The following is a 57,671-nucleotide window of genomic DNA, read 5'->3' as shown; positions in this document are numbered from 1 at the left end:
CACCCGTCGGTGCGGAGCGCGCGCGCCGACGCGCCGCCGTCGTCCAGGCGCCACGCCGAGCCGTCGACGCTGAGCCACGAGGCGACGCGGCGGCTCGCCGACGCCGCGATCTCGTCGGTGCCGCGCGCGAACGCCTGGCTGCCGCCCGCGGCGTGCGTCGCGCGCACGTCGAGCGTCCCGCGCTCGCCGCGCAGCACGACGTTCGTGCTAGCGCCCAGCCCCGCCCCGCCGTCGAAGCGGCGATAGCCGAGCTCCGAGACGAGCATGCGGTCGAGGAAGGATCCGAGCTGCACGCCCGCGCTCACCGCGTCGAGGCGCCGTGGATCGCCCAGCGGGCCGAGCGACTCGCGGAGCGAGCTGACCGACGTGCTGACGCGCAGGCGGCCGACCTGCCGCGACGCCTGCCCGAAGAGCGCGTCCGTGCCGAACGCCGTGGCCCCGGTGCCCGGCCGCGTCGCGAGCAGCGACATGCCCCAGCCCGGGCGCGTGACGAGCAGCGACGCGCCGCGGCCGCCGACCGCGGTGCCGGTGAGGTCGGTGAGCGTCCCGCCGACCGGGCCGGCGGCGAGGCGCCACGCCGGCGTCCAGAGCGCGACCGACGGCGTCACGTCGACGAGCCCAGTGCGCGCGAGCGCCATGCCCGCCGCGCTGGCCGGATCCGGCGCCGTGACCGCGCGCGCCGAGAGCTGGATCGCGTCCGTGAGGTGCCCGTCCATCGCGTAGGAGAGGCCGACGGGCGTGCCCGTCCACGGCCCGCGCACGCTCGTCGCGCCGACGCGGATCGTGCTCCCCGCCGCGCCCGACGAGCTGCCGTCGGCGCCGAGCAGCTCGACCGCCGCGTCGGTGCTGGCCACCGCGACGCCGCGCGCGAGCGCGGTCAGGCGTAGCGTGACGTTGCCGCGGCCGACGTCGCGCGGCACCGCGACGTGCAGCGTGCGCGTGACCGCGGCGCCCGGCGCGATCGCGGTGACGCCGTCGCCGCCCTCCGCGCGCCACCCCTGCGGGAGCTGCACGCGCACGGCGAGCGTGTCCGCGGCGTTGCCGAGGTTCACGAGCTGGTAGCGCATGCTGAAGCGGTCACCCGCGCGCACGGCGCGCAGCGCCTCGGTCACCGCCAGCTCCACGCGCCGCCGCGGCGCGACGTCGAGCGCGATCGGCACCTCGACGTCGGGCAGGCCGGGCGTGGAGAAGACGACGCTGCCCGCCGGCACGAGGCCCGCGCGCACGTCGGTCGGCACGCCGACCGTGAGGCTCACCGTGCGCGCGCCGGCGCCCGGCGCGAGCGCGCCCGCGTGTCGCCCGAGGATCGGCGCGACGCCCGTCGGCAGCACGACGTACTCCGCGCGGCGGTCGGCGCCGAACTGCGCGGGGAGCGGGATCGTGACGACGTGGAAGCCGCGCGGCGCGGCGCGGACGACGAGCGTCGCGGCGCGAATGGCGGTCGGCGCGTCGGCGGGACGCGCGGGACCGGTCGCGGGACGCCGGTCGTCGCGCGCGGCGGGTGCGGTGGGCGTGGTGCCGCGCGCGTCGGCGAGCGTCGGCTGCGCGAACGCGTTGGGCGCGCCGATCGCGAGCGCGGCGCCGAGCAGCGCGAGATGCAGCGCGGAGTGGCGAGGAAGGCGACGCATGACGCTCAGCGGACCTCGATGGTGAAGTCCAGGCCGCGCGAGTAGTAGGTGCTCGCGGAGGCGCTCGACCGATAGGCCGTGTACGACATGTCGACGACGGTGAACCGGAGCGACGAGGCGGTGCACTGGCCGCTCGATCCGTTGCCGCGCGTGACGAGGAAGAGGTCGACGCGCGTCGTCGACGTCAGCGTGCGCGTGTAGCTCGCGCCGGCGGGCGTCGGGGTGCGGCATCCGCTGCCGCTCAGCGTGTAGTCGACGCGCACCGCACCGAGCGGCGAGCCGCCCGCGCCACCGAGCGCGAGGCCGACCGCGCAGAAGTTGCTGGCGTTGCCGACCGAGTTCGGGCAGCTCGCCACCAGCTCCCAGGTGGGTGTCGTGGCCGAGGTACCGCTCTCGTAGTGCGTGCGCAGCGGCGACGGCGTCGTCGTGCCGCCGATGGTCGCCGCGGCGGTCCCACTCGGCGTCAGCGTGAACTGGTGGCCGGTCTGCGCGCCGACGGGACGCGTCGCGCCCACCACGAGCGCGGCGAGCACGCCGAGGCACCAGGAGAGTCGCGGGGCGATGGACACGGGTCGGGGCGCGAGGGGAGGCGTTACTTGCCCGCGGCCTTCGTCGGCGCCGACGGCGTCGGCACCGTGTGCTCCAGCTGCATCGCCGCGATCTCGTCGCCGCCGTAGTCCACCATCGACAGCACGAGGTAGTCGCCGGCGGGCAGCTTGGGCATCGCCACGAGCGCGCGCTGCCGCGCCCCGGGCAGCACGTAGTAGTCGGGCAGCTCCACCGTCGCGGCGACGCTGTTGTCGGCGCGCCGGAACTCGACCGTGCCCCTGGCGACGTAGTGCCGCTCGCCCGAGTTGCGGAACCAGACCTCGAGGCTGTCCGCGTCGGCGGCGCCCGCGCGGACGTGCATCGCGGTCACCTCGCCCGCGGCGCGCAGCCCCGCCGGCTCGACGTACACCTTCACGGCGGTGCGGATGACGTAGCTGACGCCGTTCTTTCCGGGGGGCTGCACCGTCTCCAGCACCACCGCGCTCCAGCACTCGCGCGGCAGCGTCGCGAGCGAGTCGTGCGCGACCAGGCGGATGCTCTGCGACGCGCCGGCGTCCAGGTTGACCGAGAGCGGGAACACCGTGAGCGCGCTCCCGCAGCTGCCCTTCACCGATCCGACCGGCAGCCACCGGTTCGCGCCATCGTCGGCGCGGTCCCAGTCCTCGGTCTTCACGACCGCCTGCACGGGCCGGTCGGAGACGTTGCGCACGGTGATCACGCCGACGCGCTCCGCGGCAATCGCGGGACGCATCAGGATCTCCGAGCGATCCACGCCGAGCTGCGCGGCGGCGGGGCGCGAGGCGCCGAGGGCGAGGCCCGCGAGCGCGAGGAGGCGCCGGGCGCTCGGGAACGGGAGCGGGGTCATGTCGCGGAGGGAGGTCGTGCGGGGACGGGCCAGTGGCGGGGACCTGCGTGGTGCGGACCTGCGTCGTGCGGATGGAACGGGTCCGAGCCCGCGGGGGGCGACGGCCGTGGCGCTCGCGGGCGCCGCGTCCGCCTCCCCCCGGCGGATGTCGGCTTACTTCGCGGCGAGCGTGAGCTGCAGCGTCAGCGAGTACTCGCCTGGCAGGTCGCGCTCGAACGCCCAGCGCGAGCGGAAGCTCAGGTCCGTGTTGGTGTTCACGGTGCCCGTGGTGCCCGCGATGATCTCGGCGCCCGAGGTGCCGAGGGCGGCGAAGGTGCCGCTCGTCTTCGTCCACTCGACGTCGGACGCCGGCTTGTTGACGGTGCCCGGGCCGAACGTCGCCGTCGTCGCGGCGATGCTGACCTGGTACGCGCGGTTGGCGACGACCTTCACGTTCGGGCCCGCCGACGCCGCCAGCGGCGTCGCCGACAGGTACGCGTTGCCCGCGAGCGCGCCGTAGTTGGCGATCGTCGGGTTGCCGAGGCCGGTCGTGCCCGTGCTGACCGTCAGCTGGAGGATGTCGTTGACCGTCGTCGAGACGACGTGGTTCTGGCTGCACGCCGTGGCGTTGACGGCGAGGTTGCCCGTGCCGTCCGGGCCGCAGGTGCTCTGCGCCTGCACGGAGACGGCGGAGACGGCGGTGAGCGCGACGGCGGCCGGGAGCAGCTTGCGGAGCTTCATGAGGAGGTTCTCCGGGGGGAGGAAGGGGGAGGCGAGATGCTGCCGTCCGGCGGACCGACGTGGCTGCCACCACGCCCCGCCGGACGCCTGAACGCCTGGCAACGTGCACGCCGCATCGGCCGAGCCCGCTCAGGGCGCCGGGCCCCACGCCACACCGAACCTCAACCGCTTGCAGCGGCGCGACTTGCGTGGCGCGCGCCGGCGTTGCTCCGGCGCAACATGCGTGTGGCGGCGCCACACCCCAGCCGCCGCGCGCCGATGCGCCCGCGCCACAAGATTGCAGCCGTGTCATGACAACGACGGTCCGGGCCGTCACCGCAAGTGCGCTCGCTCGTCTGCCCGGCATGACCCGATCGTCTCGCGCCGTCCGGCTGTCCCTCCTCGCCACCCTCGCGGGCGTTCCGGTCCTCGCGACCGCGTGCGGCCGCGCCGCGACCGATCCCGGCCGACCCGGCGTGCCGGTCGTCGGCAGCTGGCGCTACGTCGCCCAGCAGACGAGCCCCGCGCCCGCGGATCTCCAGGGGACGCTCGCCGTCGGTGAGCAGTCGGGCGCGCGCATCGCGGGCGCGCTGGACGTCGTGGAGACCGACGCGCGCGGGCTGCAGCGCCGGCTCGGCGGCGCGATGGCGGGGCGCACCGCGGACTCCACGACGCTCGACTTCGACGTCGCGATCGGCGCGGGCGTGCGCCGCCACGTGGGCCGCGTGCGCGGCGACTCGCTCACCGGCTCGTGGATCGAGCAGCCGGTGGCCGGCGGCGCACCGGTCGCATCGGGGAGCTTCCGCGCCGCGCGCCAGCGCTGACGGTCGGCGCGGAGGGTCAGCGCAGGGTCAGCGGCCCAGCCAGCGGCTGACCTTCACCAGCAGCACGTCGCGCCCCTGGTCGCGGAACGCGCGCGCCACGTCGCTCCCCAGGCCGGCGCGCGAACCCGCGAGCGGGTCGTCGAGCGCACCGTCGCCCTGCCGCTGCCAGACGACGAACAGTGCGGAGCCCGGGCGGAACTCCCAGCGTGCGACCGCATTGCCGCGCAGCGCGCGCACCGCGTACTCGGGCTCCGCGAAGGAGAACGCGGGCGCGGGGCCGGCGGCGTCGGGGTCCACGCGCACGGTGCCGCCGGTGCGCGCCAGCGTGCCGCGGTCGGCGCCGTAGGTCGCGAAGCCGAACGTCGCGGGGCGCTCCAGCTCCTTGAACGCACGGTAGCGGCCACGCGCCGCGAACGGGCGCGCGAACAGCTGCAGCGACAGCGCGGGCGAGAAGGTCCAGTCGGCGCGCAGCTCCATCGCCAGCTCCTCGCGCGCGATGTCGGCGAAGACGTAGCGGCGCCCGAGCGTGGTGGTCGCGAGCGGATCGCCCACCGCCGTCACGTACTGGTCGGTGTCGGTGCGCCGTGCGTAGTCGGGCGTGACGCGCAGGCGCACCGCCGCCGACGGCCGCATGTCGAGCGAGAGGCCGACGCCGCGTCCGCGACGCCCCGTCGAGTCGCCGTCGGCGGCGAGCGAGAGGCCGAGCACCGCCGGACGGCGCGAGTCGCTGGTGACGTCGAGCGTGGTGCTCCAGCGCGCGGGCACGTGCACGAGCGGGCCGCCGCGCGTCAGCCGGTCGTCGGCCACCGCGAGCGACTGCGAGAAGAACGCGTCGACGCGCCAGAAGCTGCGCAGCGTCCCTCCCGCGCCGAGCGCCGCGCGACTGGTGACGCGATCGCCGGCGAAGTTGTAGGCGTGCGTGTAGTACGCGCTGACCGAATGGTCGCGGAAGAGGCGCGCGAGCCCCTGCGTGCCGATGCGGTTCTCGCGGTACGTGACGACGTTGGAGAGCGTGCGGCGGTCGGCGCGCTGCCCGAACCCCAGATCGTTCGTCTCGAAGCCCGGCGTCGTCTCCTCGAACGTCGTGGAGCCGAGCCAGTGGCGGCCGCCGGTGCGCGCGAGCGTGAGCGCCGTGAAGCGGCCCGCGAGCGACGTGCGCGTCGTGTCGAGCGCGAGGTGATCGGCGTCCGCGCGCTGGAACAGGCGATACGGCGCTCGCTGCAGGCGCGTCATCGCCGCGGTGCTTCCCTCCACGCGCGTGCCCGCCGTCACGCCACTCAGCGTCCACGTGCGGTCGTCCCACGCGTGCTGGAAGTCGAGGCCCGCGACCGCCGCGCGCTCCGGCAGCAGCGGCGCGAGCGCGGGCGCGTCGAGGTCGCGCGCGACGAGCGTCCCCACCGCGCCGATGGCGGTGTTGCCGCCGCGCAGGTCGCGGCGCAGCCGCGCGATGCCGTAGCCGCTCGTGGGCTCGACGGGTGCGCGGCGCACGTCGCCCGCCGCGTTCACGTAGCGCGCCTCCTGCTCGCGCGTCGCGGCGCCGAGCACGCCCACCGACCAGCCGCCGGGCGTCTTGCCGCTCACCTTCGCCGCCGCGAGGATCGGCGTCTGCGTCGGCGCCTCGGCCCACCGCACGTCGCTGCCCGCGAGCCGCAGCGCGGGCGCGCGTCCGAGCCGCCGTGTGTAGAAGAAGGTCGGGCGGTCGTCGTCGTTGAACGTCACCGTGCCGCCGAAGCGGAACACGTCCGTCCCCTCGAGGAAGAACGGGCGCCGCTCGGGGAAGAAGACCTCGAACGCGCTCAGGTTCACGACCGCGGGATCGGCCTCGACCTGCCCGAAGTCCGGGTTGAACGTCGCGCTCAGCGTCAGGTTGCGCGGCAGCCGGTAGCGCAGGTCGAGCCCCACCGCGGCCTCGCCGTCGCTGGGATCGTGCAGCGGGTTCGCGGGCTGCGCGGGGCTCTGCGTGGACTGCACGCGCACGTACGGCACGAGCTCCAGCTTCCCCGGCTCGGCCAGCGAGTCGAGGCCGGTCAGCGTCCCCATCACCGAGACGATCGCGGGCCGGTCGGGCGGCGTGGGCGACCAGTAGGAGCGCTCGCCCTTGCGCGCGATCTCGCGCGCGAAGTTGATCCCCCACACCTGCGCGCGGCCGTCGGCGCGCACGCTGTAGCGCAGCTGCGAGAGCGGGATCCGGAACTCCGCGACCCAGCCCAGCGAGTCGATCGACGACGCGCCCTCCCACACGGCGTCCCAGTTCGCGTCGCGCTGCGTGTCGTCGAAGATGAAGCCGTCCGCCTGCACGCCGCGTGGGCTGAGCGAGAAGCGGAACGCGGTGCGGCGGTCGTGGTAGCTGTCGATCGCGACGTGCGCCCAGTCGGTGTAGATGCCGCCCGCGTCGCGGCGCGCGAGCGTGCGCGCGATGGAGTCGGGTCGGCTGTCGTACAGCCGGTAGCCGACGTAGAGCGCGGTGCGGTCGTAGAGGACGCGCACCTCGGAGCGCTCGGTGGCCGGCGCGCCGGCGGTCGGCACGGCCTGCACGAAGCCATCGGCGATCTGCGCGCGCGACCACGCGCTCTCGTCGAGGCGACCGTCGATCCGCGGGGCCGCGGCGGTGGGCGCGGCGACGAGCACGCGCTCGGGCGCCTGCGCGGACGCTCGGGCAGGCGTCTGGGCGTGGACGGCGGGCGCGGGGAGCGCGAGGGCGAGCGCCAGGGGGAGGTGGCGCGTCATCGCGCGGCGGGCGGGCATTGGCGGGAGCGAGCGGGCGGGCGGACGTGCGGCGGCGGACGGCGCGGAAGCTGACGGATGGCCGCCCGAATGACGAGGGGTCACCCGTCAGAGCGTCGTTCCGTTCGGCGCGGCCGATGCCCGGCCACGCCGACGTCGCAGGCCGACGAGCAGCGCGCGGGCCGTAGCATGGCAACGGCATTTGCAAGGATGAAGATCGGATAGGATCTGACAACGACGGATGCTCCGCGTTGGGCGACGGTGGTCGCCGCCACGCGGAGCATCGGCGGTCATCCGATCTTCTCGGACTTTCATCCTTGCTGCAGTTCCCGTTCGGGCCCGGCGCGCCGGACACCCGTGCCCTCTGGGGGATGCGGATGCTTCGGATCGGGCGGATGCGCCGGATCGCTCCTCGCTGTGCGACGTCCCATGCGCCGCGAGGAGCGATCCGAATGATCCGAATCATCCGGAGCATCCGTATCCTCTCCAAGAGGCCAACGGGTCACGCATCACGGCGCCATCCCGGTCGCTCAGCGCGCGCCCGTCCAGAGCACCAGCGTCCCGCAGCGCGCCGTCGGCCCGCCGTACTCCGGCGGGACATTGGCGGCCGTGTACGCCTCGATCGCGATGATGTCGCGTGTGGTGAACGAGTCGAGCTCCGGCGCCGGCATCGCCGGCGTGTTGGGCGCGTGCGAGTACACCCGCACGCCGTCCACGTAGATCTGCGCCCAGCAGGCGCGCGGGCTGCGCGGATCGAACGGGTCCGCGGGCGGGAGGTCGCCGGTGGCGGGGCCGCGCGACGCCGCCGCGTACGCGCGGCCGGTGCGCGGGCTGAGGATCAGCCGGAAGCCCGGGATGCGCTTCCGCAGCAGCGCGCTGAACGGGAGATGCTGCTCGCGCTCCATCTCCTCGGGGCCGAGGAAGTGGCCCTGCCCCATCGCGCGCCGCTCCTCGAAGCGCTCCAGGCGGCGCAGCGTCACGCGGTCCACGACGGCGACGCCGGGCAGCCGCTGCGGCAGCCCGCGGAGCGCCACGTCGCGCCGCGCGGAGTCGCCCGCGGCCAGCGCGACGTCGAGCCCCGACGGCAGGAAGCCGAGGCGCCGGACCACCAGCCGGTGCGTGCCCGCGGGGAGCCCGACGAGCCGGAAGCCGCCCGCGCTGTCGGTGCGCACGCTGCGCGCGAGCGCGGGCACCAGCACCTCCGCCCCCACGACGGCGGTGGAGTCGAGGGCGGCCGTCACGCGGCCGGAGACGACGCCGCCCTCCTGCGCCGCGACCGGCGCGGCGAGGAGGGCGGTGACGAGAGCGGCGATGGTCGGGCGCATGCTCCGATGTGCGCTCCGCCGGACGGCCGCGCAAGGCGCCGCCGGCGGAGCGAACCGGTCGTTCACAGCTGCGCCGGAGGCTACACCTCCGCCATCGCCTCCTCGCGCTCCTTCGCGTGCTCGGCGATCACCTTCGTCGCCACCTCGCCGGGCACCTGCTCGTAGCCGTGGAAGCGCCGCGCGTACGTCGCGTGGCCGTGCGTCAGCGACGAGAGGTTCGTCGCGTACAGGTGCAGCTCGGCCTGCGGCACCACGGCGCGCACCGTCGTCCCGTGGCCGTCCTCGGCCGAGTCGGTGCCGAGGATCTGCCCGCGGCGCCCGGAGAGGTCGCCCATCACGTCGCCCAGGTAGGCGTCGGGCGTCGTGACCTCGATCAGGTCGAGCGGCTCCAGCAGCACCGGGCGGCACTTCGACGCCACCGCGCGGAAGCCGAGGATGCCGGCCATCTTGAACGCCTGCTCGCTCGAGTCGACCGAGTGGTACGAGCCGTCGTACAGCTCGACGCGGAAGTCGACGAGCGGGCAGCCCGCGAGCACGCCGCGCACCGCCGCTTCCTGGATCCCCTTGTCGACCGCGGGGATGAACTTGGACGGGATCGCGCCGCCCACGATCTCGTCGGCGAACAGGTAGCCCTCGCCGCGCGGGAGCGGCGACATCTTGATCCAGCAGTCGCCGAACTGGCCCTTGCCGCCCGTCTGCTTCTTGTGGCGGCCCTGCCCCTTCTCGCTGGCGGTGATCGTCTCGCGGTAGGCGATCTTGGGCTTCGTGAGGTCGCCGCCGACGCCGTACTTCCGGCGCAGCCGCGCGAGCGCGATCTCGAGGTGCCGCTCGCCCATCCCGGCGACCACCGTCTCGTGCGTCTCCGGCACGTACTGCACGGTGAACGTCGGGTCCTCGTCGTGCAGCCGGTGCAGCCCGCTCTGCATCTTCTCCTCGGCGTCGCGGCTCTGCGCGTGCACCGCGAAGTGCACCAGCGGCTCGGGGAAGCGGATCTGCGGCAGGCGGACCGGATGCTCGCGCGTGGAGAGCGTGTCGTTCGTGTGCGTGTTGCGCAGCTTGGCCACGCAGCCGATGTCGCCCGCGTGCAGGCGGTTCACCTCGACGCGCTCGCGGCCGCACGGGATGGAGAGGTGGTTCAGCTTCTCGACGACGTCGCGCGTCGCGTTGAACACCTCCTGCCCGTTCACGACGCTCCCCTGCAGGATGCGGAAGTACGACACGTCGCCGACGTGGGGCTCCGCGTGCGTCTTGAACACCAGCGCCGCGAACGGCTTGTCGTCGTCGGCGTGGATCTCGACGGTCTGATTGCCCTCGGCGCCCGTGAACGCGTGCAGCTCCTCCATCTCCCACGCGGAGGGCATGAGCTGCGCGATCTCGGTCAGCAGCGCGCGCACGCCGATCATGCTGTCGCTGGAGACGCAGAAGAGCGGGAAGATGTCCTCGCGCTTCATCGCCTCCTTCATCCCGGCGATCGCCTCGTCGCGCCCGATCTCGGCGCCCTCGAGGTAGCGCTCCAGCAGCGCGTCGTCGGTGGCGCTGATGGCCTCGATCAGCTCCTCGCGGTACTGGTCGAAGCGCGGCTGCGCCTCGGCGGGGATGTCGGTCTCCTCGTACTCGCCGCTCTTCGTGCCCGCCTTGTAGACGTAGGCCTTCTTGGTGAAGAGGTTCATCACGCCCTTGAAGGCCGCGCCCTCGCCGAGCGGCACCTCGACGGGGACGACCTTGCTCGTGAGGCGCGACTTGATCTGGCGGTAGATCGCGTCGAAGTCGGCGTGCTCCTTGTCCATCATGGTGACGACGAAGAGCACCGGGTCGGCGCGGCGCAGGGCTTCGCGGAACATCTTCTCGGTGCCGACCTCCACGCCGGTCGTCGCCCCGACGACGACGAGGGCGCCGTCGGCCGCGGCAAGACCCGCGATCGCGTCGCCCTGGAAGTCGAGGTAGCCCGGCGTGTCGAGCAGGTTGATCTTGCACCCCTCCCACTCGGCGTAGGCGCAGCCGAGGGTGATGGAGAAGCCGCGCTCCGCCTCCTCGGGGGTGAAGTCGGTGAGCGCGGTGCCGTCCTTCACCGCGCCGTGCCGCTTGCTCGCACCGGCGGCGAACACCATCGCGTCCACGAGGCTCGTCTTGCCGCTGGCCCCGTGGCCGACTACCGCCACGTTGCGGATCTCCCTGCTGCCGTACTCTCTCATCGCCCGTTCTCCCCGGAGAGTGACGTGAGCCGCCGGACGGGCGCGGCGCGGGCGAGCGAGGGGACGCGTGGTCCCGTGCGTCGCGGCGCGCCCTCCCGGGGCGTTGAGCGGCGCCGGGCGGGTGAGGGGCGACGGCGTGCCGGATCCCGTCCGGACCCGCCGCCGTCGCCCCCAACCGCGCCCGCGCCGCACCTGCGTGGAGCCTGAGTGGAGCATCCGCACGGGCGCGGGGCGCCGCAAGTGGGCGCCGCCAGACATCGGCGACGGGGAATGCATCAGCCAGCCAGCAATCGAACGGCGGAGGACGGAACCGCGGAGAACGGAGACGCGGAGGACGGAAGGGCGTCAAACGATCAGGCGGACCTGTCAGCTCGATGCTTCAAGCTCAGAGGGTCCGCCGCTCCGTTTCACGCTTCATCGTCCTCCGCCGTTCCGTTCTCCGCCGTTCCGTCCTCCGATTGATCCTTCCCTGGCGCGCGCGAAAAGGCCGCGGTCCGGCATGCACCGGAACCGCGGCCTTCCAGGGTCCTGCAGACTGCGCCCTGATTGCGGACGAAAGTGGATTCGTGTCTCAGTCCCCTTCGAACAGGTTGCCGTCGGCCTCGCGGAGCGAGTCGAGGAGCGCGTCCGCGCCCATGCCCGCCGCCGCGCCGGCGAACGCCGTGCCCGCGAACGCGGGAGCGGTGCCGGACGGGGTAAAGGAGAAGTTGATCGCGCGCCGCACGCCCTCGGGCCAGTCGGGCATCAGCAGCCCGGCGATCATCGAGCGGATCAGCGCGCCGGTCTCGCCGAGCAGGCGCGTGGAGGTCTCGCGGAGCCGCGCGGCCGGGATCTCCAGATCCTCGGTCAGCAGCTGTCCGGTGCGCTGGTCGCGCCACGCCGCGTCGCCCACCGCCCCACGCTCGGCCCACACGCCCAGGTGGCGGATCGTGCCGACATGTTCGCCACCGGCGCGCTGCCCCTCGACCGCCGCCGCGAGCGCGTAGGCGAGCGCCTCCGCGTCGGGGGTGCCGTAGAGCGTGACGACCTCGCGCGGCGCGCCTTCGAACGGCGTCGCGGGGGCCACCGAGTTCACGTGCGCCAGCGGCCCGGTCCTGTCACCGGGTTCGTGCGCGACTCCGAGCCCGCCGGGTGGCGCGCGCTCGGGGCCGTCCTCGAGCAACACGAGGATGTCCATGGTCCCTCCCTGTCTCGTCGGGGGGTGTGATTGCGGCTCGCCTCGGGCGGCGGAAGTGCCGTGTCCGATCCTACGAGCCAGATGCGCGCCACCGCGTCGGAACACCGCGGCGCGTGGTGCCCATCGACCGGGCCCTGCTCACTCGACACCGGCTCTGCCCGAACGTTCCGCGACGCCCTGCGCGAGGGAAAGTCGCGTGACGCGCGCGTGGCCGACCCGTGTCCGGCTCGTGTTCCACGTCGCGTCGCCGTGGCGTCGCCGCGCGAAACACTTCCTTTCCGTAATGACCCGCGAGTGCCGAGGACGGTCACGCGCCGCGCGCGCGTAATCGCGACCGGTCGTCGCGTTCTGTGCTGCACGTCACGAGATGGACGTGATGTGCCCCGCGCGCGTCACGCGGCGCCCCGCGCGCGGACGGTCGTGGCGCGCGCACCGCGACCGCGGAAAGCGTGGCGCGCGCGCCGCACCACGTGGCGCGCGTCCCACGCCCGCGTCTCCTCGCGCCCCTACGGGCGCGGGTGCGTGCCGGTGTCGCGGACGTCGTCGCGGACGTCGTCGCGGACGTCCTCCGACGTGAGATCGGCGGCGACGGCATGATCGTCGGCCACCCGATCGTCCGCGCGGCGCGCGAAGCGTGCGTCCGACACGCCGACGTCGGACACCGCACGTGCGCGCGGCGCGGCGAGGTGCGTCCCCAGCACGGCGGCGACGGCGAGCATCGCGACGGCGAGCAGGCGCTGCCCGGGCGACGGCGCGCCCGCGGCCAGCTGCAGCAGGGCCGGCAGCCGCGCGTCCACCACGACGATCGCCGCGGCCAGCGCCGCCACCGCGAGCACGCCGCGCCACCCGCGCAGCCGCCACGCCATCCACGCCGCGAGCAGCCCCCACGCGTACGACACGAGCCCCGCGTGCAGCGCGCCGAGGATCGCCGTCGGCCCGACCCCACGGTCGGGCGTCACGAACTCGGGGAGGCCGCGCAGCCGCAGCCCCGCCCCGCCGAGCACCGTCATCGGCATCCCGTCGCGCACGCCGAAGCCGGCCAGCACCCCCAGCGCGGCCGCGGAGGCGAGGAAGGCGGCGCGGCGGACCGGCGACCAGACGTGGGGAGAACGCGAGGGCACGGGCGGAAGAAAACGGCACCGCGCGGGGCGCGGTAGTCACGGTTTCGTCATGCGTTCGACGGTCACCCGCGCGTCGCCCCGATCGTCGATCAGGGGTGAAGGCGCGCGGACGCGCGGCCGACACCAGTGGTGGACGGGAGCGGCCGCTCCCGTCCCGTTCGCGGCTGCGCCGCCTCCCGTCGCTCTTCCCGATGTCGTCCAGCTCTCCCACTCGCGGTCCGTCCGCACCCCCGGCGCCCCCGGCGACGCCGGCGGCGCCGTCCGGCGTCTGGGACGCGCGCGTCACGAACGGCGCGGGCCTGCTGCTGGCGGCGCTCTGGCTGTCGCGCCTCGCGCCGGGGCTGGACCACGCGGCGGGCGCGCGCGTGGTCGGCGTGGCGCTGCTGCCGCTGGGGCTCGTCCTCGGCGTGTTGATCGTGCGCGCCGCGCGCGGGGCCGCCGGCACGCCGCTGCAGCGCGGGTGGCGATGGATCGCGGCGGCGACCGCGATCTGGTGGGCCGCCGGCATCGTGTGGGAGATCCTCGGCCGCCCGGCGGTGTCGGCGGCCGACGCGGTGCAGCTGATGTTCTTCCCGTGCATCCTCGCGGGCGTGCTCGCCTTCCCGGCCGCCTCCAAGGCGCGCGACGCGCGCGTGCGCTTCTGGCTGGACACCGGCATCGTGGTGCTGAGCGGCGCCGCGGCGGTCTGGTACTTCGTGCTCTGGCCGACGCTCGCCGCCGGCCGCAGCGCGCCGCTGGAAGTGCTGGTGAACGCGGCCTACCCGGTCGGCGACCTCGCGCTGCTGTTCGCGGCGTGCGTCGCGCTCATGCAGCGTCCGGACGCCTCGACGCGCCGGTCGCTGCGCTGGGTGGCGGCAGGGCTGGTGGCGCGCTTCGGCGGCGACCTCGCGTTCGGCTGGGAGATGACGACCGGTGGCTACGCGGCCGGCGGGCTCTCGGACCTGCTCTGGCTCACGGCGGGGTTCGGGCTGGCGGCCGGCGGCGTGCGCGTGCGCGACCGCGCGACCGACGAGGCGCGCCCCGCGCCCGCCGCCGGCGACGAGGGGAGCCTCGGGCTGCTGCCCTACGCCAGCGTGGCGACGCTCTACGCCTGCCTGCTCGCGAGCGCCGGCAGCGCCTGGGGCACGCGCGTGGGCGGCGTGCTGGTCGCCGCGGTGACGGTGACTGCCCTCGTGCTCGTGCGGCAGTGGGTGGCGACGCGCGAGCTGGTGCGGCTGCAGCGCGAGCGCGGCGCGCGTGAGGCGGTGCTGGCGACCGAGGCGCGCTTCCGCTCGCTCGTCCAGCACTCGTCGGACATCATCGCGGTGCTCGACGGCACCGGCACGATCCGCTACATCAGCCCCTCGATGGAGCGCACGCTCGGCCATCCCACGGAGCCGCTGCTCGGCACGTCGATGAGCGAGCACGTGCACCCGGACGACGTCGAGGCGACGGAGCGCGCGCTGGCGATGGCGCTGCAGTCGCGCGGCACGTTCGGGCCGATCGTGGCGCGGCTCTCGACCACCGCCGGCGAGTGGCGCACGATGGAGTGCCTGGCGACCAACCTGCTCGACGATCCGGCCGTGGGCGGCATCGTCGTCAACGTGCGCGACGTGACGGAGCGCGCGGCGCTGCAGGCGCAGCTCGCCCACCAGGCGTTCCACGATCCGCTCACCGGGCTCGCCAACCGCGCGCTCTTCCGCGACCGCGTGGGGCACGCGCTGGCGCGCCAGGGCCGCCGGCGCGACCACGTCGCGGTGCTCTTCCTCGACCTCGACGACTTCAAGACGGTCAACGACTCGCTCGGCCACGCGGCGGGCGACCAGCTGCTGCGCGTGGTGGCCGACCGGCTGCTGAACGCGACGCGCGGCTGCGACACGGTGGCGCGGCTGGGCGGCGACGAGTTCGCGGTGCTGCTGGAGAACACGCGCGACGAGGACGACGCGATCACGGTGGCCGAGCGCGTGATGCAGGCGCTGGGCGCGCCGCTGGCGCTCGAGGGGAGCGAGCTGCAGGTGGGCGCGAGCATCGGCCTGGCGCGCGCGCGCCCCGAGGACGGCCCCGAGGAGCTGCTGCGCAACGCGGACGTCGCGATGTACCGCGCGAAGCACGGCGGCAAGGGGCGCACGGAGGTGTTCGCGCCCGAGATGCACGCCGCGATCGTGGACCGGCTGGCGCTGGAGGCCGACCTGCGGCGCGCGCTGGCCGAGCCGTCGCGCGACCAGTTCGCGGTGCGCTTCCAGCCGATCGTGCGGCTGACCGACGGCGCGGTGGTGGGCGTCGAGGCGCTGGTGCGCTGGACGCATCCGGTGCGCGGCGCGCTCTCGCCGGCGACGTTCATCCCGATCGCGGAGACGTCGGGGCTGATCGTGCCCCTGGGCGCGTGGGTGCTGCGCGAGGCCTGCCGCGAGGGCGCGCGCTGGGCGCGCAGCCGGCCCCGCGGCCGCGGCGTGCCGCCGCTGACGCTGACGGTGAACCTGTCGGGCCGGCAGCTGCAGGCGCCCGGGCTGGTGGAGGACGTCGCCGCGGCGCTCGCGGAGAGCGGCCTCGATCCGGCGTCGCTCGTGCTCGAGATCACCGAGACGGTGATCATGCAGCAGACGGAGGCGAACCTCGTCACGCTGCACGCGCTGAAGGCGCTCGGCATCCGGCTCGCGATCGACGACTTCGGAACCGGCTACTCGTCGCTCAGCTACCTGCAGCGCTTCCCGATCGACATCCTGAAGATCGACAAGAGCTTCGTCGACGGCCTGAGTCGCGGCGGCAGCGACGCCGCGCTGGCCCGCACGATCATCGCGCTCGGCGACACGCTGGCGCTGCGCTGCATCGCCGAGGGCGTGGAGGACGACGCGCAGCGCACGCACCTCCAGGCGCTGGGCTGCGACTACGCGCAGGGGTTCCTGTTCGCGCGGCCGCTGCCGGTGGCGGAGATCGATGCGCTCCTCGTGAACGGGACGGCGCTGGAACGGTGAGGCGGAGGACGGAACGGCGGAAGACGGAATGGCGTGAAACGAAACAGCGGACCTCTCGGCTCGGAGCATCGAGCGCGAAGGGTCCGCCCTTTCCGTTTCACGCCCCATCGTCCTCCGCCGTATCGTGCTCCGCCGTTCCGTCCTCCGCCTTAACGAGCGCCATCGCGGCGCGTCTCTCCCGGTCGAATCCAGCCAGAGCCGCCACCGTGCCGACCGAACCGACCCTCCGCTCCATGCGGCGCGCCGCCCGCCGCGCCCTCCCCGCCGTCGCGATGCTGGCCGCGACCGCCGGCCTCCCCGCCCTCGCGGCCGCCCAGGCGCGCCGGCCGGCCGCTGCGACGGCCCGTGCCGCCGACGAGGGGCGCGAGCTCACCGCCGACCAGCAGGTGCGCCACGCCCTCGGCCGGCTCGGCTTCGGCGCGCGGCCCGGCGACGAGGCGCGCGTCCGCGCGATGGGCGTGGACCGCTGGATCGCGCTCCAGCTCCATCCCGAGCGCATCGACGACGCGGCGATGACGGCGACGCTCGCGCGCTTCACGACGCTGGGCCGCCCCGGCGCCGAGCTGCTGCGCGACTTCCCGCCGCCGGCGCAGGTGCTGGCGCAGCGCGCGCGCGCCGCGCGCATGGCCGGCGACACCGGCGCGCCCGCGTTCACGCGCGAGGACTCGCTGCGCGCGCGGCAGCTGGGCCGCGAGTCGTACCGCTTCGTCGGCGAGCTGCAGACGGCGCGCGTGGCGCGCGCGGTGGCCAGCGAGCGGCAGCTGCAGGAGGTGATGGTCGACTTCTGGGCCAACCACTTCAGCATCTTCGCGGGCAAGGACCGCGTGCGGTACCATCTGCCCCAGTACGAGGCGACGCTGCGCGCGCACGCGCTGGGGAGCTTCCGCGAGCTGCTCGGCGCGGTCGCGAAGAGCCCGGCGATGCTGCAGTACCTCGACAACTTCCAGAGCGTCGCCGACAGCACGCGCCCGACCGCGGGCCGCCGTCCGCAGCCGCTCAACGCGCGCCAGCGCGCGCGCCTCGCGGAGCGCAATCCCGAGGCGGCGCAGCGCCTGGAGCAGCTCATGGCGCGCCGGCCGCGCGGGCTGAACGAGAACTACGCGCGCGAGCTGCTGGAGCTGCACACCCTCGGCGTCGACGGCGGCTACACGCAGCAGGACGTGATCGAGGTCGCGCGCGCGCTCACGGGCTGGTCGCTGCAGGCGCCCGCGCAGGGCGGCGGCTTCGTCTTCCGCCCGCAGGTGCACGACGCCGGCGAGAAGACGATCCTGGGCCAGCCCTTCCCGGCGGGCCGCGGCATCGAGGACGGCGAGCAGGTGCTCGACCTCGTGGCGCGGCATCCGAGCACGGCGCGCTTCATCGCGCGCAAGCTGGCGGTGCGCTTCGTGAGCGACTCGCCGCCGCCGGCGCTCGTCGCGCGCGCGGCCGAGACGTTCCGGCGCACCGACGGCGACATCCGCGCCACGCTCGAGACCATCGTGCAGAGCCCGGAGTTCTTCTCGCGCGCCGCGTACCGCGCGAAGGTGAAGTCGCCGTTCGAGCTGGTCGTGAGCGCCGCGCGCGCGCTCGGCGCGCAGCCGGACACGACGCCGCGCACCGCGCAGCTCATCGCGCGGCTGGGGCAGCCGATCTTCGGCCATCAGGCGCCCGATGGCTGGCCCGAGACGGGACGGGAGTGGATGAACACGGGCGCGATCCTCAACCGCATCAACTTCGGGCTCGCGGTCGCGGCGAACCGGCTCCCCGGCGCGCGCCTGGCCGACTGGCCGCAGACCGCCACGCTGCGCGCGGCGCCGAAGGACGCGCAGCTCGACGGCGTGATCGCGGCGCTGCTGGGCGGCGAGGCGTCGAAGGAGACGCGCGCGGTGCTCGCGAGCGGCACCAACCCGATGCTCGCGCGTGCGGCCGCGGACACCACGCGCGGTGCCGACGAGGCGCCCGAGATGGAGACGCCGACGATGATCGACGGGACGCGCGCTGCGCGCACGTCCGGCCGCCGCGCGCGCGCGATGAACGCCACCAACAGCACCAACGCGGCGAACGCGCAGGCCGGCCGCGAGACCGCGCGCCCGAACCGCGCGCCGGCCGGCGCGTTCGGACAGCTGCCGCGCCTCGACCCCTTCGCGCAGCTCGTCGGCCTCGCGCTCGGCGCGCCCGAGTTCCAGCGCCGCTGACCGACTCACCGGAGATTCCGATGCAACGCCGAGCCTTCGTGAAGTCGGGCGCGCTCGCGCTCGTGACGATGGGGCTGAGCCCCAGCTTCCTCCGCCGCACCGCGTTCGCCCAGGAGCTGACCGACGGCGCCGCGCGCCTGGCCGGCAAGGGGAAGACGCTGGTGTGCCTCTTCCAGCGCGGCGCCGCCGACGCGCTCAATGTCGTCGTGCCGTTCGGCGACCGGTCGTACTACGCGCTGCGTCCGAACATCGCGGTGCCCGAGCCGGGCCGCGCGAACGGCGCGCTCGACCTCGACGGCTTCTACGCGCTGCATCCGGCGCTGGCGCCGCTCAAGCCGCTGTGGGACCGCGGGCTGCTGGCGCCCATCCACGCCGTCGGGAGCCCGAGCGCGACGCGCTCGCACTTCGACGCGCAGGACTACATGGAGACGGGCACGCCCGACGTGAAGGGGACCCGCGACGGGTGGCTCAACCGCTACCTCGCGCTGCAGGGCACGTGCGAGAGCGGCTGCGCGCACGGCGCGTCGCATTCGCCCTTCCGCGCCGTGGCGATGACGGCGCAGACGCCGCGCGTGCTCGACGGCCCGGCGCCGACGGTGGCGATGAACTCGCTGGCCGAGTTCACGATCCGCGCGTCGGGCGCGGACGACGAGCGGCGGCTGGAGGCGCTCTACACGACGGGCTCCGCGGACCTCGTGCACGGCGCGGGCGCGGAGATGTTCGAGGCGATGAAGGTGATGCGCGCGGCCGACCCGCAGCGGTACGCGCCCTCGAACGGCGCGCAGTATCCGCCGTCGCAGTTCGGGCAGCGGCTGAAGCAGATCGCGCAGCTGATCCGCGCCGGCGTCGGGCTGGAGGTGGCGTTCGCGGACGTCGGCGGGTGGGACACGCACGTGAACCAGGGCGCGGCGACGGGGCAGCTCGCGAACCGGCTGGGCGACTTCGCGCGCTCGATCGCGGCGTTCGTGACGGACCTCGGTGACCGCATGGAGGACGTGGTCATCCTCACGATGTCGGAGTTCGGCCGCACGGTGCGGCAGAACGGCACGGGCGGCACGGACCACGGGCACGCGGGCAGCATGTTCGTGATCGGCGGCGGCGTGCGCGGCGGGAAGGTGCACGGCCGGTGGCCGGGCCTCGCGCCGGAGCTGCTGTACGAGGGGCGCGACCTCGCGCTCACGACGGACTTCCGCAGCGTGTTCGCGGAGGTCGCGCAGAAGCACCTCGGCGCGCAGCGGCTCGACCGCCTCTTCCCGGGCTATCAGGCGTCGCCGCTCGGCTTCCCGGGCGTGCTGGGGTAGGTGGCTGCAGGCTCGGGATCGTGCTTCGTCGCGCTGGAGCCATTGCCCATTGGGGAGGATACGGATGCTCCGGATCAGTCGGATGCTTCGGATAGCTCATCGGAGCGCACGGGACGTCGCCGCCACACGGAGCGATCCGCCGAATCCGTCGCATCCGAAGCATCCGCGTCCTCCCCAATAGGCAAAGGAATCCAGCGCACCGGACCCGAACCGCGAACTGCATTTGCAAGGATGAAGATCGGATAACGTCTGATAACGACGGATGGCTCCGCTGGAGTGCGAGATCCCTCGCGACCACGCGGAGCCATCCGTCGTCATCGGATCTTCTCAGACTTTCATCCTTGTAATGCCGTTCGTAGCTCGGAGCCCGCGGCGGCGCCAGAAGAGGAACGCCGGCACGCCAAGCGCGAGGATCAGCGCGCCGCGCACCGCGTTCCCCGGATCCGACAGCACCGACCCGAGCACCACGTACGCGGCCGCGACGCAGAACGCGACCACGCTCCACGGATGGAACGGCGCGCGGAAGCCCGTGTCGGGTGCGCCGGTCGCCGCGTCGCGCCGGCGCAGCACCACCAGCGACGCCGCCGTGAGGCCGAAGAAGATCCAGTCCGCGAAGGTCACGTAGTCGAGCAGCTGGCCGTAGCTGCCCACCAGCAGCAGCGCGGACGCCCACGCGCCCTGCGCGACGATCGCCGCCACCGGCGTGCGGAAGCGCGGGTGCAGCCGCGCGAACGCGCCGAAGAACAGCCCGTCGCGCGCCATCGCCTGGTAGACGCGCGGCGACACCAGGATCACGAGGTCGAGGAAGCCGAACGTCGACGCCGCGATGCCCGCCGCGACCAGCGTGCGGCCCGCCGGGCCCGCGACGCGCGCGATCGTGTCCGCCGCGGGCGCGCTGCTCGCCGCCAGCCCCGCGACGCCGAGCGCACGCAGGTACGCCACGTTCGCCAGCAGGTAGACGGCGACCACGATCGCCACGCCCAGCGCCAGCGCGCGCGGGAGCGTGCGCTCCGGCGCCTCCAGCTCCTCGGCCACGAAGTTGGTCTGCTGCCAGCCGCCGAAGGCGAACAGCACGGGCACCAGCGCCGTCCCCACCGCGCGCAGCAGCCCGACCGCATCCGAGGGCGGCACGAGCGCCGCGTCGACCGACGCCGTGAGCGGCGCGCCCACCGGCGCGAACAGCCCCGCCGCCAGCAGCACGCCGAGCGCCGCGAGCTTGAGGATGGTGAAGACGTTCTGCGTCACCGCGCCCGGCGCCACGCCCACCACGTTCACGAGCGTCAGCAGCGCCACGGCACCCAGCGCGATCGGCCGCTGCGCCTCGGGCGGCGCGCCGACGAGCGCGGACGCGTAGCCCGCGAACGTCATCGCCACCGCCGCGATCGCGCCCGACGAGATCACGAGCAGCAGCGCCCATCCATAGAGGAAGGCGGGGAGCGGCCCGAAGGCGTCGCGCAGGTACGCGTAGCCGCCGCCGGCCTGCGGGCGCCGCCGCCCCAGCTCCGCGAAGATCGCGGCACCCAGCAGCGCGACCACCGCGCCGATCCCCCAGACGCCGAGCGTGAGCGCCGCGCTGCCGGCGCGCCGCGCCACGACCGCGGGGTTGAGGAAGATGCCGGAGCCGATGATCCCGCCGACGACGAGCATCGTCGCGGAGAAGAGGCCGAGGCGGCGCGCGTACGCAGTGGCCGCGGGGGGCGGGGCGTTGGTGTCGGGCACGCGCCAAACTAACCCGGAGAGCGGAGGACGATACGGCGGAAGACGGAGAAGCGGAGGACGGAAGGGCGTGAAACGAAAAGGCGGACCTCCGAGCTTGCAGCTTCAAGCCTGAAGGGTCCGCCCCACCGTCTCACGCTTCACCGTCATCCGCCGTATCGTCCTCCGCCGTTCCGTCCTCCGCCCTTAGGTTGCCACCATGCCCGACGCCAACTCCGCGACTCCACGTTCCCTCGCCAGCGTCTGCGTCTTCTGCGGCTCCAGCCCCGGCGTCGACGAGCGCCTCATGGACGCGGCGCGCGACTTCGGCGCGCGGCTGGCGCGCCACGGCGTCGCCCTCGTCTACGGCGGCGCGCGGCGCGGGCTGATGGGCGCCCTCGCCGACGCGGCGCTCGAGGACGGAGGCCGCGTCACCGGCGTCATCCCGCGCGGGCTGTGGGAGCGCGAGGTCGGCCACACGGGGCTCAGCGAGCTGCTCGTCGTCGACTCCATGCACGAGCGCAAGGCGCTGATGGCGGAGCGCTCGGCCGCGTTCGTCGCGCTGCCGGGCGGCGTCGGCACGCTGGAGGAGCTGTTCGAGGTCTGGACGTGGGCGCTCCTCGGCATCCACGGCAAGCCGGTCGCGCTGCTGAACGTCGACGGCTACTTCGCGCCGCTGCTGGCGTTCGTCGACCACATGGTCGAGCAGGGCTTCCTGCGCCCCGCGCACCGGCAGATGCTGGTGGTGGACGACGACGCGGAGCGGCTGCTCGAGCGCCTGGCCGCCTACGAGCCGCCGGCGGTGCAGCGCTGGCTGACGGCGAGCGAGCAGTAGAGGCGGAACGGGGCGAGGCGCACGCCCGATTCGTGCATTCGGGCGCTGGCATGCCGACCGGCGATCCCATCCCCGCCTTCGTCAACCCGACCGCCGGCAGCGCGCCGACGGCGCGCGAGGCGATCGCGAAGGATCCGCGCTTCGCGCTGCGCGAGGTCGCGCCGCTGCAGCTCCCCGACGCGCTGCGCGCCGAGGTGGCGCGAGGGACGCCGCGGGTGGTCGTCGCGGGCGGCGACGGGACCGTGACGCTGGCCGCGCGCGCGCTCGCCGGCACCGACACCGCGCTCGCCGTGCTGCCCGGCGGGACGCTCAACCACTTCGCGCGCGACCTCGGGCTGCCCACCGACGACGCGGCCGCCTGCCTGGAATGCGCGGTCCGCGGCACCGTGCGCCCGGTGGACGCCGCGACGCTGAATGGGGAGCTGTTCCTCAACACCAGCAGCGCGGGCGCCTACGTGCAGTTCGTCCGCACGCGCGAGCGGATCGAGGCGTGGCACCTCGGCTACCGCCTGGCGACGCTGCTGGCGACGATCTGGACCTGGCTCCGCCTGCACGCGTTCACGGTCGTCGTGCGCGAGGGCGACCGCCCGGGCGACGCGGAGCGGCAGCTCCGCAGCCCGCTCGTGTTCGTGGCGGTCGGCGAGCGCTCGCTGTCCCCGCCGGCCGTCGGTGGGCGCTCGCCGACGGGCCGCCGCGCGCTGCAGCTGATGATCGTGAACACGGCCTCGCGCTGGGGCGTGATCGCGCTGGTCGCGCGCATGGCCGCCGGCGGGCTGGATGACGTCGCGAACGACCCCGCGCTCGACGTGTCGCTGGTGGACGCCTGCGAGCTGCGCATGCGCCGGCCGTGGGGCCGCGTGGCGATGGACGGCGAGCTCGCGCGCCTGCGAGCGCCCCTGCACTACCGCGTGGCCCACGACGCGCTCCTCGCGGTGGTGCCGCCCGTGGAGCTCGCGGCCGGCCCGTTCGCCGCCGGAGGATCGGCGGGCGGCGCCGCCAGCGCCGGTTGACGTCCTCCGGCGCCGGGGCCAGCTTCGCGGTCGGAGGGCACGTCGCCCGCCGGAGCCCACACGCATGCCCTTCCCTCGCCGCCCTCTCGCCCTCGCCGCCACCGCGCTCGCGCTCCCCTCGGGCGCGGGCGCGCAGGCGGTCGCGGGCCGGGTGGTGGACGCGGTCGCCGGCGCGCCGCTGCCGAACGCGGTCGTGGTGCTGCTCGACTCCGCCGCCTCGCGCCGCGTCGGCGCGCTGACCGACAGCACGGGGCGGTTCACGCTCGCCGCGCCCGCTCCCGGCACGTACACCGTGCGCGCGGAGCGCGTCGGCAGCACGAGCGCGACGTCCGCCGCGCTGGCGCTGCGCGCGGGCGACACGACGCACGTGACGCTCACGCTCGGCGCCGCGCTGCGGCTGTCGGCCGTGCAGGTCACGGCGCGCGAGCGGTGCCGCGTGCGCCCCGCGGAGGGCGAGATCGCCGCCCGCCTGTGGGACGAGGCGCGCAAGGCGCTCACCACCACCGCGCTCGGCGAGTCGCGCGAGCGGCCGGACCTGCGGCTCGCGCGCTTCACGCGCGTCGTCGCCCCGGACCGCAAGACCGTGCGCACCGAGACGTGGACGGTGGCGACGTCGGAGCTGCAGCAGTTCCGCAGCATGGACGTGGCGGACCTCGGCGCGCGCGGCTTCATCGAGCCGGCGATGTCCGCGGCCGGCAGCGACTCGCTCGTCTACTACGCCCCGGACGCCGAGGTGCTGCTGTCGGACGCGTTCCTCGAGTCGCACTGCCTGCGCGCCGTCGCGCCGCCGACCGGCCGCCCGGGGCAGCTCGGCCTCGCCATCGAGCCGGTGCCGCGGCGCGGCGCGAAGCGCGCCGACGTGCGGGGCACGCTCTGGATCGACACCGCGTCGTTCGAGCTGCGCGACTTCGAGTTCGAGTACACGGACCCCCCGGCGAACGTCCCCGCCGGGCGCGCGGGCGGGCGCGTGGCGTTCGGCCGCCTGCCGAACGGCGCGTGGTTCGTGGACCGGTGGATGATCTCGATGCCCACCGAGGACACGGTGAGCTACGTGCGCGGCGGGACGTCGTCGCTGCACGCGCCGGCGGTGCGCGACGAGCGCGAGATCAGCACCGTCGTGGGAGTGACCGAGGTCGGCGGCCGCGCGATCGTGCCCGGCGCGCGACGCGACGCGCTCGGCGCCACGGTGCTCGCGGGCACGCTCGTCGACAGCTCGGCCGGCGGGCGTCCGATGGCCGACGGGCGCCTCATCGTCCTCTCGACGCCGTACCAGGCGCTCGTCAACGCGGCGGGCGAGTTCTATCTGGAGGTGCCGCGCGCGGGCGACTTCCTGGTGCGCGTGGACGTCCCGCGCGCGGCGTCGCTGGGGCTCGCGTGGACGCAGATCCTCTCGCTGCAGCCGGGCCGCGAGCTGCGCGTGGAGGCCGCCATCCCGTCGGGCCCCACGCTGCGGCGGCTGCACTGCGGCGCGTCGGCCGACACGACGGCGCCGCTGGTGGCGGGCGTGGTGCGCGCGTGGCACGCGGCGAAGCGCGGCGACACGCCCGCGCTGCGCGACATCGCCGACGCGTCCATCGACGTCGAGTGGCGGCTGGCCGAGTGGCCCGCGGACTGGAAGGAGCGCCGCACGGTGCGCAGCGACGCACGCGGCCACTACCGCGTGTGCGACCTGCCCGCCGGCGCCGACGTCCAGCTGCGCGCGCGACGCGGCACGGCCGCCAGCGAGCCCTGGACCGGCCGCGCGGACGCGGGCGCGGTGCTGACGCAGGACTTCATGCTGCTGCCGGCGGCGGCGCTGGGGAAGCGATAGAACGCTGCGTGTCGCGTGCTGCGTGTCCAGCCGCTCGGGACGCGTCGTCGCGCCGTACCTGTTGGCCCGTTGGGGAGGATGCGGATGCTTCGGATCGGAACGGATCGTTCGGATCGCTCCGCGCGGTGCATGGGACGTCGCCGCCACGCGGAGCGATCCGAAGGATCAGCATCATCCGGAGCATCCGCATCCTCTCCAAATGGCAGAAAGGTCCGGCGCGCCGGACCCGAACGGCAACGGCAGCAAGGATGAACGTCCGAGAAGATCTGATAACGACGGATGGCTCCGAGTGGCGCGAGGTTCCCCGCCCTCCACCGGAGCTATCCGTCGTTATCGGATCTCATCCGAACTTCATCCTTGCAAATGCAGTTCGTCGTCCAGAACCGCAGTTCGCGGCCCGGCTACCAGCGGAAGATCTTCCCCAGCGCGCGTTTCAGCTTGCTCCCGGCCTTCTTCGCGCCCTCCTCCACCTTCTCGCCGATCTGCGGCGGCAGCTCCTGCCACACGGGCTCCGGCTCCGCGGGCGCGAGGTGCTCGGGGCAGTGGTCCGTGGGCTCGGTGCCCGCGCGGAACCACTCGTCGCGCGTCCACGGGCACCACTCGCTCGCCAGCAGCCCGTTGGTCGCGTCGATGCGGCGCTGCACGAGCCCCGCGGGCGGCTTCCAGTCGCCGCCGCGCTCGCGCCAGCCGTTGGCGTAGAACTCCGCCCACGCCGGCGCCGCCAGCCGCCCGCCCGACGCGTCGCGGCCGAGCGACCGCGGCTCGTCGTAGCCGAACCAGAAGCCGGCGACGACCGTCGGCGTGTAGCCCACGAACCAGACGTCCGTGCCGCCGTTCGTGGTGCCCGTCTTCCCCGCCATCGCGTCGCGCACGCCGTAGTCGCGCACCGCGCGCCCCGTCCCCTCCTCGATCACCGACTTCAGCATCGACGTCAGGAGGAAGGCGTCGCGCGCGTCCATCGCCTGCGCGCGCTGCGGCTCGCTCGTCCACAGCACCGCGCCGTCCACGCTCGCGATGCGCGTCACCAGCCGCGGCGTGACGCGGAAGCCGCCGTTGGCGAACGGCGCGTACGCGCTCACCAGCTCCAGCGGCGTCACCTCCGCGGCGCCGAGCGCGATCGCCGGGTTCGGATCGAGCTTGCTCGTGATGCCGTTGCGGCGCGCGGTCTGGATCACCTTCGCCTCGCCGAGCGAGCGGCTGACGCGCACCGTGGCCGCGTTGGCGGACTTGGTGAGCGCGCGGCGCAGCGTCGTGTGGCCCAGGTACTCGTCGTCGAAGTTGCGCGGCGCCCACACCGTGCGGCCGATCGCGACCTCGATGGGCACGTCGTCGACCTCGGTGGCCGGCGACATCCCGGCCTGCAGCGCGGCGGCGTACACGAACGGCTTGAACGCCGATCCCGGCTGCCGCCGCGCGCGCAGCACGCGGTTGAAGTTCCCGCGCTCGTAGCGGCGCCCGCCCACCAGCGCGCGCACGTCGCCGGTGCGCGGGTCGATCGCGACCATCGCGCCCTCCACGCCCTGCCGCGCCTTCGACGCGCCCTCGATCGCGTCGGCGCGGCGCTGCACCGCGCGCTGCGCCGCGCGCTGCGCCTCGACGTCGAGCGTCGTGTAGACCGTGAGGTCGTTGGACTCGATGCCCAGCACCTCGCGCACCGAGTCGACGATCGCGCGCACCGCGTCCAGCGCGTAGCTGTCGTCCTTCGCGTCCGGCCGCCACTCGTTCGCCGGCACCACGAGCCGCTCGGCCACCGCGGCGCGCGCCTGGTCGGGACGCAGGTAGCCCTCGCGCGCCATCAGCGCGAGCACGAGGTTGCGGCGCGTGATCGCGCGCTGCGGGTGGCGGCGCGGCGTGTACGCGCTGGGGCCCTTGGGCAGCGCGGCCAGCATCGCCGCCTGCGCCACGCTCACCTTCTCGATGCCGCGGCCGAACAGGTCGCGGCTCGCGCCCTCGACGCCGTACACGCCGTTGCCGAGGTAGATGACGTTCAGGTAGAGCTCGAGGATCTGCTCCTTGGTGAGCGTCCGCTCGATGAGGCGCGACAGCCGCAGCTCCAGGAGCTTGCGCGCCATCGACCGCTCGCCCTGCCGCTCGACCGCGAACGTGTTGCGGGCGAGCTGCATCGTGATCGTGCTGAACCCCTCGCGCACGCCCAGCGCGCGCACGTTCACCGCGGTGGCGCGCACGACGCCGCGCCAGTCGACGCCGTTGTGGTCGAAGAAGCGGCGGTCCTCGGTGGCGACGAACGCCTGCCGCACGTGCAGCGGCACCTTCGAGAGCGGGACGTTGAGCCGGCGCACCGCGCGCACGCGGCCGAGCGTCTGCCCGCGGCGGTCGACGATCCGCCCGCCCTCGCTGGGGCGGAAGCCGCGGATCTCGGCGCCGGTGGGGCAGGACTGGAAGCCGCAGGTCGCCAGCCACACGTCCAGCGTGACGACGCCCGCCAGCAGCAGCGCCATGCCCAGCAGGCCGGCCCACTGGCGGCGCAGCCAGACGCGGGCGGGCACGCGGGGATCGGGGCGCAGGCGGGCGCGGAGCTGGTGGAGCCGGGAAGGCATGATGGTCGGGAGAGGGGCGCGGGGAGTGCGCCGGGGATACGCAGAGCGTACGCCAACCCCCGCGTCGGCGGCCTCTGGCCGCGGCCGGCTCCGGGGCCCTCTGTGATACTGCGCGCACGGAGCCGTGTTTCCCCGCAACGGGCTCGGCCGTGAGGGGCGTCACACGCCTTGCATGGCCCTGCTACTGTACGACGGCGCGACGCCCGCGCCCTTCCCAGCCTCCACGCCGCCGCATCCCGATGTCGCTCCACCGTCCCTTCCCGACCGCGCTCGCGCTGAGCGCGGTCGCCGCGTTCTCCGCCTGCACCGGCGCCGAGGGCACCGCCCGCGCCGCCGGCACGCCCGACTCGGCCGCCGCCGTCGCGCCGGCCACCGACAGCGCCGCGCAGGGCGGCGAGGTCTCCGCCACGCCGTCGCCCGCGGGCGCGAGCACGGTCGCCACGACCGCGAACGATCCCGGCGCCGCGTCGCGCACGCCGAACGAGCTGGGGCGCATCCCCGTGCTCGAGTACCACCTGATCGTGCCCCAGGAGACCAACGAGTTCACGCGCACGCCGCAGCGGCTCCGGCAGGACCTGGAGGAGCTCTACAAGCGCGGCTACCGCCCGGTGAACATGACCGACGTGCTGGACAAGAAGATCCAGCAGCTGCCGAAGGGCATCTCGCCCGTCGTGCTGGTGTTCGACGACGCGTCGCCGTCGCAGTTCCGCTACATCGAGCGCAACGGGAAGCTGACGATCGATCCGACGAGCGCCGTCGGCATCCTCGAGGACTTCTCGGCCAAGCACGCCGACTGGCCGCGCAAGGCGGTGTTCTGCATGCTGCCCGCCGCGCAGGTCGGCCGCTCGTTCTTCGGCGACAAGGGGATCGAGGGGCAGAAGACGGAGTGGCGCTACCAGAAGCTGCAGTTCCTGCACAAGCAGGGCTACGAGCTGTGCAACCACACCCTGTACCACGCGCGCCTCGACCGCGCGGGCGAGAAGGTGCAGGAGTTCATCGCGCGCGGCGACATGGCGATCGACAGCGCGGTGCCGGGCTACAAGGTGCGCACCTTCGCGCTGCCGCTCGGCATGTGGCCGAAGAACCGCCCGCTGGCGTGGGCCGGGTCGTGGACGGATCCGAAGTCGAAGAAGACGGTCCGCTACAGCTACGACGCCGTGCTGGAGGTCTCGGGCAACCCGAACGAGAGCCCGTACGACCCGAACTGGAACAAGAACAGCATCAACCGGCAGATCATGTTCAAGAACGCCCTGGAGCTGACGCTCAACCGCCTCGACAAGGAGGGCGCGACCGGGCGCTACGTGTCGGACGGCGACGCGAGCACGGTGGCGAAGCCGGCGAGCATCACGCCGGTGCAGGCGAAGCCGAAGGGCGAGTGATCGACTGACCCTCCTCGGCACTCGGCGCTCCGCGCTCGGCGCTCACGTCGTCCCGCGAGGACGGTGAGCGCCGAGCGCGGAGCGCCGAGCGTATGAGGGATCAGGACTTCCGTTCGACCTCGGACCAGCGGTCGACGGCGCGCCGCATGTGCGGGATCACGATCGACCCGCCCACGATCAGCCCGATCGACAGCGCCTCGAACGCCTCCGCGCGGGTGACGCCCTCCTCGCGGCAGCGGATCACGTGGTAGGTGATGCAGTCGTCGCAGCGCAGCACGAGCGACGCGACGAGGCCGAGGAGCTCCTTCGTCTTCACGTCGAGCGCGCCCGCCTCGTAGGCGCGGCCGTCGAGCGCGAAGAAGCGGTTGACCACCAGGTTGTTCTCGCCGAGGATCTCGGCGTTCATGCGCTCGCGGAAGCGGCGGAACTCCTCGAGGGAGCCGGGCGCCTCGGCGTCGGCCGTCGGCGCGGCGGGCGCGGGATGGTTCGAATGATCCGGAGACATCAGAGCTTCCAGCCGCGAAGGGTCTTGAGCGCGTTCTCGAGCGCGCCGCGCTGCTCGGGCACGTCGGTGTTGGCGAGCAGCTCCTCGTAGGTCGCGATCGCGAGGACGAGCGCCTCGTCGTCGTGCTCCGCGCCGGCCAGCGAGGCGGCGTTGTCGGCCAGCAGCGCCTTGGCGAGGAAGTCCTGCGGGAAGCGCTTGGTGACCTGGTGCCAGCGCGCGGTGCGCTGGCGCGGGTCGGACTCGGCGAGCGCCCAGAGGTGCCAGGCGCCGCGGTTGGTGGGGTCGGCGGCGATGGCGCGCGTGGCCAGCTCGCCGACGACGTCGGGGCCGCGGCCGTGCAGCCAGTAGGCGTTGGCGAGGACGACGAGGGCGCGCGCGTCGTGCGGGCGCTGCTGGACGACGCGCTCGTAGAGCGGGCCGGCCACCTCGGGGATCTGGGCGTAGGGCGCCGCGGCGGCGATCAGCGCGTCGGCATCGGCGCCGTCGGCCAGCTCGGCGAGCCGCGTGTGCAGCGCGACGACGTCGGCCTGCGCCTCGTAGCGCGCGACCGCGTCCGCGACGGCGGCGGAGAGATCGAGGGTGTGCGACGTGTGGGGCATGCGCGGAAGCTAGCGAGGCTCGGGGCGCGCCGGGCACGCGACTGGCAGAGCGTCACCGGCGGGGACCCGGACGTCACGACCGCGCGCGGAGGGGTGCGCGCGGGTTGCGCGGCGTCCGACCACTGCCCACATTCGTAGGGCCACGGGCAGGGCGGACCGCAGCGGTCCGGCCCCGCGTCGGGTGCGACGCCTTCCTCGCTCGGCTCGCCCCGCTCGCGCACACGCCACTCGGTGACCGGAACGCGCGTGCTTCGTCCGCGCTCCGAGTGTCGCCCGCGGCACGCAGGGCCCGCCGCACCCGCATCGTGTCCGTACGTCCGGCACGCGGCGCCGGGCGACGGCCGACGACGTCCGGCCCGACCCGACGCCTCGCGCGTCCGGTCCGCGCCGACGGTTGGACTGTCCGGCGGCCCGGCCGCCGACCCCCCGAGTCGCACACCGTGCGTCGCCGACGCGCGCCCTTCCGGCGCGGCGCGCCGCCCGGTCATCCGGACGCTCGCGCCGAGCGGCCGCACCGCCGCGCATCGCGCGGCGAACCCGTTGTCGTGACCGCCGGCGAGCGCCGCGCGGCCGCGCATGCGGGGCCCCACCTCTCACACCTCGCGCTGCATGAACGAACCTCGTCGCCCCACTCGGCGTAGCCGGGGGCAGGGTCCGGCCGATTCCCCGTCGGCGGACGCCGGGGAGCTCAACCCCTACCGCGACGACAGCGCCGGCGGCCGGTCCACCGGCACCGCGACGGCGTCGGGCGACGCCGGCGAGGCGCGCGAGCCCGTGCGGCGGCGCCCCCGCACCACGCGCGCCGCGGCCGCGGCGGCCGAGTCCCCCGCCCCCACGGCTGCGGCGCCGGCCGAGTCGGCGGCTGGCGCGGCGAGCGGCGGCGACGGCAGCGAGGCCCCGGAGCGCCCCGCGCGCCGGGCGCGCACCCCGCGGACGCCGCGCGTGCCGCGCACGGGATCGGCGGGCGCGGACCCGACGGGCGACGTGGTGGTGGAGGGCGTGGCGAGCTTCGGCGGCGACGCGCCGCGAGAGAGCGCCCGTGAGAGTGCTCCACCGCGCGAGTCGGTGCGCGAGGAGCCGCGCGAGGTGCGCGAGCCGCGCGACGAGGCCGCGCCGGCGCGCGACGGCGCGCGTGAGGGCGGCCGCGAGTTCGACCGCGACAGCGGCGCGCGCCGCGAGGGGGAGAGCGGCCGCGAGTTCCGCAGCCGCGGCCGGCGCCGCCGCCGCGGCGGCCAGGGCGGACAGCCCGGCGGGCCCGGACCGCAGGGCGGCCAGTTCCAGCACGGGCGCGACGGCGCGCGCGACGGACAGCGGCCCAACCAGCGCGACGGGCACCGCGAGGGGTTCCGTGACGGGCCGCGCGACGCGGCGGCGAGCAACGGCTACGCGCCGCCGGGCCAGGGCGGCCCACGCGACCGCGACGAGTTCCGCGGCCGCGGCCGGCGCCAGCGCCAGCGCGGGCGCAACCGCAACGACTTCGCGAACGACCGGCCCGCGCCGTCGCAGGTCGTCGCCGACACCGAGGTCTCCGGCTGGATGGACCTGGGCCGCGAGGGGGGCTTCGTGCGCCAGGCGGCGAACAGCTACCTGCCCGCGCCGAACGACCCGTTCGTCCCCACGCACCTCGTGCGGCAGTACACGCTGCGGAAGGGCGACGCCGTGACGGCGATGGCGGGGCGCGACCACCGCGGCCGCACCGTCGTCACCGACATCCAGACGCTGAACGGGCTGGAGCCGACGCCCGAGGTCAAGCGTCCCGACTTCCAGGCGCTGCTGGCGACCTACCCCGAGCGCAAGCTGAAGCTGGAGACGGGCAAGCCGGCCAAGGGCGGCCCCGAGCTGACGCGCCGCGTGGTGGACCTGATCGCCCCGATCGGCTTCGGGCAGCGCGCGCTGATCGTGGCGCCCGCCCGCTCCGGCAAGACGATGCTGCTGCAGGCGATCGTCGAGGGCGTGGCGGTCAACCACCCGAACGCGGTGCTCCTGGTGCTGCTCGTCGACGAGCGCCCCGAGGAGGTCAGCGAGATGGTGCAGGTCGGCTACGGCGAGGTCGTGGCGTCGAGCTTCGACATGCCGGCCGAGCGCCACCGCGAGGTGGTGGAGATGGTGATGGAGCGCTCGCGCCGCCTGGTGGAGCAGAACAAGGACGTGGTGATCGTGCTCGACTCGATCACGCGCATGGCGCGCGCGTTCAACGCGGCGCGCGGCGTCGGCCGGACGCTCTCGGGCGGCCTCGATGCCAACGCGATGCAGACGCCGAAGGCGTTCTTCGGGTCGGCGCGCGCGGTGGCGGCGTCGCACGGCGGCGGGTCGCTGACGATCATCGGCACCGCGCTCGTCGAGACGGGGTCGCGGATGGACGACGTGATCTTCGAGGAGTTCAAGGGGACGGGCAACTGCGAGATCAAGCTGGACCGGTCGCTCGCGGAGCAGCGCCTCTTCCCGGCGATCGACATCCCGGCCTCGGGCACGCGGCGCGAGGACAAGCTGTTCCGCCCCGACCAGCTGGACGCGGTGTTCATCCTCCGGCGCGGGCTGCAGCAGATGCCGTCGTCGGCGGCGATCAGCTGGCTGACGAAGCGGATCGGGAACACGAAGGACAACGACGTGCTGCTGGCGACTCTCAAGGACGCGTAGTCGTTCGGGTCCTGCGGAGAACGGAACCGCGGAGGACGGAACGGCGGAGGACGATACCGCGTGTGACGAAAGGGCGGACGCTCCGAGCTTCGAGCTCGAAGGGTCCGCCCTTTCGTTTCGCGCCCGTTCGTTTTCCGCCCTTCCGTCCTCCGCCGTTCCGTTCTCCGCCGCGTCGGGCCCGCCCGGCCCGGGCTTTGCGCTTGGGGTGGCCGTCATGCGACCTCTCCCTTCCGCCCGCCTCCGTGGAGCGCGGACGGCGCTCGTCGCGTGCGCGCTGCTGGCCGGTGCCGCCGCCACCGGATCCGTCGTGCGCCCGCGTGCGCTGGCCGCGCAGACCATCCGCGACGATCGTGGCGAGACCGAGCGCCCCGAGGTCAAGGACGTCCGCTTCGAGGGCGTCAAGCAGCTGCGCCGCGACGAGGTCGCCCAGGCGGTGGCGACCAAGGAGTCCGCCTGCCTCGGGCTCGCCTTCACGCCGTTCTGCTGGATCTCCAAGTCGCCGTACATCTACGAGCGGCGCTACCTCGACCGCACCGAGCTGGCGCGCGACCTCGTGCGCCTGCTCGTCTTCTACTACAAGCACGGCTGGCGCGACGCGACCGTCGACACGGTCGTCACGCGCGTCGGCGAGAACGCCGTGCGCGTCACCTTCAAGGTGACCGAGGGTGCGCCGACGATCGTGAAGACGATCGCCGTCGACGACCCGGCGGGCCAGGTGGGGCGGCGGCGGCGCGGCCGCGGACGGATCGTGCGCCCGCAGCCCGGCGAGCCGCTCGACCTCTTCCGCCTCGACTCCACCGTCGTCGACCTGCGCAACGCCTACTGGCAGCGCGGCTACGGCGACGCGCAGGTGGACCGGCCCGTGATCGCCGTCGACGACTCGGCCGACACCGCGGCCGTGCGGCTCCCGGTGCAGCGCGGACGGCTCACGTACGTCTCGCGCATCGACGTCGTGCGCACCGGCACCCGGCAGGACGTGAAGGAGGAGACGATCCGCCGCTCGCTCTTCATCGAGCCGGGCGACCTGTTCGTGCGCTCCGACATCGCGCGCAGCCAGCGCGCGCTCTACGAGTCGGGGCTCTTCCGCAGCGCGCTGATCGACACCGCCGTCGCGCGCGACGCCGCCACCGGCCGCACGGTCTGCGCGCAGCAGACCAGCACCGCCGCGGGCGGCGCGGCGCCCGTGCGCGCCACCGCCGGCGCCCGCGCCGACGCCGCGGCCGGCGACAGCTCCAAGGCGCTCGTCGTCTGCGTCGTCGAGGGCCCCGCGCGCGAGGCGCGCGTCGCGGCCGGCTTCAACACCGCCGACTTCCTGCAGGTCGAGGGGCGCTTCACGCACAACTACTGGCTCGGCGACGCGCGGCGGCTCGACATCACCGGCGCGGTGGGCAACCTGGGCGCGGCGCAGCTCTACAACGTCTTCCCGTTCAGCTACGCGAACCCGTACCAGGGCAACGCGGCGCAGGAGGCGATCCGCCAGCAGGGCCGCTACTTCGCGCCCACCTACTCGGCCGGCATCGACCTGCGGCAGCGCTGGTTCGGCTCCCCGCGCAACACGCTCGGCGCGGGGCTGTTCGTGCACCGCCGCAGCTCGCCGGGCGTGTTCGTCGACCGCGGCCAGGGCGCCAACGTCGCCTTCACGCGCCAGCTCAGCGAGGACGTGCCGGCCAGCGGGACCTACCGCTTCGAGATCAGCCGCGTCGAGGCGGGCGACGTCTACTTCTGCGTCAACTACGGCGTCTGCGACGACGGCACGATCGAGGCGCTGCGCGGCCAGCAGCGGCTCTCGCCGCTGGCGCTCACCGCCAACATCAACCGCGCCGACGACCCGCTCTTCCCGACCCGCGGCACGCTCGCGCGCTTCGAGGCCGAGCACGCGTCGCGCATCAGCTTCTCGGACTTCCGCTACAACCGCGTCACCGCCGAGGGCTCCACCTACCGCCGCCTCCCCTTCCGCCGCAGCATCCTGGCGCTCCGCGCGCGCGGCGGCTGGGTGGACGCGCTCCCGGGCACCAACGCCGCGGTGGGCGTGCCGAGCGGGATGGACGACGGCGGGCAGATCCTGCACCCGCGCAAGCGCTTCTACGCCGGCGGCTCGCAGAGCGTCCGCGGCTTCGGCGAGAACCAGCTCGGCCCGCGCGTGCTGACGGTCTCGCCCGACGACATCCGCGGGCGGCGCGACACGACCATCGCGGGCGTGAAGCAGTCCGCCTACGCCTGCCCCGCGCCGACGTCGCTCGTCGACTGCTTCGCGCAGCGCCGCAACGAGATCGCCGACGACCGCTTCATCCCGCGACCGCTCGGCGGCACGACGCTGCTCGAGGGGAACGTCGAGGTGCGCCTCCCGATCTGGCGACAGATCTGGGGCGCCGTCTTCCTCGACGGCGCGATGCTCGGCGAGCGGACGCTGCGCGACCTCGGCAGCGGCACCGCGGCGCTGACGCCGGGCGTCGGCGTGCGCTACCTGTCGCCCGTCGGCCCGGTGCGCGTGGACATGGGCTTCCGCCCGACGCTGCAGGAGCCGCTCGCCGTCGTGACGCAGGTGGACGACTCGACCGGCCGGCGCCTGCTCGACCTGTCGCCCGACCGCAGCTGCAGCGGCGAGGGCGCGCCGGGCTGCCGCATCTATCCGCGCAGCGGCGCGACCGGCATCCGCGGCTTCCTGAACCGCATCACGCTCCACCTCTCCATCGGCGAGGCGTTCTGATGGCGCACGCACCGCCAACCATCCGCGACGACGCCAACGGCGAGCCGTCGCCCGAGCCGGGCCCGCACGAGCGCGCGGCCCACCCGCACCACCGCGGCCGGCGCGTCGCGGCCTGGATCGCGGGGCTGCTCCTCCTGCTGATCGCCGTCGCGGTCGCGCTCGTGCTCGTGGTGAGCAACACCGACTGGGGGCGCGAGCAGCTGCGCCGCCGCGTCGTCGCCGCGCTCGCGAACACCGTGCACGGGCGCTTCCAGCTCGGCCGCATCTCGGGCAACCTGCTGAAGGGGATCACGGCGCACGACGTCGCGATCGCCGACTCGGCCGGCAACCCGTTCCTCCGCGTCGACTCGGTCAGCACGCGCTACGGGCTGCGCTCCTTCTTCTCGAAGAAGGTCGAGCTGTCCGACGTCGCGCTCTGGCGCCCGGTCATCGTGCTCGACCGCCGGCCGGGGGAGCAGTGGAACTGGGAGCGCATCTTCCCGCGCGACACCACCAAGGTCGACACGAGCACCGCGCCGGGCTGGGGCGACTACCTCGTGCTGCGCGCGGTGCGCGTGGTCGACGGGCGGGTGACGGTGCGCACGCCGTGGTCGCCGGACAGCTCGATCGTCGGCAACGCGCGCGACAGCACGATCGCCGCGGCGCTGGACAGCGCGAGCCGCGCGCTGGTCGAGCGCGTCCCGGGCGGCTACCAGCGCGTGCAGGACTACCGCGAGCTGAACGGCCGCTTCCCGCTCCTCCGCATCGCGCACCCAGACTTCGCGTCGCGTCGCTTCGAGATCGACTCGCTGCGCGTCGTCGCGCTCCCCTTCCGCCCGCCCGCGGCCGTCGTGCGGCAGGCGCGGGGCGCCGTGGAGATCTCGAGCGACTCGGTCTGGTGGCGCAACGTGCTCGCGGTCATGCCCGACTCGCGCGCCACGCTCAGCGGGCGCTACGACCTCAGGACCGACGACCTGCGCCTTGGCGGGCGCGGCACGCCGGTGTCGCTGGCGGACGTGCGCTTCATCCTGCCCGACCTGCCGGACGGCACGGCGACCTCCGACTTCACCATCGCGCTGGCGGAGCGGTCGCAGGGCTACCGCTTCGACGCGCTCGACCTGCGCACCGGCGAGACGACGGTGCGCGGGCGGGTCGCGCTGGTCCTCAGCGACACCGCGGGCACCGCGCCCGTGACCTTCGACTCGACGGCGGTCGTCTTCACGAAGCTCGACACGCGGCTCATCGAGCGGCTCGCGCCGAACGTCGAGGTCCCGCGCCACGGCATCCTCGGCGGGCGGCTGGCGGCGGACGGCGCGCTGTCGGCGCTGCAGCTGGACGGCGACGTGACGTTCGACGACCCGCGCACGGGCCGCAGCCGCGTCGTCGCCGTCGGCGAGATCGGCACGGGCGAGGGCGTCGTACGCGCGAAGGGGATGCGCGTGCAGCTGGCGCCGATGCAGGTCGATCTCGCGCGGCTGTTCGTCGACGACCTGCCGGTGCACGGCACGCTCACCGGCGTCGCGACGCTCGACGGGTCCACGGACACGCGGCTCACCGCGTCGTCGCTCGACCTCACGCACCTGGACCGCGGCGCGCGCTCGCGCCTGACGGGACGGGCGGCGGTGGCGCTCGGCCGCGCCGACCGGCCGGCGCGCGCGCCCGCGCCGCCGACGCGCACCGTGGCGACGACCTCCCCCGCCCCGCTGCGCGACGACGCGCGCCGCCGCACGGCCGCCGACGGCCCGCGCCGCGCCGCGCCCTGGTTCGACGTCGACGTCACGGCGCGTCCGCTCTCGCTCGTCACCGTCGGCCGCTTCGCGCCGGCCGCGGGGCTGCGCGGCACGGCGAGCGGCCCGATCCGCCTCACCGGCACGATGGACGACCTGCGCGTCGCCTCGTCGCTGCGGCTGAGCGACGGCGGCGCCTTCTCGGCGCGCGGGCAGCTCGACCTGACGGGCGTCATCGGCTACGACATGCTGGTGACGACGACGCTGTTCAACGCCAACGCGGTGGTGGCGAAGGCGCCGCGCACGTCGCTCACGGGCCGCTTCGCCGCGCGCGGGCGCGGCACCGACCCGGCGACGCTCACCAGCACCGTCGCCGCGGACATCACGACCAGCACCATCGACACGATCGCGGTCGACTCGTCGCGCATCCGGCTGCGCGCCGCGCAGGGCATCGCGCAGGTGGACACGTTCACCGTGCGCGCGCCGGGCACCGCGGCCGACCTGCGGGGCTCGTTCGGCCTCACGGGGACGCGCAGCGGCACGCTCGACTACCGCATCGCGATCGACTCGCTGCCGGCGATCGCGCGCTACCTGCCGCGCGACACGGGCGCCGTCGCGCCGCGCCCGCTGCTCGCAGCACAGCAGCTCGCGAAGGCGCGCGCCGACTCGGCCGCGCGGGCGCGCCGCACGATGGTGGCGGTGGCCGCGGGCGACTCGGCGCCGGTGCCGCGCGTGACGGTCGACACCGCGCCCAGCATCCCCAAGGACTCGCTCTCGGGCTCCGTGTTCGCGGCGGGGCGCATCAGCGGCTCGATCGAGAACTTCGACCTGCGCGGCCGCGCGGGCGCCACGCAGCTGGTCGCGCTGGGCAACCAGGTCGGCCGCGCGCGCGTCGCGTACAACTGGCTCGGCGCGCGCACGCCGGGCAGCGCGCTCGCCGTCGCCGCGGTGGCGGACTCGGTGCGGGTCAGCGGCTTCGCGCTCGACAGCGTGGACGCGCGCGCCACGTGGCGCCCCGACGCGGTGGGCACGAGCAGCGGCACCGGCGTCGTCGCGGTGTTCCAGGACGTCGGCCGCTCGTACGACCTGCGCGCCGACTACGCGATCTTCCCCGACCGCCGCGAGGCGACGTTCTCGCAGCTGCGCCTGCGCTTCGACTCGACGCTGTGGGCCGCGACGCGGCCGGGCGCCGTGCGCTGGGGCCAGCCGGGGATCGAGGTCGAGACGATCGAGCTCACCAACGGCGCGACGGGCCGCCTGTTCGTGGACGGCAAGCTGCCGACGACCGGTCCCGCCGACCTGCGCGTCGCCGTGCGCGACTTCGAGATCGGCGACGCGCTCGGCCTCGTGCAGAGCGACGTCGCGATGACCGGCCGCGTGTCGCTCGACGCGACGCTGCAGGGCACGGCCGCGGCGCCCGTCATCAGGGGCACGGCGACGGTCGCCGGCGCGCAGTACCGCGGCACCGAGGTGCCCGACATCCGCGCCACGGTGGACTACGCGGACGCGCGCCTGCGCGGGAACGCCGAGGTGACGCGCGGGCCGCGGCCGGTGCTGACGGCCACGGGCTCGCTGCCGATCAACCTCGCGCTGCAGGGCGTCACGGGTCCGCGGCTGGCGGAGAACGCGCAGGTCACGGTGGACGCGCGCCTCGACTCGCTGCCGCTCGACCTGGCGTCGCGCTTCACCGACGCGGTGTCGGACGTGCGCGGCACGGCGGCCGGCACGCTGTCGGTGCGCGGCCCGCTGAAGAAGCCCGTCGCCACGGGCGACCTGCAGCTCGCCGACGCGTCGCTGCGGCTGACGGCGACGGGCACGCAGCTGCGCGACGCGCTGGGCACGGTGCACCTGCGCGGCGACACGGTGGTGATCGACTCGATCGTCGGCTACACGATGACGCGGCGCCGCGGGCCGCTGGCGATCCGCGGCGGCATCGGCATCGCGGACGCGACCAAGCCGTCGTTCGACGTGCGGCTGATCGCCGACCGCGCCCGCGTGCTGGACAACGAGCAGGGGCGCGTGGACGCGAGCGCGCAGATCTCGATGTACGGCCCGTTCGACCGCGTGTTCGTGAGCGGCGGCGCGCGCGTGCTGGGCGGCGTGATCTACGTGCCGGAGTCGGACAAGAAGCAGGTGCTGAAGGCGGGCGACCCGGCGGTGTTCGCGGTCATCGACACGACGCGCCTCGACGTCGGGGAGCTGATCCCCGCGCAGTCGCCGCTGCTCGAGAACCTGCGCATGGACCTGTTCGTCGGCGTCGACCGCGACACGTGGGTGCGCTCGCGCGAGGCGAACGTCGAGGTCTACAGCGACGGCGACCTGCGGCTGCGCGTGGACCGCGCGAAGCAGGCGATCGTGCTCGACGGCATCGTCGTCACGGAGCGCGGCCAGTACACCTTCCTCAGCAAGCGCTTCCAGGTGAAGCGCGGCTCGGCGACGTTCGTCGGCTCGCAGGAGCTGAACCCGAACCTGCAGATCACGGCCGAGTACGAGGTGAAGCAGGCGGCGCGCGAGCCGCTCGTGATCCGCATCCAGATCGGCGGGACGGTGCTGGCGCCGCGCATCGCGCTGGAGAGCGACGCGCAGCCGCCCATCGCGCAGACGGACCTGCTCAGCTACCTCGCGTTCGGCAGCGAGAGCGGCTCGCTGCTGCAGGTCGGCGGGTCGAGCGTGGCCGGCAGCTCGTCGGGCGGCGTGCCGATCGGCGCCACGGCATCGCTCGCGAGCAAGCAGCTCGCCGGCGTCGCGCTCGGCGTGCTCGCGGACGCGAGCGAGGCACGCCTCGGCCGCTCGCTGGGCGCGGACGTGCTGAACATCACGCCGGTCCCCGACCTGCCGCCGGAGCAGTTCGTCGAGCTCTCCGGGCTCGAGACGGTGCTGAAGGGCACGCAGATCGAGTTCGGCAAGTACTTCAACCGGCAGCTGTTCGTCGGCCTGCAGGCAACGCCGGCGTTCTACACGAGCAAGCCCCCGATCCCCGGCTTCCGCGTCGAGTACCGCTTCGCGCGTCTCCCGGGCTTCAGCCTGGAGTCCGCGTGGCAGCCCCGCTTCTTCCTGCCCGAGCCGTCGCTGGCGCCGGCGGAGAACGTGGAGGCGAAGAATGCGCTGGGGTTGTTCCTGGTGCGCCGCTGGCGCTTCTGAGCGCACGGAAAGGCGGAGGACGGAACGGCGGAGGACGAAGACGCGGAAGACGATGGAGCGTGAAACGAGAAGGCGGACCCCTCGGCTTGAGGCTTCAAGCTCGCAGGGTCCGCCTTTCCGTTTCACGCCGTATCGTCCTCCGCCGTATCGTTCTCCGCCTTATCGGCTCCCGCCGTAGACGTCATAGAGTCTCGCCATGGCGCGCATGCCCTTGTCGTAGTTCTCCAACGACATCCACTCGTTCGGCGCGTGCGCGTTCTCGCCCGGCAGCCCGAAGCCGACCAGCAGCACCGGCGCGCCGAGCACGCGCTCGAAGTCGCCGACGACCGGGATCGAGCCGCCCTCGCCCGTCACCACCGGCTCGCGGCCGAACACCTCGGCCAGCGCGACCTTCGCCGCGTCGAACAGCGGCCCGCCGAGGTCCGCGCGCCAGGGGCGGCCGCCGTGGAGGTGCGTCGCGGTCACCGTCACACCGGCCGGCGCGACGCGCGCGACGTGCGCCTGCATCAGCGCCTCGATGCGCTTCGGGTCCTGGTCCGGCACGAGGCGGCAGCTGACCTTCGCCATCGCCTTCGCGGGGAGCACCGTCTTCGCGCCCTCGCCCGTGTAGCCGCTCAGCAGCCCGTTCACCTCGCACGTCGGACGCGTCCACAGCCGCTCCAGCACCGTGTACCCCGTCTCGCCGCCGAGCGCCGGCGCGCCCGTCTCGGCGCGGAAGTGCTCCTCGTCGAACGGGAGGCCGCGCATCTGCGCCCGCACCGCGTCGGGGAACGGGCGCACGTCGTCGTAGAAGCCCGGGATCGCGACCTTCCCCGTCTCGTCGTGCATCGTCGCGAGGATGCGCGCGAGCGCCATCGCCGGGTTCACGACCGCGCCGCCGTAGCTGCCCGAGTGCAGGTCGCCCGCGGGCCCCTGCACGTCGATCTGGAAGTACGCCATGCCGCGCAGTGACGAGAGGATCGACGGGATCCCCTTCGCGAACATCGCCGAGTCGGAGATGACGACCGCGTCGCAGGCCAGGCGCTCGCGGTTCGCCTCGATGAACGCCTCGAGGTTGACGCTCCCCACCTCCTCCTCGCCCTCGGCCAGCACGATGACGTTCACCGGCAGCGTGCCGCGCACCTTGAGGTGCGCTTCGAGCGCCTTCACGTGCAGGAAGAGCTGGCCCTTGTCGTCCACGCTGCCGCGCGCGTAGACGTTGCCGTCGCGGATCGTCGGCTCGAACGCCGGCGAGTCCCACAGCTCCAGCGGCTCGGCGGGCTGCACGTCGTAGTGGCCGTAGATCAGCAGCGTGGGCTTCCCGGCGCCCGCCTCGCGCCGCTCGCCGAGCACGATCGGGTGGCCCGGCGTGTCGATGGTCTCCGCGCGCAGCCCGACCGTCTCGAGCGCGCCCTGCAGCCACGCCGCCGCGCGGCGCGTGTCGGCGTCGTGCTCCGAGCGCGCGCTGACGCTGGGGATGCGCAGGAAGTCGAACAGCTCGTCGCGCACGCGCGCGGCGTTGGCGTCGAAGAAGGCGGCGAGGTCGCGGGACATGGTGGTGGAGAACGGAGAGGCGGGGAACGGTGAGGCGGAGGACGATACGACGGACGACGACGATGCGGAGAACGGTGGAGCGGGAACGAGCGGGCGGGATCAGCGCGGCCCCGCGAGCGTGCGGCCGAGCGCGAGCCCGGCGACGGTCGCGAGGACGCCGAGGACGACGCTGGCGGACGCGTAGAGCGCCGCGCGCGCGTACGCGCCGCGTCCGGCCAGCGCGACCACCTCGGCGCTGAAGGCGGAGAAGGTGGTGAAGCCCCCGCAGACGCCGACGCCGACCAGCAGGCGCGCGGCGGCGTCGGGGCGCTCGGGCGCGGCGGCGAGCACGACGCCCAGCAGGAGCGACCCGGCGACGTTGATGGCGAGCGTCCCCACCGGGAACCCGGCCGAGGCCCCGGCGAGGGCCCGCGTGAGCAGGAAGCGCGCGACCGACCCGGCGGCGCCGCCGGCGGCGACGAGCAGGAGGGCGGCGGGGGCGGGGGTGGCTTGCATGGGGCAGAAACTAAGGGGCGGAGGACGGAACGGCGGAGGACGGTGAAGCGGAGGACGGAACGGCGTGAGACGACAGGGCGGCCCCTCCGGCCCCGAGCGTCAAGCTCGAAAGGTCCGCCTTTCCGTTTCACGCCCCATCGTCGTCCGCCGTTCCGTCCTCCGCGGTTCCGTCCTCCGCTTCACCACGCCCGCCGGGTGCCGATACTCCTCTCGGGAGGGTATACGCGGGTGCTGCGGTCCGTGACCGCCGCCACGGGGGCACGCATTTCTCGTTGTGACCGCCACCGCGCCGTACTAACCTAGACGCCAGATCCGCCGCGCCGACCGGGTCCACCCGGACGGCCGGCGCCGTGCCGTGCCGCAGCGTCGCGAGGCCGCGTCGCGCCCACGGACGGCTCACCTCAGCTTTCGGAGCAGCATGCGGTACTTGGTCCCCTCGCCGGCCGGTGGCCGGCGGACGGTCGGCCCGCGCGTCGCGCGATCCCTCGCATCGGCCGCGGCCGTCCTCGCGCTGGCGGGGTGCTCGTGGATCACCGGCGTGCCGAACGTCGACCGCGTGCGCGTCACGCTCGGCTCGTCGAGCGTCGCCGCGGGCGCCAGCGTCCCGGTCACCGGCGAGTCGTTCGAGAAGAGCGGCGCGTTGATCACGCACCGGCAGCGGATCGTGCGCCTCACCTCGTCCGACCCCAGCGTCGCGACCGTGAGCGGCTCGGGCACCGGCACGGTGATCGGCGTCAAGGCGGGTACCGCTTGGGTCATCGGCGAGGCCGGCGGCAAGCGCGACTCGGCGCAGATCACCGTGACGCCGCCGCCCGCGAACGAGGTCCAGCTCGACCCGCCCTTCCCGCGCGTGCGCGTCGGCAGCACGACGACGGTCGCGATCCGCGCCCTCGGCAGCAACGGGCAGCTGCTCACCGGCTACACCGTCGCCTGCCAGAGCAGCACGCCGACCGTCCTCGGCGCCGCGGCCTCGGGCACCAACTGCGCGCTCAACGGGCTGAACGTCGGGACCGCGGTCCTCCGCGTCACGATCAACGGCGTGACGCAGCGGGACTTCAACGTCATCGTCGAGAACGAGACGCCCGCCCGGGTGGAGCCGAGCGTGCGCTCGCCGCTGCGCGAGACCGAGCGCGTGTCCGTGAACGTGGTGCTGCGCCGGGCCGACGGGTCGGTCATCCCGTCCGCCGGCCGCGTCTTCGGCTACAGCTCGTCCGACAACGCGGTGCTCAGCATCGACCCGTCGGGCGTGCTGACCGCCAACCGCGAGGGCACGGCGACGATCACCGTCACCGCGGACAACGTCACCGGCACGCAGGTCGTGCAGGTCACGAAGATCCCGGTCGTCGAGGTGCTGCTGCCGCAGGCGCCCGTGTTCCGCGTGGGCGCACAGAACGGGCTGCAGGCGACGGCGCTGGACAGCCTCAACCGGCAGCTGTCGACGGCGGGCCGCCTCGTGCGCTTCACGGCCGTCGATCCCACCGTCCTGACGATCAACAGCGCCACCGGGATCATCCAGCCGCTCAAGCCGGGCACGACGGACATCACCGTCCGCATCGACTCGATCGAGCGAAGGACGACGGCGACCGTCACCGCGATCCCGGTCGGCGCGGTGCGCATCAACACCAAGACGGTCGACGGGAACCCGGGTACGACGGTGCAGTACACGGCACAGGTGCTCGACTCGCTGAACCGCGTGCTGACCGACCGCACCGTGCGGTGGACGAGCTCCAACTCCGCGATCGTGTCGATCAACGCGTCGACGGGCCTCGCCACCGCGATCAATCCGGGGCAGGTGCAGATCACGGCGATCGTCGAGCGGGTGCCCGGCCGGCCCATCGATGGCGAGGTCGGGGACGCCGGGCTGTTCAACGTCTTCGCCACGCCGGTCGCCCGCGTCGAGGTCGCGCCGACGACGGTCTCGCTGCGTGTCGGCCAGGCGACGCTGGTCTCGCTGGTGGCGCGCGACGCGGCGGGCAACCAGCTGTTCGGCCGCACCATCGCCGCCACGTCCAGCAACCCGGGCGTCGCGGTCGCCGACGGGACCGGACGGGTGCAGGCCATCAGCGCCGGTACGACGACGATCACCTTCCAGGCGGTGACCGCCGGCAACCAGCCCGAAGGGCAGCCCGCCGAGCTCCAGGTCACCGTGAGCGCCACGACGGTGTCGGTGCGGCAGCTTCCCGCGAGGCCCTGACACGCCTGGCGGACGCGCCCCACACCGGCACGATGACGAGGCCCCGCCGAATGGCGGGGCCTCGTCGCTTTTCGGACGCGCACGATCCACCTTCCCGATCGGCGCGCATCCTGCCCTCCGTGGCGGGCACCGCCGTACTCCCCGTTCGCGACCGAGCCCATGCCCAGCCCCACCAAGTCCGCCGCCCCCGACAAGCCCTCGTTCCTGCGCGGGCTGTTCGCGGGCGCGATCCACGATGCCCTGCTCTTCCCGTTCCCCGATCCGCTGGAGCGGCGCGACGCGGACGAGGCGCGCACGGTGCGGCGGCTCATCGCCTCGGCGCACGCGATGCGCGACGCGGGCCTCATCGACTCCGCGCGCTTCGACGCCGAGGAGACGATCCCCGACGAGACGATCCGCGCGATGGCCGAGGCGGGGCTGCTGGGCATCACGGTGCCGCGCGAGTACGGCGGGCTCGGACTCTCCAGCACGGGCTACGCGCGCGTCTTCGGCGAGGTCGCGGCGATGGACGCGTCGCTCGGCGTCGTGATCGGCGTGCACGCGGGGCTCGGGTGCAAGCCGCTCGTGCTGTTCGGCACCGACGAGCAGAAGGCGCGCTACCTCCCCGCCCTCGCGCGCGGCGAGACGCTGGCCGCGTACGCGCTCACGGAGCCGGAGACGGGCTCCGACGCGCAGCACATCGTCACGCGCGCGGAGCCCGACGGCGAGGGTGGCTGGCGCATCACGGGGCGCAAGCACTGGATCGGCCTCGCGCACCGCGCGGGCGTCATCACGGTGTTCGCGCAGACGCCGACGACGGGGCGCGACGGCAGGCCCGCGCAGCGCCCGACCGCGTTCATCGTGCGCCCCGACATGCCGGGCTTCCGCGTCGTGGGCACCGTGCGCAAGCTCGGCATCCGCGGCTCGACGCAGGCGGAGCTGGAGTTCGACCGCTGCGCGGTGCCCGCGGACCACGTGCTGGGCCAGGTGGGCAAGGGCTTCTCGGTCGCGGTGAACGTGCTGAACGGCGGCCGCCTGTCGCTCGCCGCCGGCTGCGCGCAGGGCGCGAAGGCGATCGTCGGCGAGATGGCGCGCTACGCCGAGCAGCGCATCCAGTTCGGCGCGCCGCTGGCGAGCTTCGAGATCACGCAGCGCAAGCTCTCCACGCTGGCCGCGGAGACGTACGCCGCCGACGCGATGGTGGGCCACCTGAGCGCGGCGCTCGACCGCGGCGACGTCGACGCGGCGCTCGAAGCGGCGGCGGCGAAGGTGTTCAACAGTGAGCTGATCTGGCGCGCCGCCGACGAGATGGTGCAGGTCGCGGGCGGCCGCGGCTACGTGATGCCGTATCCGTACGAGCGGATGCTGCGCGACGCGCGCATCAACCGGATCTTCGAGGGCGCGAACGACGTGCTGCGGCTGTTCATCGCGCTCAACGGCATCGAGGGGCCGGCGGAGAAGCTGCAGGAGCTGGGCGCGGCGCTGCGCAAGCCGATCCAGAACTTCAACGCCGTCGCCGGCTACGCGACCGACCGCGTGCGCACGGCGCTCGGCAGCCCCGTGGACGGCGTGGACGTGCGGCTGCACGGCCGGCTGCTGCACCACAAGCGCTTCCTCGAGAAGCACACCGCGGAGCTCAAGGGCGCCGCGCAGGCCGCGATCCTCGCGCACCGCAAGAAGATCATCGAGCGGCAGCTGGTCACCGAGCGCCTCGCGAACATGGCGATCGAGCTGTACGCGCGCTCGGCCACGATCGCGCGCACGCAGCGCCTGCTGGAGGAGCGCGGCGAGGGCGCGTGCGCGCACGAGCTGGCGCTGTGCGACCTGTTCTGCGTCGAGAGCGGCCAGCGCTTCCGCGCGCAGCGCGAGCTGCTGGGCGGCCGCTCGGAGGCGGTGGACGACGCGCGGCGCGCGGTGGCGGCGCGCGTGCGGGCGGCGGCGGGCTACGATGTCTCGGACGCGGTCCTCGACCGCGGTGGGGCGGAGGACGGAACGGCGGAGAACCGAACGGCGGACGACGATGGAGCGCGATACGGAAGGGCGGCGGCTTCCACCTCGAAGCTCGGAGCCTGAAGGGTCCGCCCCACCGTTGCACGCCTCATCGTCTTCCGCGTCATCGTCCTCCGTCGTTCCGTCCTCCGCACTTCGGTTGCATCCAGCGTTCGGTCGCGCGCGCTCGTAACTCAGCGAACCCCCTTCCCGCCACATGCCCCTCCGCTCCCGCGCCGCGCGCGCCTTCCTCGCCGCCACGGTCCCCGCCCTCGTCCCCGTCGACGCCGAGGCGCAGGATCCCGCGCGCCGCACGCGTCCGGACACCACCGCGCGGCTCGACACCGTGACCGTGACGGCCGAGCGGCGCCGCGCCGCGACGTTCGACGTGCCGCAGGCCGTGACCGTGATCGGCCGTGAGCGCCTCGCGGACCGGCGCGGGATGGGGCTGGACGAGGTGCTGCAGGAGGTGCCGGGCGTCATCGCGCTCTCGCGGGCCGGCGGCACCGACGCGCGCATCAACATCCGCGGCTTCGGCTCGCGCGGCGCGGGCGACCGCTCCAACGCCGGCACCACGCGCGGGGTGCGCCTGCTGATCGACGGCTTCCCCGAGACGGAGCCGGACGGCCGTACCGCGCTCGACCTGTTCGACCTCGCGACGGCCGAGGGGATCGAGGTCGTGCGCTCCAGCGCGTCGTCGCTGTGGGGGAACGCGGCGGGCGGCGTCATCAACCTCACGACCGCCGTCACGACCACGCGGCCGTTCGGGCAGCTGACGCCCGTCGTCGGGAGCTTCGGGCTGCGCCGCTGGGTCGGGCGCGCCGCGACGCCGCTCGGTCGCGGCACGCTGTCGCTCTCGGGCACCTTCACGGACTTCGAGGGGTGGCGCGCGCACTCCAGCGGGCAGCGCTCGCTCGGCCTCGCGAGCTTCGTCGCGCCCGTGGGCGACCGCGCGCGCGTGGGCATCTTCGCCGTCGGCGGGCGCAACGCGTACCGCATCCCGGGCCCGCTCACGCGCGCCGAGGCGGACGCGAACCCCGAGCAGGCCAACGCGACGTACGCATCGCGCGACGAGCGTCGCGACAACAAGCTCGGACGGCTGGGCGTGACGCTCGACGTCGCGCTCGACTCGACGCACGCGGTGTCGTCGGCGCTGTACGTGAACCCCAAGGTGCTGCAGCGCTCGGAGCGCGGGACGTTCCGCGACTTCAACCGCTACCACGTCGGCGGCAACGTCGTCTACCGCAACGCGCTGCCGCTGTTCGCGCGCGGCGCGCGCTTCACCGCCGGCGTGGACGAGGCGTACCAGGACGGCACGATCCTCTTCTACGGCCTCGGGCCGGGCAACACGCGCGGCGCCGACCTGCGCGACAACAAGAAGGAGGGCGCGAACAACGTCGGCGTGTTCGCGCACCAGGAGCTCGACGTCACGCCGCGGCTCACGCTCGGCGTCGGCGCGCGGTGGGACGCCATCCGCTACGACTACCAGAGCTTCGTCGGCCGCCGGCTGGCGGACGTGAAGACGTTCTCGCGCGTGACGCCCAAGCTGGGCGCGACGTGGCGCCTCGGGCCCACGCACAGCGTCTACGCGAACCTCGGCGGCGGCGTCGAGGCGCCCGCGGGCAACGAGACCGATCCGGCGAGCACGTTCGGGCAGGACTCCGTCTACAACCTCAACCCGCTGCTCTCGCCCATCCGCTCGACGACGTACGAGGTGGGCACCAAGCAGCTCGTCGCGCTGGGCGCATCGGGCGCGACGCTGTCGTACGACGCGGCCGTCTACGTCACCGACGTCGACGACGAGATCGTGCCGTACCGCGGCGGGCGCTTCTACTTCACCGCCGGCCAGGTGCGCCGCACCGGCGCGGAGCTCGGCGCGCAGGCGCGCGGGCTCGGCGCGTTCACGCTGCGCACGGCGCTCACGTGGTCGCACCACCGCTACACGGAGTACCTCGTGGACTCGGTGCACTACTCGGCCGCGCGCGCGGGCCGGTTCGCGGACTACGGCGGCAACCGCGTCGTGGGCATCCCCGACGTCGCGTACTTCGCGGGCATCGGCGTCGAGCCGCGCGCGGCGCGCTGGATCAACGCGGAGGTCGGGCTGCGCGGCCAGTCGCGCTTCTTCGCCGACGACGCCAACGCGGTGGAGGTCCCGGCGTTCTCCACGCTGCAGGCCACCGTGGGCTTCGGCGAGGGGCTGCCGGTGGGACGCGGGCTCGCGCTGCGCGGCTTCGTCACGGTGCACAACCTCACCGACCGCCGCTACGTCGAGTCGGCGTTCCTCAATCCCGACGTCGTGAACGGGCAGCCGGTCGCGTTCGAGCCCGGCCTCCCGCGCAACGTCGTGTTCTCGCTGTCGCTCGGCGCCGCGGGCCGGCGCTGAGCATCGGCGCCCCGATGGACGTCTGTGAATACTGCGGGTCCGCGCGCCTGGAGTGGCGGAAGTGCAAGCAGATCTGCGCGGACTGCGGCAACATCAACCGCTCGTGCGCCGACCTGTCGGCCGACGTGGCCTGAGGTCGGCGCGCGGCGCCGGACGCGTAGCGGGAGGATCCGCATGGGACGCCAGCCGCGGCAGGTCACGCTCGACTTCTCCGGCGTCGCGCAGTCCGACGCGCACGCCGGCGCGCACCTCGCCCTCTCGGCCGTCGCGTGCGTCGGCGATCAGCTCTGGTTCGGCGCCGACGAGGGCACGGCGCTGCTGCGCCTCACGCGCGTCGCGCCCGACCGCTGGGCCGACGCGGTCCCGGTGCCGCTCGAGACGCTGCTGACGCTTCCCGGCGACGCCGACGACGAGATCGACGTCGAGGGGATCGACGCGTGCGACGGCTGGCTGTGGGTCACCGGCTCGCACGGCATCCGCCGCCGCAAGCCCGCGAAGGACGCGCCCGACGCGGAGCGTATTGCGCGGCTCGCGCGCACGTCGCGGCGGGGCAACCGCCACCTGGTCGCGCGGCTCCCGCTCGTCGCGCAGGACGACGCGGGGCGGCGGCACGACGTCGTGCGCGCGGTCACGGCGGCCGACGGCGTCGTGCGCCGCGCCGCGCGGCTGCCGGGCACGCGCACGCGCGACCGGCTGACCGCCGCGCTGCGTCGCGACGCGCATCTCGCGCCCTTCCTCGACATTCCGGGCAAGGACAACGGCTTCGACGTCGAGGGGCTGGCCGCGGACGGCGACCGCCTCTGGCTCGGCCTGCGCGGCCCGGTGCTGCGCGGACGCGCGGTCGTGCTGGCGGTGACGCTCGACGGCGACGCGGACGACGACACGCTGCGCCTGCGGCGCGCGAGCCCCGACGGGCGGCGCTACGAGCGCTTCTTCCTCGACCTGTTCGGCCTCGGCGTGCGGGAGCTGTGCTGGCACGGCGACGACCTGCTCGTCCTCGCCGGCCCCACGATGGCGCTCGGCGGGCGCTGCGTGGTGGTGCGCTGGCGCGGCGCGCGCCGCGCGCGCGGCGACGCGATGGTGGACCGCGACGCGCTGACGGTCGTGCACGAGCTGCCGTACGGCGCCGGGTCGGACGAGGGCGTCGAGCATCCCGAGGGGATCACGATCGTGCCCGACGCGTCGCCCGCGCTGCTCGTGGTGCACGACGCGCCCGGCCCGCGGCGCGTGCGCGACGCCGTCGTGCTGGCCGACGCCTATCCGCTCGACTGACGCGCGTCGCGCGTCAGAACGCGAGCCGTACGCCGACGCCGTCGGGCATCGGCACGAGGCCCACGCGCGACGGGATGCCCTTGAGCTCCCACCGCTCGCGCCCCGTGCCCGCGCCGATCAGCGCCCCCACGATGGCGCCCGTCGCGGCGCCGCCGACGGTGAGCACGCCGAAGACGACGGGGCCGAGGTAGCAGTAGTCGTAGCACCGGTTGCGCCGGTCGAGCCGCCAGTCGTGCCAGAGGAAGCCGGCGGTGAGCGCCGCGCCCGGCACGCCGACCACCAGCGCGCCGGTGAGCGCGCCGCGCCGCGCGCCGGCGCCGCGGTCGAAGCCGCGCGACACCGCCAGCTCGGTGACGTCGCTCCACGCGACGGCGACGTCCACGCTGTCGCCGTACGGGCGCGTCCCGCGGCGCACGAGCAGCGAGTCGCCGCGCGACGCGACGGCGCGGGCGCGCATGCGGTCCAGCCCCACGCGCGGCGCGGTCACGCGGACCACCGCGCCGCTGTCGACGCGCGCGGTGGTCGTGGTGGTGTCCTGCGCCGCGAGGGCGGCGGGAAGGCCCAGCAGGGCGAGCCCGTGGAGCGGGCGGAGCGGCGACGGCATGCCTCCATGCTGGGGTGAGGACCGCGCGCTGTCCAGCGCGCCGGCGTCGCCCTCTTGTTCACGCGCGCCGCGCGCCCGAGCTTGCGCACGATGGCCACGCGCTCCGCCCCGCCGACTCCCGAGCTCACGCCGCACACGGACGCTCCCACCGAAGGAGCGCCCGCGCCGCGCTGCGCGAACTGCGGCACGCCCGCGGGCGACGCGTTCTGCCCACACTGCGGGCAGGAGCAGCACGACCTCCACCGCTCGGTGCGCAGCCTGTTCGCCGAAGCGCTGGACTCGCTCGCGGGGTGGGACGGGAAGATCCCGACGACGCTCTGGCTGCTCGTGCGGCATCCCGGCCGGCTGACGACGGAGTTCCTCGCGGGCCGGCGCGCGCGCTACCTGCGGCCGCTGCGCCTGTACCTGACGCTGAGCCTCGTCTACTTCGTCGCGCTGTCGTTCGACTGGCGGCCGTCGGGCCGCACGCTGAACGTGCAGCTGTCGTCCGCCGACTCGATCGCCGCGGTCCGCGACTCGATCGCCGAGGCGCGCGCCGACTCGGTGACCGATGCGCGCGCGGACTCGATCGCCGCGGCGGCCGTCGGGCGCGCCGCCGCGCGGCGCGCCGACACGACGACGCTCGAGCGTCGCCTCGAGGGCACGTTCGAGCGCCGCGCGCAGCGCTTCAAGGCGCTGCCGAAGGAGGAGCGCAACCGCCGCTTCACGACCAGCTTCTTCGGCCAACTGCCGAACATGGTCTTCGCGCTGGTGCCTGTCTTCGCGCTGCTGCTGCGCGTCGCGTATCGGCGCGCGCCGCTGTTCTACGCCGAGCACCTCGTGCACGCGCTGCACCTGCACGCGTTCGCGATGGTCGCGCTCACGGTGGTGCACTTCACGCCCGGCGCCTGGTCGCTGATCCCGTTCCTCGCCATCCCCGCGTACGCGTGGCTCGCGCTGCGGCACGTGTACGGCGGATCGGCGACTCGAACGACGGTGAAGCTCGGCCTCGTGCTGGGCGGCTACACGATCGCGCTGGTCGCCGCGGTGTCGGCGCTCGCGGTGGCGATCGTCTTCTCGGTGTAGCGCTCGGCGGACGATCAGGGCACGACGAGCAGCCCGACGCGCGAGCCGAAGTCGTCGTCGGCGCCGGCGAGGTTGGCGGGCACGCGCCACGCGCCGCCGTCCACGCGCACGGTGAGCCGGCGCGTGCCGCGCGGCACCGACTCGGGCACCGTCCACGCATCGCCGTCGCGCACCAGCGCCACGGGGCGCCAGTCGGTCCAGTCGCCACGGACCTCGACGCGCTGGGCACCGGGCGCGCGCACGCGCAGCCGCCGCGTCTCGCCCGGGCCCTCGACCGCCTCGGCGAGCGGCGCATCCGCGGTGGCGACGGGCGCCGGCGACGGCGGTGCGGCGACGGCGCGGTCGTCGCGGCCGGGCGCGACGCGCCAGCGCAGCCCCAGCGAGAGGTGGCGCACCGCCGGCATGCCGCGCAGCGGGTCGGCCATCTGGTCGCCGGCCGAGGCCACCACGCCCACGCGCGGCAGCGCCCACCACACGCCTGAGGCGAGCGCGATCCCCCGCACCCCGTCGAACTGCGCGGGCGCGCGCCGGAGCCCCGACGACAGCGCCAGCTCGCCGCGCCGGCCGCGCCACTCCACCGCGGCGGTGAGGTCCACGGCCAGCAGCGGCCGCACCGCCGGCGCGACCGCGGCGAGGGCGGGCGGCGCCGCGTTCAGCCCCACCGGCGCCGCGACGACGATGCCGTACGGTGCGCCGCCGGTCGTCGGCGCGGGGATCGTGCTGTCGAGGCGCGCGCGCTGCGCCGCCAGCGCCAGCGAGAGCGTCGGGCCGCGGCCGTGCCACCAGACGCCGCCGTCGGCCGCGGCGATGGGCGCCTGCAGCCCCTCGCGTGACAGGAAGCCGCCGCCGGCGCCCACCCATGCGCCCCAGCCGCCCCACCGCTCGCCGTCGAGCCGCCGCCGCGCGAGCCCCAGCAGGTGCGCGGCCGGCGCGCCGCCGCGGTAGCGCAGCCCCGTCGCGACGCCACCCAGCTCCCAGGCCCGCGTACGGCCGGGCGTCCACGCGCCGGCCAGCACGCCCTGCGCGGCCCACCGGTCGGACGACGCCAGCGTCGCGGCGCCGCTGAAGTCGAGCGCCGCGCCCTCGCCCGCGAGCCGCCAGCCGGCGGCCAGCGTGGGCGCGGTCACGCGGGCGACGTTCGCCTGGTCGAGCGTCGCGCCGCCCGCGTCCACGCTCACCCGATGCACGAGCTGCGCGCCCGCGTCGGACGCGGAGAGCGCGAGCGCGGTGGCCACGGCGGCGGACCGGTGGGAGCGGGGCGGGAGACGCACCCCGCCACGATAGCACCGCCGCCGCCGACCGCCACCCCGCGAATGACCCAGGCGTGACGGAAGTCCGTCAGTGCGTGCGGAACGGGAGGCTCAGGGCTTGCCGCCGCGGCCGGGCGTGTTGGCCCCTTCGGCGCCCGGGCCCTGGAGCGTCGCGGGCATCGGCGCCAGTGGCGCGGGCAGCGCCGCCACCAGCGCGCGCGTGCGCATCTCCAGCGCGGTCACCGCCGCGATCCCCTGCGAGAGGTCGCGCTGGACCTCCTGGCCGAGGGCGAGCAGCTGCGCGTCGCTGGCCCGGCGCTCGACGAGCTTGCCGACCCCGCGCGTCGCCTCGGCCACCGGGACGCCGCGCGACACCAGCTGCGAGAGGACACCCAGCGCGACCGCGGTCGAGCGCCGCCGCGACATCTCGCGGAACGCCCGCAGCACCTCGGCCGGCACCCCCATCGCCAGCGCGTCGGCGCCGGCGGTCACCTCGCGGTCGCTGACGGCCGGCTTGAGCGCGTCGCGCGCGACGGCCAGGCGCTGCACCATCCCCTTCACCGCCGCCTCGATCCGCGCCGGCGGCGCCTCCTTCTCCACGCCCTCCAGCGCCTTCGCGACGAGCGGCTCCAGTGGCAGGCCGCGCCGGTCGGCGTCGGCCAGCACGTCGGCCACGAAGCGGCGCACGCGCGGATCGGGGATCCCCTCCAGCCGCGCCACCGCGCTGGCGACGGACGTCGCCGCGCCCGGCGTCGCGAGCCCCGCGGGCGTGGCGGGTGCCTGCGCGCGGGCGGCCGGCGCGAGCGCCAGCGCCGCGACGATCAGCAGCGAGCGGCTCACGAGCGAGCGGGTCACGAGCGAGCGGCTCACGGCGCCCCGACGACCACGATCGAGTGGTCGCGCCCGTAGTCGACGTCGCGCGTCACGGGGACGCGCGGGTCGGGGATCCAGCTCGAGTCGTTCACGACGAAGGCGTAGGCGTGGCGGCCGGGCGCGAGCGGCACGGTCGTCGTCCAGGTGCCGTCGTCGCGGCGGACGAGCGGGGTGGCGTGCGGATCCCAGCCATTGAAGTCGCCGACGAGCGCGACGCGCGCGGCGGCCGGACGGCGCAGCAGGAACGCCACCGGGAGCGGCGCGTCGGCGTCGGCCGCGGCGGCGGTGGCCGGCAGGAAGTCCGCGCCCCCATCGCCGTCGGCGGGCTGCATCGCGACCGCGGACGTCCCGCCCACGATGGGCGCGGACACGGTGGCCGCCGCGGGCGTCCGGGCCAGCGTCGTGGCGGCCTCCCGCCCGCGCGCGGTCAGCGCCGCCGCGGCGCCCAGCCCGACCGTCAGCACCAGCCCGGCCGCCACGCGCCATCCACCGAAGCCGCCTGCGAGCCCGGTGGAGCGCCGCGCGGCGCCCGCCCCCGGCCGGTGCCCGCGCGCCACGGCGGCGGCGACCACGCGGTCCACGGCACCGGGCGGCACCGGCGGCAGCCCGCGCAGCACGCCGATCACGGGCGCGAGGCCGGCCGCGCGGTGCAGCTCGTCGGCGTCCGGCGTCGGACGCTCCCCGTGCGGGGGGGTCGTGCTCATGCGATCGCCTCCTGGAGTCGGGCGCGCAGCGCGTCGCTCGCGCGCTTCACCCGCATCTTGAGCGCGGAGAGCCCCGCGCCGGTCACGTCCATCATCTCCGCGTACTCGAGTCCCTCGACGTGGCGCAGCAGGAAGGCCTCCCGCTGCTCCGCCGGCAGCCCGTCCAGCGCGTGGCGGACGGCGTCGTACAGCGCGTCGTCGCCTTCCGCGCCCCAGCGCGCCGGCAGCTGCGCCAGCACGTCGTCGGCGTCGTCCACCGCGGCCCGGCGCCACCACTTCCGGCGCACCAGCGCGCTGCGGCAGCGGTTGGCGAGGATGCGGAAGAGCCACGGCTCGAACGGCGCGCCCGGACGGAAGCGTGGCAGCGCGTTCCAGACGCGCACGAAGCTGTCCTGCACGGCCTCCTCGGCGTCCTCCGCCGCCAGGCCCATGTTGCGGGCGAAGCGGAGGCAGCGCGCGTAGTGCGCGTCCACCAGCTGGCGGAACGCCTGCGGGTCGCCCTCGCGCGCGTCACGCACGAGCGCCGCGACGTCGGGCGCACCGGCATCGGCCCACGTCGTCTCCGGGCGCGGCGCCGGCGCGTCGCCGGGCGTCCCGGAGGGTGGCTCGAGCCGCATCGGCCGGGCGCTCACGCCAGCCCCGCGCAGCCGCGCGCGGTCGGGGCCGCCGGCGCGCGACGGCCACGGAGCGACGCCGCCCACGCGCACAGGGCATCGAGGCGGCGCCGGACGGTCGCGGCCAGCCCCGAGGACCGGCGGCTGGGGACCGGCGGTCGCGTCGCGACGCGTCCGACCGCGGCCAGCACCCACGCGTCCAGCCGCGCGTCGTCCGTCGGCGCCTCGCGCCGCGCGAACCAGAGCGCGACGTACGCGTCCAGCACCGCGCGCTCGGCCGACGCCTCGTCGGGCGTCAGCGGACGGGCGACCGCGAGCGCGCGGCCGTACGTCGCGTCGGCGAGCCGGGCGAGCGCCGCGGCGTCGCCGGCACGGAGCCGGGCGGCGAGCGAGTCGGGGAGCGGGAGTCGGACGGTGGCGGACATGGGCGTGTGACCTTGCCCCGCAGTACCCACGGCGGGGAGCGACGGTCACATGGAGCGTACTGCGTCGAGCGTCGAGCGTCGAGTGAACGATCCCCTCGACGCTGGACGCTCGACGCTCGACGCTCTCCTACCGGTGCCCCTCCTTCTTCTTCGGCGGCTCGTTGTGGTTCAGCTCCACGGGGCTCTGCGCCTGCCCCTGCCGCGCGTGCTGGCGCCACGAGTGCCGGTCGTCCTCCGACACCGGGTTGCCGTCCTGCACGAAGGGCATCGCGCTCGCGCCCGAGCGCGTGTCGTCGGCCATCGCCTGCATCCCCTGCCCCTCGCGCCCGCGCTGGTTGTCGCGCGCGAGGTCGTCGTCGTACTGGTCGTGGCGGTCGCCGCGGCTGCGCTGGCGGTCGTTGTGCTCGGGGCCGCGCGGATCCGCATCGGTCCCACGCGCGTGGCGCCCCACGTTCTCGCGCGCGTCGCCGCGCGCCTCGGCGCGCGAGTCGCTGCCCACGTCGTCGCGCGCGTCCGGGCCGCCCGGCGCGCGGACGTCGTCGTTGTCGCGGTACCTGTCGCGGCTGTCGCCGCTCTGCTGTCGATCGGCCATCGCGGATCTCCTGTGTGAGTGGGCCCGCGCACGGGGCAGCGGCCGTGCCCACCACGCCCGCGACCCGCGACCGTTCGGCCGTCCTCCCGCTCGACGGCCGCTTCGTCCCCACGAGAGGACAACCCGGCGCAAACGGACGGTGTGACGGACCGCGCCCAACCGTCGGGCGCGCCGCCACTTGGCGCGCGTTGCTGCCCAGTCGGCCACGGGATTGCCCTCCGGCGACGCACCGAGCCGCCCGGCGCACCGCCGGCGCGGCCTGCACTCTTTCGCCAACCGACGATGTCCGCCCGCTCCGCCTTCCAGTCGCCGCGCGCCCTCCGCCGCGCGGCGTTCGCGTTCCTCCTCGCCGCGGCTGCCGCGTGCAGCGACACGACCGAGCTCACCGGCCCCGTGCCGCCGCCGCCCGCGCCGGTCGTCGGGCAGATCGACATCACCGCGTCCACCGCGCCGCTGCTCGTGCACGGCAGCCGGCAGCTCACCACGCGCGTCCTCTCGGTCGAGGGCTTCACGCTCCACGACCACGCCGTCACGTGGAGCAGCAGCGACACCTCCGTCGCCGGCGTGACGCCGCAGGGCGTGGTGTTCGCGCGCGCGGTGGGCGAGACCGTCGTCGCCGCGACCGCCGGGCGCGCGCGCGCCGAGGTGCGCATCGTCGTCGCGCCGCTGGCGGTGGACGCGATCGCGTTCTCGCGCGGCACCGCGTCGCTCGCCGCGGGCGAGACGGGCGCGTTCGGCGCCATCACGTTCGCCGCCGACGGACGCGTGCTGTCGGACCGCACCGTCTTCTGGTCGAGCAGCGACACCGCGATCGTCGTCGTCAACGCGCAGGGGCAGATCCGCGGCGTGCGTCCCGGCACCGCGCGCATCGTGGCCGAGAGCGAGGGGAGGCGCGCGTCGGCGGCGGTGACGGTGACGCCGGGCGTGCTCTCGACCGAGCCGACGACGTGGACGCTGCGTGCGTACGACCTCGTGGGCGCCGGCGTGCGCTGCACGGTGGACGGCATCGCCATCCGCCTCGCGCAGCGCGGCGCGCTGGTCGAGGGCGAGGTGGCCGGCGGCGCGCGGATCGAATGCAGCCCGCTCGCCGGCGCGCAGCCGCCCTACGTCACGCCGCTGCCCCCCGTCGGCCGCATCGAGGGCACGATCGACGGCCGCACGCTGCGCCTGCAGGCGACGACGCACCGCTGGACGCTCGAAGGCACGCTCTCGGCCGACGGACGCACGATCGAGGGGACCGCGTGGGTCGTCGATCCCGCCGTCGTGAACGACTGGGGGAGCAGCATCGCGGCGCTGCGCACGGGGCGCTTCCGCGCGACGCGTTGACTCAGACGCGGCGACGCCGACGTGCGAGCGCCGACACCGCCGCCAGCCCGCTGCCGACGAGCACCACGGTCGCGGGCTCCGGCGCGGTGGTGGTCGTGGGCCCGGCCACGATCAGGTCCCAGCTCCCGATCTCCGCGCCGCCGTTGCTGTACCAGTCGTTGACGACGAGCGTCCAGCGGCCGTTCAGGGCGACGCCGTTGAACGCCTCGGAGAAATCGGGCGTGAAGGCCGCGTACTCGCCGGGCCGGACGACACCGCCCA

41 protein-coding genes (2 of these 41 cut by a window edge) are annotated in these 57,671 nt (G+C 74.9%); 17 read left to right on the top strand and 24 right to left on the bottom strand.

Annotated elements, in window-relative coordinates; genetic code table 11:
- The 4 genes from rosag_RS17760 to rosag_RS17745 all read right to left on the bottom strand — a co-directional run.
- Positions 1–1,628, bottom strand: the 5' portion of a protein-coding gene (locus rosag_RS17760) for an NEW3 domain-containing protein (RefSeq protein ID WP_284351508.1). The gene continues 1,279 nt to the left of window position 1, outside the view; only the first 1,628 of its 2,907 coding nucleotides appear in the window; the start codon lies at positions 1,626–1,628; its stop codon lies off the left edge, out of view.
- 5 nt (positions 1,629–1,633) lie between these two features.
- Positions 1,634–2,197 (bottom strand): hypothetical protein, encoded by a 564-nt coding sequence (locus rosag_RS17755; protein ID WP_284351507.1) that lies wholly within the window; start codon positions 2,195–2,197, stop codon positions 1,634–1,636.
- A 23-nt stretch (positions 2,198–2,220) separates the two neighbouring features.
- The gene (locus tag rosag_RS17750; protein ID WP_284351506.1) at positions 2,221–3,042 is read right to left on the bottom strand and encodes a fimbrial biogenesis chaperone; all 822 of its coding nucleotides are present in this window, start codon (positions 3,040–3,042) and stop codon (positions 2,221–2,223) included.
- A 153-nt stretch (positions 3,043–3,195) separates the two neighbouring features.
- Positions 3,196–3,762 carry a hypothetical protein gene (locus rosag_RS17745; protein ID WP_284351505.1) on the bottom strand — a complete coding sequence of 189 codons (567 nt, stop codon included), beginning with the start codon at positions 3,760–3,762 and terminating at the stop codon, positions 3,196–3,198.
- 344 nt (positions 3,763–4,106) lie between these two features.
- On the opposite strand from rosag_RS17745, the gene rosag_RS17740 reads away from it, so the two are divergent.
- The gene (locus tag rosag_RS17740) at positions 4,107–4,565 is read left to right on the top strand and encodes a hypothetical protein (RefSeq protein WP_284351504.1); all 459 of its coding nucleotides are present in this window, start codon (positions 4,107–4,109) and stop codon (positions 4,563–4,565) included.
- A gap of 27 nt (positions 4,566–4,592) precedes the next feature.
- Here rosag_RS17740 and rosag_RS17735 read toward each other — a convergent pair whose 3' ends face one another.
- The 5 genes from rosag_RS17735 to rosag_RS17715 form a co-directional block, all read right to left on the bottom strand.
- Complete coding sequence (locus rosag_RS17735; protein WP_284351503.1) at positions 4,593–7,310, bottom strand: DUF5916 domain-containing protein; 2,718 nt, start codon at positions 7,308–7,310, stop codon at positions 4,593–4,595.
- A 509-nt stretch (positions 7,311–7,819) separates the two neighbouring features.
- Complete coding sequence (locus rosag_RS17730; RefSeq protein WP_284351502.1) at positions 7,820–8,614, bottom strand: carboxypeptidase-like regulatory domain-containing protein; 795 nt, start codon at positions 8,612–8,614, stop codon at positions 7,820–7,822.
- Positions 8,615–8,694: 80 nt separating this feature from the next.
- Entirely contained in the window at positions 8,695–10,806 is a 2,112-nt protein-coding gene (fusA, locus tag rosag_RS17725; RefSeq protein WP_284351501.1) for an elongation factor G, read from the bottom strand.
- Between the two features lie 571 nt (positions 10,807–11,377).
- On the bottom strand, positions 11,378–11,983 hold the full coding sequence (locus rosag_RS17720) for a hypothetical protein (protein ID WP_284351500.1): 606 nt from the start codon (positions 11,981–11,983) through the stop codon (positions 11,378–11,380).
- Positions 11,984–12,489: 506 nt separating this feature from the next.
- Positions 12,490–13,104 carry a hypothetical protein gene (locus tag rosag_RS17715; protein ID WP_284351499.1) on the bottom strand — a complete coding sequence of 205 codons (615 nt, stop codon included), beginning with the start codon at positions 13,102–13,104 and terminating at the stop codon, positions 12,490–12,492.
- A 191-nt stretch (positions 13,105–13,295) separates the two neighbouring features.
- On the opposite strand from rosag_RS17715, the gene rosag_RS17710 reads away from it, so the two are divergent.
- From rosag_RS17710 to rosag_RS17700, 3 genes are all read left to right on the top strand, one after another.
- Complete coding sequence (locus rosag_RS17710) at positions 13,296–16,055, top strand: putative bifunctional diguanylate cyclase/phosphodiesterase (RefSeq protein ID WP_284351498.1); 2,760 nt, start codon at positions 13,296–13,298, stop codon at positions 16,053–16,055.
- A gap of 206 nt (positions 16,056–16,261) precedes the next feature.
- The gene (locus rosag_RS17705) at positions 16,262–18,229 is read left to right on the top strand and encodes a DUF1800 domain-containing protein (RefSeq protein ID WP_284351497.1); all 1,968 of its coding nucleotides are present in this window, start codon (positions 16,262–16,264) and stop codon (positions 18,227–18,229) included.
- A gap of 20 nt (positions 18,230–18,249) precedes the next feature.
- Positions 18,250–19,530 (top strand): DUF1501 domain-containing protein, encoded by a 1,281-nt coding sequence (locus tag rosag_RS17700; RefSeq protein ID WP_284351496.1) that lies wholly within the window; start codon positions 18,250–18,252, stop codon positions 19,528–19,530.
- A gap of 327 nt (positions 19,531–19,857) precedes the next feature.
- Here the strand turns inward: rosag_RS17700 and rosag_RS17695 are convergent, their stop codons facing one another.
- Complete coding sequence (locus tag rosag_RS17695) at positions 19,858–21,249, bottom strand: APC family permease (RefSeq protein WP_284351495.1); 1,392 nt, start codon at positions 21,247–21,249, stop codon at positions 19,858–19,860.
- Positions 21,250–21,445: 196 nt separating this feature from the next.
- On the opposite strand from rosag_RS17695, the gene rosag_RS17690 reads away from it, so the two are divergent.
- From rosag_RS17690 to rosag_RS17680, 3 genes are all read left to right on the top strand, one after another.
- Positions 21,446–22,060: an LOG family protein gene (locus tag rosag_RS17690; RefSeq protein WP_284351494.1), complete on the top strand. Its 615-nt coding sequence runs from the start codon at positions 21,446–21,448 to the stop codon at positions 22,058–22,060.
- 50 nt (positions 22,061–22,110) lie between these two features.
- Positions 22,111–23,070: a diacylglycerol/lipid kinase family protein gene (locus tag rosag_RS17685; RefSeq protein ID WP_284351493.1), complete on the top strand. Its 960-nt coding sequence runs from the start codon at positions 22,111–22,113 to the stop codon at positions 23,068–23,070.
- A 64-nt stretch (positions 23,071–23,134) separates the two neighbouring features.
- On the top strand, positions 23,135–24,880 hold the full coding sequence (locus rosag_RS17680) for a carboxypeptidase-like regulatory domain-containing protein (RefSeq protein ID WP_284351492.1): 1,746 nt from the start codon (positions 23,135–23,137) through the stop codon (positions 24,878–24,880).
- A gap of 401 nt (positions 24,881–25,281) precedes the next feature.
- Here rosag_RS17680 and rosag_RS17675 read toward each other — a convergent pair whose 3' ends face one another.
- Positions 25,282–27,438 (bottom strand): transglycosylase domain-containing protein, encoded by a 2,157-nt coding sequence (locus rosag_RS17675; protein WP_284351491.1) that lies wholly within the window; start codon positions 27,436–27,438, stop codon positions 25,282–25,284.
- A 239-nt stretch (positions 27,439–27,677) separates the two neighbouring features.
- Between rosag_RS17675 and rosag_RS17670 the strand changes: the two genes are divergently transcribed.
- Complete coding sequence (locus rosag_RS17670; RefSeq protein ID WP_284351490.1) at positions 27,678–28,817, top strand: polysaccharide deacetylase family protein; 1,140 nt, start codon at positions 27,678–27,680, stop codon at positions 28,815–28,817.
- Between the two features lie 100 nt (positions 28,818–28,917).
- Here rosag_RS17670 and rosag_RS17665 read toward each other — a convergent pair whose 3' ends face one another.
- The 3 genes from rosag_RS17665 to rosag_RS17655 form a co-directional block, all read right to left on the bottom strand.
- Positions 28,918–29,223 carry a carboxymuconolactone decarboxylase family protein gene (locus rosag_RS17665; protein WP_345784852.1) on the bottom strand — a complete coding sequence of 102 codons (306 nt, stop codon included), beginning with the start codon at positions 29,221–29,223 and terminating at the stop codon, positions 28,918–28,920.
- A 98-nt stretch (positions 29,224–29,321) separates the two neighbouring features.
- Positions 29,322–29,921, bottom strand: a complete 600-nt coding sequence (locus rosag_RS17660; protein ID WP_284351488.1) for a tetratricopeptide repeat protein — start codon at positions 29,919–29,921, stop codon at positions 29,322–29,324.
- Positions 29,922–30,616: 695 nt separating this feature from the next.
- A complete protein-coding gene (locus tag rosag_RS17655) occupies positions 30,617–30,874 on the bottom strand; it encodes a hypothetical protein (RefSeq protein WP_284351487.1) in 258 nt (85 codons plus the stop codon).
- On the opposite strand from rosag_RS17655, the gene rho reads away from it, so the two are divergent.
- The 3 genes from rho (at position 30,864) to rosag_RS17640 (ending at position 40,112) form a co-directional block, all read left to right on the top strand.
- A complete protein-coding gene (rho, locus tag rosag_RS17650) occupies positions 30,864–32,558 on the top strand; it encodes a transcription termination factor Rho (RefSeq protein ID WP_284351486.1) in 1,695 nt (564 codons plus the stop codon). The two genes, rosag_RS17655 and rho, sit on opposite strands and share 11 nt — an antisense overlap.
- 307 nt (positions 32,559–32,865) lie before the next feature.
- Positions 32,866–35,265, top strand: coding sequence for a BamA/OMP85 family outer membrane protein (locus rosag_RS17645; RefSeq protein WP_284351485.1), 2,400 nt, complete (start codon positions 32,866–32,868; stop codon positions 35,263–35,265).
- Positions 35,265–40,112, top strand: coding sequence for a translocation/assembly module TamB domain-containing protein (locus rosag_RS17640; protein WP_284351484.1), 4,848 nt, complete (start codon positions 35,265–35,267; stop codon positions 40,110–40,112). Before rosag_RS17645 ends, rosag_RS17640 begins: the two co-directional genes overlap by 1 nt.
- A 159-nt stretch (positions 40,113–40,271) precedes the next feature.
- Here the strand turns inward: rosag_RS17640 and rosag_RS17635 are convergent, their stop codons facing one another.
- Together rosag_RS17635 and crcB are read right to left on the bottom strand one after the other, a co-directional pair.
- A complete protein-coding gene (locus rosag_RS17635) occupies positions 40,272–41,645 on the bottom strand; it encodes a dipeptidase (protein WP_284351483.1) in 1,374 nt (457 codons plus the stop codon).
- A 99-nt stretch (positions 41,646–41,744) separates the two neighbouring features.
- Positions 41,745–42,140: a fluoride efflux transporter CrcB gene (crcB, locus tag rosag_RS17630; RefSeq protein WP_284351482.1), complete on the bottom strand. Its 396-nt coding sequence runs from the start codon at positions 42,138–42,140 to the stop codon at positions 41,745–41,747.
- Positions 42,141–42,558: 418 nt separating this feature from the next.
- On the opposite strand from crcB, the gene rosag_RS17625 reads away from it, so the two are divergent.
- The 4 genes from rosag_RS17625 (at position 42,559) to rosag_RS17610 (ending at position 49,957) form a co-directional block, all read left to right on the top strand.
- A complete protein-coding gene (locus tag rosag_RS17625; protein WP_284351481.1) occupies positions 42,559–44,334 on the top strand; it encodes an Ig-like domain-containing protein in 1,776 nt (591 codons plus the stop codon).
- Positions 44,335–44,493: 159 nt separating this feature from the next.
- Positions 44,494–46,386 carry an acyl-CoA dehydrogenase family protein gene (locus rosag_RS17620; protein WP_284351480.1) on the top strand — a complete coding sequence of 631 codons (1,893 nt, stop codon included), beginning with the start codon at positions 44,494–44,496 and terminating at the stop codon, positions 46,384–46,386.
- Positions 46,387–46,519: 133 nt separating this feature from the next.
- Positions 46,520–48,685 (top strand): TonB-dependent receptor, encoded by a 2,166-nt coding sequence (locus rosag_RS17615; protein ID WP_284351479.1) that lies wholly within the window; start codon positions 46,520–46,522, stop codon positions 48,683–48,685.
- 174 nt (positions 48,686–48,859) lie between these two features.
- Positions 48,860–49,957 (top strand): DUF3616 domain-containing protein, encoded by a 1,098-nt coding sequence (locus rosag_RS17610; protein ID WP_284351478.1) that lies wholly within the window; start codon positions 48,860–48,862, stop codon positions 49,955–49,957.
- Positions 49,958–49,970: 13 nt separating this feature from the next.
- Here the strand turns inward: rosag_RS17610 and rosag_RS17605 are convergent, their stop codons facing one another.
- Positions 49,971–50,561, bottom strand: coding sequence for a hypothetical protein (locus rosag_RS17605; RefSeq protein ID WP_284351477.1), 591 nt, complete (start codon positions 50,559–50,561; stop codon positions 49,971–49,973).
- Between the two features lie 90 nt (positions 50,562–50,651).
- On the opposite strand from rosag_RS17605, the gene rosag_RS17600 reads away from it, so the two are divergent.
- Positions 50,652–51,626: a DUF3667 domain-containing protein gene (locus rosag_RS17600; RefSeq protein ID WP_284351476.1), complete on the top strand. Its 975-nt coding sequence runs from the start codon at positions 50,652–50,654 to the stop codon at positions 51,624–51,626.
- A gap of 14 nt (positions 51,627–51,640) precedes the next feature.
- Here rosag_RS17600 and rosag_RS17595 read toward each other — a convergent pair whose 3' ends face one another.
- The 6 genes from rosag_RS17595 to rosag_RS17570 form a co-directional block, all read right to left on the bottom strand.
- Positions 51,641–52,861, bottom strand: coding sequence for a glycogen-binding domain-containing protein (locus rosag_RS17595; protein WP_284351475.1), 1,221 nt, complete (start codon positions 52,859–52,861; stop codon positions 51,641–51,643).
- Between the two features lie 126 nt (positions 52,862–52,987).
- Positions 52,988–53,731, bottom strand: a complete 744-nt coding sequence (locus rosag_RS17590; RefSeq protein WP_284351474.1) for a hypothetical protein — start codon at positions 53,729–53,731, stop codon at positions 52,988–52,990.
- Between the two features lie 11 nt (positions 53,732–53,742).
- Positions 53,743–54,453: an isoamylase early set domain-containing protein gene (locus rosag_RS17585; protein ID WP_284351473.1), complete on the bottom strand. Its 711-nt coding sequence runs from the start codon at positions 54,451–54,453 to the stop codon at positions 53,743–53,745.
- Positions 54,450–55,070 (bottom strand): RNA polymerase sigma factor, encoded by a 621-nt coding sequence (locus rosag_RS17580; RefSeq protein ID WP_284351472.1) that lies wholly within the window; start codon positions 55,068–55,070, stop codon positions 54,450–54,452. The genes rosag_RS17585 and rosag_RS17580 overlap by 4 nt, the downstream gene beginning before the upstream one ends.
- Before the next feature lie 11 nt (positions 55,071–55,081).
- Positions 55,082–55,492, bottom strand: coding sequence for a hypothetical protein (locus rosag_RS17575; protein WP_284351471.1), 411 nt, complete (start codon positions 55,490–55,492; stop codon positions 55,082–55,084).
- Positions 55,493–55,619: 127 nt separating this feature from the next.
- Positions 55,620–56,084: a hypothetical protein gene (locus rosag_RS17570; RefSeq protein ID WP_284351470.1), complete on the bottom strand. Its 465-nt coding sequence runs from the start codon at positions 56,082–56,084 to the stop codon at positions 55,620–55,622.
- A gap of 282 nt (positions 56,085–56,366) precedes the next feature.
- Here rosag_RS17570 and rosag_RS17565 point away from each other — a divergent pair, with 282 nt between their 5' ends.
- On the top strand, positions 56,367–57,410 hold the full coding sequence (locus tag rosag_RS17565; RefSeq protein WP_284351469.1) for an Ig-like domain-containing protein: 1,044 nt from the start codon (positions 56,367–56,369) through the stop codon (positions 57,408–57,410).
- 1 nt (position 57,411) lies between these two features.
- Here rosag_RS17565 and rosag_RS17560 read toward each other — a convergent pair whose 3' ends face one another.
- Positions 57,412–57,671, bottom strand: the 3' end of a protein-coding gene (locus rosag_RS17560) for a PEP-CTERM sorting domain-containing protein (RefSeq protein ID WP_284351468.1). Its footprint extends 394 nt past the window's final position; 260 of the gene's 654 nt are visible here — the last part of the coding sequence; its start codon lies beyond the right edge, outside the window; it ends in the stop codon at positions 57,412–57,414.

It is taken from the genome of Roseisolibacter agri, from assembly GCF_030159095.1.
Taxonomy (GTDB): domain Bacteria; phylum Gemmatimonadota; class Gemmatimonadetes; order Gemmatimonadales; family Gemmatimonadaceae; genus Roseisolibacter; species Roseisolibacter agri.
The sequence above is the reverse complement of the archived record's forward strand: the minus strand, read 5'-3'. Positions and strand labels throughout refer to the sequence as shown.

What these genes read in the sequence shown, in the direction of transcription:
- rosag_RS17750 (WP_284351506.1), bottom strand. Translation starts at nt 3,042, where the DNA reads ATGACCCCGCTCCCGTTCCCGAGCGCCCGGCGCCTCCTCGCGCTCGCG.
- rosag_RS17745 (WP_284351505.1), bottom strand. Translation starts at nt 3,762, where the DNA reads ATGAAGCTCCGCAAGCTGCTCCCGGCCGCCGTCGCGCTCACCGCCGTC.
- rosag_RS17740 (WP_284351504.1), top strand. Translation starts at nt 4,107, where the DNA reads ATGACCCGATCGTCTCGCGCCGTCCGGCTGTCCCTCCTCGCCACCCTC.
- rosag_RS17735 (WP_284351503.1), bottom strand. Translation starts at nt 7,310, where the DNA reads ATGCCCGCCCGCCGCGCGATGACGCGCCACCTCCCCCTGGCGCTCGCC.
- rosag_RS17730 (WP_284351502.1), bottom strand. Translation starts at nt 8,614, where the DNA reads ATGCGCCCGACCATCGCCGCTCTCGTCACCGCCCTCCTCGCCGCGCCG.
- fusA (WP_284351501.1), bottom strand. Translation starts at nt 10,806, where the DNA reads ATGAGAGAGTACGGCAGCAGGGAGATCCGCAACGTGGCGGTAGTCGGC.
- rosag_RS17720 (WP_284351500.1), bottom strand. Translation starts at nt 11,983, where the DNA reads ATGGACATCCTCGTGTTGCTCGAGGACGGCCCCGAGCGCGCGCCACCC.
- rosag_RS17710 (WP_284351498.1), top strand. Translation starts at nt 13,296, where the DNA reads ATGTCGTCCAGCTCTCCCACTCGCGGTCCGTCCGCACCCCCGGCGCCC.
- rosag_RS17700 (WP_284351496.1), top strand. Translation starts at nt 18,250, where the DNA reads ATGCAACGCCGAGCCTTCGTGAAGTCGGGCGCGCTCGCGCTCGTGACG.
- rosag_RS17690 (WP_284351494.1), top strand. Translation starts at nt 21,446, where the DNA reads ATGCCCGACGCCAACTCCGCGACTCCACGTTCCCTCGCCAGCGTCTGC.
- rosag_RS17685 (WP_284351493.1), top strand. Translation starts at nt 22,111, where the DNA reads ATGCCGACCGGCGATCCCATCCCCGCCTTCGTCAACCCGACCGCCGGC.
- rosag_RS17680 (WP_284351492.1), top strand. Translation starts at nt 23,135, where the DNA reads ATGCCCTTCCCTCGCCGCCCTCTCGCCCTCGCCGCCACCGCGCTCGCG.
- rosag_RS17675 (WP_284351491.1), bottom strand. Translation starts at nt 27,438, where the DNA reads ATGCCTTCCCGGCTCCACCAGCTCCGCGCCCGCCTGCGCCCCGATCCC.
- rosag_RS17670 (WP_284351490.1), top strand. Translation starts at nt 27,678, where the DNA reads ATGTCGCTCCACCGTCCCTTCCCGACCGCGCTCGCGCTGAGCGCGGTC.
- rosag_RS17665 (WP_345784852.1), bottom strand. Translation starts at nt 29,223, where the DNA reads ATGAACGCCGAGATCCTCGGCGAGAACAACCTGGTGGTCAACCGCTTC.
- rosag_RS17660 (WP_284351488.1), bottom strand. Translation starts at nt 29,921, where the DNA reads ATGCCCCACACGTCGCACACCCTCGATCTCTCCGCCGCCGTCGCGGAC.
- rosag_RS17640 (WP_284351484.1), top strand. Translation starts at nt 35,265, where the DNA reads ATGGCGCACGCACCGCCAACCATCCGCGACGACGCCAACGGCGAGCCG.
- rosag_RS17635 (WP_284351483.1), bottom strand. Translation starts at nt 41,645, where the DNA reads ATGTCCCGCGACCTCGCCGCCTTCTTCGACGCCAACGCCGCGCGCGTG.
- crcB (WP_284351482.1), bottom strand. Translation starts at nt 42,140, where the DNA reads ATGCAAGCCACCCCCGCCCCCGCCGCCCTCCTGCTCGTCGCCGCCGGC.
- rosag_RS17625 (WP_284351481.1), top strand. Translation starts at nt 42,559, where the DNA reads ATGCGGTACTTGGTCCCCTCGCCGGCCGGTGGCCGGCGGACGGTCGGC.
- rosag_RS17620 (WP_284351480.1), top strand. Translation starts at nt 44,494, where the DNA reads ATGCCCAGCCCCACCAAGTCCGCCGCCCCCGACAAGCCCTCGTTCCTG.
- rosag_RS17615 (WP_284351479.1), top strand. Translation starts at nt 46,520, where the DNA reads ATGCCCCTCCGCTCCCGCGCCGCGCGCGCCTTCCTCGCCGCCACGGTC.
- rosag_RS17610 (WP_284351478.1), top strand. Translation starts at nt 48,860, where the DNA reads ATGGGACGCCAGCCGCGGCAGGTCACGCTCGACTTCTCCGGCGTCGCG.
- rosag_RS17605 (WP_284351477.1), bottom strand. Translation starts at nt 50,561, where the DNA reads ATGCCGTCGCCGCTCCGCCCGCTCCACGGGCTCGCCCTGCTGGGCCTT.
- rosag_RS17600 (WP_284351476.1), top strand. Translation starts at nt 50,652, where the DNA reads ATGGCCACGCGCTCCGCCCCGCCGACTCCCGAGCTCACGCCGCACACG.
- rosag_RS17585 (WP_284351473.1), bottom strand. Translation starts at nt 54,453, where the DNA reads ATGAGCACGACCCCCCCGCACGGGGAGCGTCCGACGCCGGACGCCGAC.
- rosag_RS17580 (WP_284351472.1), bottom strand. Translation starts at nt 55,070, where the DNA reads ATGCGGCTCGAGCCACCCTCCGGGACGCCCGGCGACGCGCCGGCGCCG.
- rosag_RS17575 (WP_284351471.1), bottom strand. Translation starts at nt 55,492, where the DNA reads ATGTCCGCCACCGTCCGACTCCCGCTCCCCGACTCGCTCGCCGCCCGG.
- rosag_RS17570 (WP_284351470.1), bottom strand. Translation starts at nt 56,084, where the DNA reads ATGGCCGATCGACAGCAGAGCGGCGACAGCCGCGACAGGTACCGCGAC.
- rosag_RS17565 (WP_284351469.1), top strand. Translation starts at nt 56,367, where the DNA reads ATGTCCGCCCGCTCCGCCTTCCAGTCGCCGCGCGCCCTCCGCCGCGCG.